This is a genomic window from Streptomyces sp. NPDC007863 (assembly GCF_040633895.1).
Lineage (GTDB): Bacteria > Actinomycetota > Actinomycetes > Streptomycetales > Streptomycetaceae > Streptomyces.
In genome coordinates, this window is record NZ_JBEYEI010000009.1 from 1 (window position 1) to 55,901 (window position 55,901).

Here is a 55,901-nt window from a genome sequence, read left to right on the forward strand (position 1 = left end):
AAGCCGATCGCCGACTTCCAGGGCGTGCAGTTCATGCTCGCCGACATGGCCATGAAGCTCGAAGCGGCCCGCCAGCTCACCTACGCCGCCGCGGCCAAGTCCGAGCGCGTCGACGGCGACCTGACCTTCTTCGGCGCCGCCGCCAAGTGCTTCGCCTCCGACGTCGCCATGGAGGTCACGATCGACGCCGTCCAGCTCCTCGGCGGCTACGGCTACACCCGTGACTACCCCGTGGAGCGCATGATGCGCGACGCCAAGATCACCCAGATCTACGAAGGCACCAACCAGGTCCAGCGCATCGTCATGGCCCGCAACCTCCCGTAACCATCCGCTCGTTGAAAGGAGCCAGGCCGTGACCCTGAGGATCGCTGTCTGTGTGAAGTACGTTCCCGACGCCACCGGCGACCGCGGTTTCGCGGACGACCTGACCGTCGACCGCGACGAGGTCGACGGCCTCCTCTCGGAGCTCGACGAGTACGCGGTCGAGCAGGCGCTGCGGATCTCCGAGGAGGCCGACGACGCCGAGGTCACCGTCGTCACGGTCGGCCCGGACGACGCCAAGGACGCCCTGCGCAAGGCGCTGTCGATGGGCGCCGACAAGGCCGTCCACGTCAACGACGAGGCCATCCACGGTTCCGACGTCATCGCCACCTCCGCGATCCTCGCCAAGGCGCTGGAGAAGACCGGCTTCGACCTGGTCGTCTGCGGCATGGCCTCGACCGACGGCACCATGGGCGTGCTCCCCGCGCTGCTCGCCGAGCGGCTGAGCCTGCCCGCGGCGACGCTGCTCTCCGAGGTGTCCGTGGAGGACGGCGTGGTCAGGGGCCGCCGCGACGGCGACGCCGCCACCGAGCTCCTGGAGGCCCCGCTGCCGGCCGTCGTCTCGGTCACCGACCAGTCCGGCGAGGCCCGTTACCCCTCCTTCAAGGGGATCATGGCGGCGAAGAAGAAGCCGGTCGAGGAGCTGGAGCTCGACGACCTGGACATCGACGAGGACGCGGTCGGCCTGGCCGGTTCCTGGACCCTGGTCGAGTCGGCGGACGCCCGCCCGGCCCGCACCCAGGGCACGATCGTCACGAACGAGGACGGAGACGGCGGCAAGCAGCTGGCCGCCTTCCTCGCCTCCCAGAAGTTCATCTGACCGCCCGTCATCCCACCTCAGGAGCAAGGAATCATGGCTGAGATCCTGGTTCTCGTGGACCACGCCGACGGTGCGGTCCGCAAGCCGGCCCTCGAACTGCTCACCCTGGCCCGCCGCCTGGGCGAGCCGTCCGCGGTCGTCCTCGGCGCCGGCGAGGCCGCCGCCTCCGTCGCCGCCACCGCCGCCGAGTACGGCGCGGCCACCGTCTACGTGGCGGACGGCGCCGAGTTCGCCGAGCAGCTCGTCGTCCCCAAGGTCGACGCGCTCACCCAGATCGCCCAGGGCAAGGAGGTGGCCGCCGTCCTGGTGACCTCCTCCGGCGAGGGCAAGGAGATCGCGGCCCGCGTCGCGCTCCGCCTCGGCTCCGGCCTCATCACCGACGCCGTCGACCTGGAGGCCGGCGCCGAGGGCCCGGTCGCCACGCAGTCGGTCTTCGCCGCCTCGTACACGACCAAGTCCCGCGTCTCGCACGGCGTCCCGGTCATCACCGTCAAGCCGAACTCCACCGCCCCGGAGGCCGCCCCGGCCGCCGGCACGGTCGAGGACGTCACCGTCGCCTTCACCGGCAACGCGGCGAAGGTCGTCTCCCGCACCGCCCGCGTCTCCACCGGCCGCCCGGAGCTGACCGAGTCCGCCATCGTGGTCTCCGGCGGCCGCGGCGTCGGCGCCGCCGAGGGCTTCGAGGTCGTCGAGAAGCTGGCCGACTCGCTCGGCGCGGCCGTCGGCGCCTCCCGCGCCGCCGTCGACGCCGGCTGGTACCCGCACTCCAACCAGGTCGGCCAGACCGGCAAGCAGGTCTCGCCGCAGCTGTACGTCGCCGCGGGCATCTCCGGCGCCATCCAGCACCGGGCCGGCATGCAGACGTCGAAGACGATCGTCGCGGTCAACAAGGACCCCGAGGCCCCGATCTTCGACCTGGTCGACTACGGCGTGGTCGGCGACCTCTTCGAGGTGCTGCCGCAGCTCACCGAGGAGATCGGCGCGCGCTGACGCCGTCGGACACGGAAAGGGGGGGTGGCACTCTGTGCCACCCCCCCTTTCGCGCGCCCTCCGGGCTCAGATCCAGCCGTCCAGCGGGACCTCCTCGCAGAGCCGGACGACCGGCCGGCGGCCGGTGTCGGCGGCGCTCGCGAGCTTGACCCGGACACCGGGGCGCACGGCGTGCGGCGGCCCGTCGACCCGGCAGCGGACCACGAAGCCCTCGGCCATGTGCACCGGCCAGAGGTCGGCCTCGGCGGCGGTGTAGGCCCGACGGACGGTGATCACGCCCTCCCCCTCGCTGAGTTGGGGGGACAGGTCGGTCGACCCGCAGGTCGGGCAGAGCAGGCGCTGGAAGGTGGTGGTCTGGCACCAGGCGCAGCGCTGGAAGTAGAGATCGGCGTCTTCGGCCGATTCCTCGGTCCGGACGGCGCCGGAGTTCCTCAGTCCTGTGTGGAACACGATGCCTTCTCCTCGCACTCGGCGGCTCGACGGTGCATGGAGCCCAAGATATGGCACTCAGTGCCAGCAAAGAAAGACCTCAGTTCCCTGAATCTGAGATACTGCGGCCCCTCATCCCTCGCCGAGGCTCGACTCGACCTCGCGCACCACGCGCCACATCGGGGTGGACCGCTTGGTGATGACGACCACCACGTCCTCGTCCCCCTCGCCCACGGCGTCGCCCGCGGCGGCGCCGGGCGCGTCCGGGCTCCAGGTGGCGCGGACGAACTCCAGGGCCCGGTCGACCTCTTCGAGCGGGTCGCCCTCGCCGCCCGAGCGCAGCCAGTGCCGCAGGGCGTGGTTGTGGGCGGCGACGACGGCCGCGGCGGCCACGTTGGCGCGCAGGGTGCCGTCCTTGCGGTCGGCCCAGCGGGTGCGCAGGTAGTCGCCGAGGGTCTTCTCGTACCGCCAGACGACGGAGAGCTCGTACGCGCGCAGCCCGGCGACCTCGCGGGTGAGCCGGTAGCGCTGGACGGAGAAGGTGGGGTTCTCGGCGTACATCCGCATGACCAGGCGGGCGGCGCCGCAGACCCGGACCATCGGGTCGTCGCTGTCGGCGCTGGCGGCGAGGAAGCGGGTCATGTCGTCGAGGCACTGGTCGTGGTCGGGGAAGACCACGTCCTCCTTCGACGGGAAGTAGCGGAAGAAGGAGCGGCGGCCGACGCCGGCGAGCGTGACGATGTCGTCGACGGTGGTCTGCTCGTAGCCCCGCTCCAGGAAGAGCTGGAAGGCCGCGGCGATGAGGGAGTCCCGCATCGCGGGCTTCGGGGAGGTCGGGGGGTTCGTCGCCGCTGCTGCCATGGCACGAACCTAACATCCGGACGACCTTCGCGCGGCACTCGGTGCCGGTTTGTTCCGGCACCGAGTGCTCTCGTGGGGAGCGGCGCTGCTCAGCGCGCGGACATCCGCAGGGCGCCGTCCATCCGGATCGTCTCGCCGTTGAGGTAGTCGTGCTCGGCGATCATGGTGATCAGCCGGGCGTACTCCGCCGGCTGCGCGAGGCGCTGCGGGAAGGTGACGCTGGCGGCGAGCCCGGCGCGGATCTCGTCGCTGAAGCCGGCCATCATCGGGGTGTCGACGATGCCGGGGGCGACGGTGACGACCCGGATGCCGTACTGGGCGAGGTCGCGGGCGGCGGTGATGGTCATCCCGGCGACCCCGGCCTTGGAGGCGGCGTACGCGATCTGCCCCACCTGGCCCTCGAAGGCGGCGATGGAGGCGGTGTTGACGACGAGCCCGCGCTGGCCGTGCTCGTCGGCCTCGTGGCGGGCGATGGACTCGGCGGCGAGCCGCATCACGTTGAACGTGCCGACCAGGTTGACGTTCACGACCGTGCGGAAGAGGTCGAGGTCGTGCGGGCCCTTGCGGCCCAGGACGCGGGCCGAGGGCGCGATCCCCGCACAGTTCACCGCGAGCCGCAGTTCGGCCCCGTCGGCGTCGATCGCGGCGAGCGCGGCGCGGACCTGGTCCTCGTCGGTCACGTCGGCGGCGATCAGCCGGACGCCGTCGGGCTGCTCCCCGGCGGCGGCGACGGCCTTGCCGAGGTCGAGGCCGTAGACCGTGGCGCCGCGGTCGGCGAGCGCGGCGGCGGTGGCGGCGCCGAGACCGGAGGCGGCACCGGTGACGAGAGCGGCGGAGCCGGCGATGTCCATGGAACTCCTCGTACGTGTCGTGCGGGTGGCCCGGCCGGCGGGTTGGCCGCCGGCCCGGGGACGCTCCCCGCGGGGGACCGCGCGGTCCGCGCGGTCTGCGCCGCTCACCATAGAACCCGCACGCCGCCCCGCGACGCCGGGGTCACGGACCGGGGGTCATCCGATCGGTGGACCCGGAGGTCCCCCGATCCGCCCGTCGACGGCAGCCGGTGCGCCGACCGTCACGCCCCGGAACCGGCCGGAGGATGAAGCGCCGGTCGATCTTCGACCGAGCCCCCCTCCTCCTCCCCCTCCCCTGGAGCACCCCTATGAAGCACGTGAAGAAGGCCCACCGGACCCGTCTGATCACCGGTGGCGCGATCGTCGCCCTCGGCCTGGCCGGGGCCGGCGCCTACTCCGCGAGCGCCGGCGGCGAGGACACGGCCGCGGCGCCCGCGGCCGTGTCCGAGGCGAAGAGCGGGAACACGACCACCGGCACCCACCTGACGGTCGCCGCGGCGACGAAGTCGGCGAAGGCCGTCCTGGACGCCGCGGAGGCGGAGAACCAGCGGGTGACCGTCGCGGTCGTGGACCGCGACGGCCACACGATCGTCACCCTGCGCGGCGACGGCGCGGGCCCGCAGTCCTACGCGTCCGCGGAGCGGAAGGCGTACACGGCCGTCTCCTGGAACGCCCCGACCTCCGAGCTCGCCAAGCGCCTGGAGCAGGCCCCGAACCTGAAGGACATCCCCGGCACCCTCTTCCTCGGCGGCGGCGCCCCGGTCACCGCCGGCGGCGGCCCGGTCGCGGGCATCGGCGTGGCGGGAGCCCCCTCGGGCGACCTGGACGAGAAGTTCGCCCGGGCGGGCGTCGCGGCGCTGGCCGCCCAGTAGCACACCGGGCCGGAACATGCCGAACCCCGGTGCGCCTGAAACGGGGGAACACAGGCGAACCGGGGTGGCAGATCAGAGCATACGCCTTAACTGGTTCAACACGAAATCACCACGAGTCTGTCACGTCGCCGGGTCGACGAGCAGCGTCGCCCGGCCGATCACCACGCGGTGGTCGGAGCAGGGTTCGGTGCTCCCGGGCTTGAGCGCGCCGGTCTCGTCGATCCCGGTGCAGACGGGGATCGCCTTGGAGTCGGCGGAGTGGTCGGGCGAGGCGAGGCGGTCCGCGCGGGCGAAGATCATGTCGATCTTGGGGCTCGGAACGCCGCAGGGCAGCCCGGCCACGGGGTTGGCCGAGGTCTCCTCGCCGTATCCCGGGCAGGAGGCGTCCTGGTCGTCGAGCTCGCGGTGGTCTCCGTAGTTCGGTCCCTCCGCCCGGGAACCGGAGGGCTCCGGGACCTCCTCCGCGTAGAAGCGGTTCAGACGGTCGTAGTCCGGCTCGGCGTTGAAGTCACCGGCGATCATGTAGGTCTGTCCGGCGGCCGCGAACCCGTCCAGGATGCCGTCGAGCTCGACGAGCTGGCGGTAGCCGTACGGCTTCTCCGTGGTCGAGATCGGGCCGACGTGGACGGAGCAGAACTTCATGGCCGGCCGGTCGGCCAGGGGCGCGCAGAGCAGCCCGCTCATGACCGGGTGCCGGACGCCGTCGGCGGACCAGTAGGACAGACCGCTCTCCTGCGCGAACGTCCGGTACTCGGCGACGCCGAGCCGGTGGCGGCTGAACAGGGCCTTGCCGAAGGACTCTCCGCCACAGATCGACCGGCCGTCCGCGCCCGTGCTGCCCGCCGGGATGGCCTCCTGGAAGCGGGCGTAGCTCGGGTTGTCCGGGTTCCAGCTCGCCAGCTGCGTCCTGATGGCGCGGTACTGGCTGTAGCAGATCTCGTTGAACGAGACGAAGTCCACGGCGTTCTCGGCCCGTCCGATCGAGCCCACCGCCTCCTCGACCAGACCGCTGTCGGTGCGGCCGTGGTTCATCTTGTGGCCCGATACGTTCCAGGTCCACGCCGTGTACGGGACGGCCTCCGCCTCCGCCGAAGCGGCCGTCGCCCCCGTCGCGTTCGTCAGCAGCGCCGCCAGCGCGAGCGCGCCGGCGACCAGTGCCTTCCTCATGGATCCCCCCACATGGAAAAGACGGGCGCCCTCTGCGCCCGCCAAAGACGATCAGTCTAGGAGCGGCGCGGACGACCCGACTGGCCCGGGGACGCGCCCCTCTGGGAGGATCGCCCCTCCAGTCGGGCGAACTCGGGGGAACCGTGCAGGACTTGCAGCCGGACGATCCGGACGTCATCGGCCCGTACCGCCTCTCGGCGCGGCTCGGCGAGGGCGGGATGGGACAGGTGTTCCTCGCCGTGTCCCGGAGCGGGCGGCGGCTCGCGGTGAAGGTGATCCGGCCGCAGATCGCCGCCGACCCCGGGTTCCGGGAGCGGTTCCGGCGCGAGGTGGCGGCCGCCAGGACCGTCGGGGGCTTCTGGACCGCGCCGCTCGTGGACGCCGACCCGGACGGACCGGTGCCCTGGGTGGCCAGCGACTACATCGACGCGCCCGACCTGGCGGCGCTCCTACGGGACCGGGGCCGGCTGCCCGAGCCGGAGCTGCGCTCGCTCGCCGCAGGTCTCGCCGAGGCCCTGGAGGCGGTCCACCGGGCCGGTCTCGTGCACCGGGACCTGAAGCCGTCGAACATCCTCGTCACCGAGGACGGGCCGCGCGTCATCGACTTCGGCATCTCGAAGGCGGTGGAGGGCGCCACGGCGCTCACGGACACCGGCCTGGTCGTCGGCACCCCGGGCTTCATGAGCCCGGAGCAGGCGACGGCCGGGCCGGTGGCCCCGTCGAGCGACGTCTTCTCGCTGGGCGCGGTCCTCGCGTACGCCGCGACCGGCCGGCCCCCCTTCGGCGAGGGTCCGGCCCCCGCCCTGCTCTACCGCGTCGTCCACGACGAACCGGACCTGGACGGCGTGCCCCCGAGCCTGTACGCGCTGGTCGCCGAGTGCCTGGAGAAGTCGCCGGAGCGCCGTCCGTCGGCCTCGCGGGTCCTGGACCTGCTGGGCGCCGCGCCCTCGGCGGCACCCCGGCCGCCCGTGACGCGGATGCCGGTGCAGACGGCCCCTCCGACGGAGGCGGCCCCTCCGGCGCAGGCGGCCCCTCCGACGGAGGCGGCCCCTCCGGCGCAGGCGGCCCCGCCGGCGCAGGCGGCCCCTCCGGCCGAGGCGGTGGAGGTCACGGCGGGCCTTCTGGAGCAGCCGACCCGGCGCACGGAGAACGGGGGCTGCCTCGCGATCCTCGGGATCCTGTCCCCGAGCATCGGCGTCCCGCTCGGCATGATCCTGTCGCTCCCCGTCGTCACGCTCGCCACCGCGCTGCTCGGCCTGGCCGCCCTGGTGACCGGCGTCATCGTCTCCGGCGGCCAGCCGCTCGTCCGGCACACCGTCCACCTGACCGCCGACCACCTCCACTGCCGGGTACGCGACCGGCGCTGGTCCTCGCCGTGGGCGGACGTCTCCCGCGTCACCGTCCGGTCCACGAAGCCGGGCGCGCGGGGAGAGCGCCGGTGGCAGCTGGCGGCCGTCCTGCGCGAGGGCGTGTCCGTCCCGAAGGACTTCTCCGGCAAGGGCCGGCGGGAGGCCGTCATGGCACTCCACTTCGACGCTTCGGAGGACCCGGGCCCGGCGCTCCGGCGGCTCGACGCCGGGCTGCGCCGGCACGCCGGGGACCGCTACTCCCCCGACGCCGGCCTCACCGCGTTCCTCGACCGGCCGCCGTCGGCCGACCCCGAGGCTAGGCGGTGACGGCGTCCGACGGGGCGGCGCCGGTGGCTTCGTCGCGCTGTCGTTCGCGGACCGCGATGCGGGCGAGTTTGGTCAGCATCATGCCGTTCCGGATGGAGACGAGGTAGTCGACGGGGAGTCCGTGCATCCGGGTTCCCGGGCCCCGGAGGGGGTGCCATTCGAGAAGGAAGAGGGTGTTGCCGCCCCAGGGGACCAGGTTCATGGCGATCCGGGCCGCGCCGAAGGGGTCGGCCTTCGCCTCCAGTTCGAGGCGGCGCTCGGGCTCGCAGATGCGGACGACGCAGGTGTCCTCGAGAGTGAGGGGGCCGACGCCCACCCGGACCCGGAGCCGGGAACCGACCTCGGGCCACCCCGGGTCGGCGGTGATGACCCGCTGCGTCCCCGACACCCACTCCCCGTACCGGAGGCCGTTGGCCAGCAGGCCCCACACACGGGAGGGCGGGCTCAGGATCAACCGGCGATTACGGGACACGACGACCGCCTTCGCTCATGCGCGTACGAAAGTGCAGGAAAGCCTTCGGCGAGGCTATCCGCGGCCCGCTCGCCCCGCACGCACAGACCCCGTGTGTCGGAGAGGCCGGCCATCGCCCCCGAGGACCGAGGACGGCCTCCCCGCATCTGCTGCGCCCCGCTACTTCTCGGGGCGCGCCAGGCCGCGGCTGATGACGAGCCGCTGGATCTGGTTCGTCCCCTCGAAGATCTGCATGATCTTCGCCTCGCGCATGTAGCGCTCGACGGGGAAGTCGCGGGTGTAGCCGTAGCCGCCGAGGACCTGGACGGCGTCCGTGGTGACCTTCATCGCCGTGTCCGTGGCGATGAGCTTCGCGGCGCTGGCCTGGCGGCTGAAGGGGCGGCCGAGGTCGCGGCGGCGGGCGGCGTCGAGATAGGTGGCGCGGGCCGCGTCGACGGCGGCGGCCATGTCGGCGAGGAGGAAGCCGAGGCCCTGGTGGTCGACGATCCGGCGGCCGAAGGCGGTGCGCTCGTTGGCGTAGTCGACGGCGGCGTCCAGGGCGGCCTGGGCGAGGCCGGTGGCGCAGGCGGCGATGCCGAGGCGGCCGTTGTCGAGGGCGCTGAAGGCGATCTGGAGGCCCTGGCCCTCGGTGCCGACGAGCCGGTCCTCCTCGATGAGGGCGCCGTCCCAGTAGGCGGAGGTGGTGGGGACCGCCTGGAGGCCCATCTTGCGCTCGGGGGCGCCGAAGGTGAGGCCCTCGGTCTCGCCGGGGGCGAGGAAGCAGGAGACGCCGTGGCTGCCGGGGGCGGTGCGGGCGAAGAGGGAGTAGAAGCCGGCCTTGCCGCCGTGGGTGATCCACGCCTTGGTGCCGGTGATCCGGTAGCCGCTGCCGTCCTCCTGGCGCTCCGCCTTGCAGGAGAGGGCGGCGGCGTCCGACCCGGCCTGCGGTTCGGAGAGGCTGTAGCCGCCGACGAGCCGGCCCTCCAGCATCGCGGGGAGCCAGCGCTCCTTCTGCGCCTCGGTGCCGAAGGCGTACAGCGGGTGGCAGGCGAGCGTGTGCACGCTGGTGGCGACGGCGACGGCCGCCCAGCGGGCGGCGAGCTCCTCCAGGACCTGGAGGTAGACCTCGTACGGCTGGCCGCCGCCGCCGTACTCCTCGGGGTAGGCGAGGCCGAGCAGCCCGGCCCGGCCCAGCGTGGCGAAGAGACCCTCGGGATAGGTCTCGGCGGCCTCGTGCTCGTCCACCCGCGGCGAGAGCTCGTTGTCGGCGATCTCGCGGGTGAGGGCGATGAGGTCCGCCGCTTCGGGGGTGGGAAGCAGGCGGTCGACATCCATGGCGACTCCATCGGCGCGCGGTGGTACTAGGCAGGGGTACGGGGGCACTCGGCGAAGCGGTACTAGGACGGGTACTCCAGTACCGTTAAAAATAGCGCATGAGCCTCCGGACGTAACCCCTCACGGCGGGCGGCCCGGCATACTGTTCGGGTGATCGAGACCTCCGCCGCCGACGCCCCCAAGCTCACGGGCCGCGGAGCGGCACGCCGCTCCGCGCTCTTCGAGGAGCTGGTCGCCCTCCTCGTCGGCGAGGGCTTCGCCCGGCTGACCCTCGACGACCTGGCCGCCCGGCTGCACTGCTCCAAGCGGACCCTGTACGGCCTGGCCGGCAGCAAGGAACAGCTGGTCAGGGCGGCCGTCGTGCACTTCTTCCGGCGCGCCACGGCCCGCGTCGAGGCCGTCCTGGCCGCCGCGAGCGGCCCCGCGGAGCGGCTCTCCGCCTATCTGCGGGCCGTCTCCGCCGAGCTGGCGCCGGTCTCCCCGCAGTTCTTCGACGACGTGGCCGCCTTCGAGCCGGCCGCCGAGGTGTACGAGCGGAACACCCGCGCCGCCGCCGGCCGGGTGCAGCAGCTCATCGAGGAGGGCGTCAGGGCGGGCGTCTTCCGGGAGGTCCACGTGGCCTTCGCCGCCGACGTCATCGCCTCCGTGATGGTGCGCATCCAGCGCCGGCAGGTGGCCGCGTCCACCGGTCTCGCGGACGCCGAGGCCTACGACCAGCTGGCCGAGCTGCTGCTCAGCGGGTTGCGCAAGGCCTGAGCGACGGCCGCCGCGCCACCACCGATCGCCCGCCCGATGGACCACGACCGCGAGGGACCCCAGTGACCAGATCGAACGGCAGGACCGTGCGGGACCTGCGGCGCGAGAACCGCACGGCGGTCCTCCGGCGGCTCTACTTCGACGGCCCGATGAGCCGGTTCGCGCTCGGCCCCGCCACCGGGCTCAGCTCCGGCTCGATCAGCAACGTGGTCGCGGAGCTGGTCGCCGAGGGGCTCGTCGAGGAGGCCGGCAGCGTCGACTCGGCCGGCGGCCGGCCCCGGATCCTGCTGCGCGTCGCCCCCGACAGCGGGCGGATGATCGGCGTGGACGTGGGCGAGACCCGGGTCAGGGTCGAGCTGTTCGACCTCACCCTCACCGAACTCGCCCGCGCCGAACGCCCCTTGTCCCCCTCGGCGGAGGGCGGCGCGCGGTACGACGTCGGGGTCGTCGTCGACCACATCCGCGAGGGCGTCGCCGAGGTGCTCCGGGCGGCGGAGGTCCCCGCGGAGCGGCTGCTCGGGGTCGGGATCGGCGTCCCCGGCATCGTCGAGCACACCGAGGCGGACGGGGCGGTCGTGCACGGCCAGACCATCGGGTGGGACGCGGTCCCGCTGGAACGGCTGCTGCGCGAGGCGGTCGACCTGCCGCCGGAGGTCCCGTACCGCATCGACAACGGCGCCAAGACCCTCGGCCAGGCCGAGATGTGGTTCGGCGCCGGCCGGGGCGCCCGCAGCGCCGTCGTCGTCCTCTTCGGCTCCGGCGTCGGCGCCTGTGTGACGACCGACCCGCTCGGGCCCGGACGCGCCCTGGAGTGGGGCCACTTGAAGGTACGCGTCCGCGGCCGGCGCTGCCGCTGCGGCGCGCAGGGCTGCCTGGAGGCGTACGCGGGCGCCGAAGCACTCCTCGAACGCTGGCGCGAGGCCGGCGGCCGGCCGCCGGCGGGCGCGGACGAGGAGACCGCGCTCGCGGCGCTCGTCGCGGCGGCGCGCCCCGGGGACGGCGCCGCGGCCGACCCGGCGGCGGTCGCCGTCCTGGCGGAGACGGCCGAGTACCTGGGCGCGGGGTTCGCCGACCTGATCAACCTCTTCCAGCCGGAGCGGATCCTCGTCGGCGGCTGGGCCGGGCTGCTGCTCGGCACGCGGTTCCTGGCGGAGGTCGAGGCGCACGCGCGCGCGTACGCCCTCGCGTATCCGGCGGCGCGGGTCGGCATCGGGATGGGCACGCTGGGGCCGGACGCGGTGACCGTCGGCGCGGCGATCCTGCCGCTCGCGGACTTCTTCGCCCGCGGCGGCCGCCACGAGGACCCGCCGGCCGCGGAACCACCCCCCGCCTGGACCCACACCCTCCAGCACCGCACCGCCCACTGAGCCCGACACCCGGCTACGGCACCCTTCGCGGGTGCCGCCGCACACGCGCCTGAACCCGCACCCGTACGAAGCCGTACATCGGGGTGCGGGTTCAGGCGCGAAAGCCCAGGCCCGGCAAGGGGCGCCGTCCCGTGTGCCCACACGGGGGCGTGTCGTCAGGCGACCGAGGCTATGTGGCCGGTGATGGGGGTGTCGTCGTGGTGGATGGGCGTGTGCGCGCCGGTGAGCGAGACACCGGTGCCGCCACGCCGGTTCGCCACGATCTCCGCGCCGATCGAGAGCGCCGTCTCCTCCGGCGTGCGCGCGCCGAGGTCGAGCCCGATCGGCGACCGGAGCCGGGCCAGTTCGAGTTCCGTGACGCCGACCGCGCGCAGGCGCGCGTTGCGGTCCTCGTGGGTGCGCCGCGAGCCCATCGCGCCGACGTAGGCGACGGGAAGCTTGAGGGCCGCCTGGAGGAGGGGGACGTCGAACTTCGCGTCGTGCGTCAGGACGCAGAGCACGGTCCGGCCGTCGACCTCGGTCGACTCCAGGTAGCGGTGGGGCCATTCGACGACGATCTCGTCCGCCTCGGGGAAGCGGAGCCTCGTCGCGAAGACGGGACGCGCGTCGCACACGGTGACGTGGTAGCCGAGGAACTTGCCGACCCGGACGAGCGCCGACGCGAAGTCGATGGCGCCGAAGACGATCATGCGGGGGGCGGGGACGGAGGACTCCACCAGCAGCGTCAGCGGCTGCCCGCAGCGGCTGCCGTCCTCGCCGATCTCGACCGTGCCGGTGCGCCCGGCGTCGAGCAGCGCCCGCGCCTCGGCCGCGGCGGTGCGGTCCAGTTCGGGGTGGCCGCCGAGCTTCCCCTCGTACGAGCCGTCCGGGTGGACGAGGAGCGCCTGGCCGAGCAGGTCCTCGGGGCCGGAGACGATCCGGGCGAGGGCCGCCGCCTCCCCCGAGACGGCGGCGGCCAGCGCGGCGGGGAAGACCCCGCCGCGGACCGGGGTGACGAGGATGTCGATGATGCCGCCGCAGGTCAGGCCGACCGCGAAGGCGTCCTCGTCGCTGTAGCCGAAGCGCTCGACGACGACCTTGCCGTCGTCGAGGGCCGTCTGGCACAGCTCGTACACCGCTCCCTCCACGCATCCGCCGGAGACCGAGCCGATCGCCGTGCCCTCGCTGTCGACGGCGAGTGCGGCGCCGGGCTGCCGGGGCGCGCTGCCGCCGACGGCCACCACGGTGGCCACGGCGAAGTCGCGTCCCTGCTCGACCCACCGGTGCAGCTCTTCGGCGATGTCCAGCATGTCGGTCTCCTTGGCGGTGTGAGAGGAGGGAGCTCGGGCGTCAGCTGACGCCGAGCCATCCCTCGATCGGGTGGAGGGCGAAGAACACGATGAATATCGCGGTCAGGCACCACATGAACGCACCGACCTCGCGCGCCTTGCCCTGCGCCACCTTGATGACGGTGTAGGCGATGACGCCGGCCGCGACGCCCGGGGTGATGCTGTAGGTGAACGGCATCAGCACGACGGTCAGGAAGACCGGGATGGCGACGGAGCTGTCGCCCCAGTTCACGTGCTTGGCGTTCATCATCATCATCGCGCCGATGACGACCAGGGCGGCGGAGCCGACCTCGCGGGGCACGATCTGGGTGATCGGGGTGAAGAAGAGGCAGGCCGCGAAGAAGAGGCCGGTGATCACCGAGGAGAAGCCGGTGCGGGCGCCTTCGCCGACGCCGGTGGCGGACTCCACGAAGACGGTCTGGCCGGAGGCGCCGGAGACGCCGCCGATCGCGCCGCCCGCGCCGTCGATGAAGAGGGCCTTGGACAGGCCGGGCATGCGGCCCTTGTCGTCGGCGAGGTTGGCCTCGGTGCCGACGCCGATGATGGTGGCCATGGCGTCGAAGAAGCCGGCGAGGACCAGGGTGAAGACGATCACGCCGACGGTGATGTAGCCGACGTCGCCCCAGCCGCCGAAGGAGACGTCGCCGAAGAGCGAGAAGTCCGGGGCGGAGACCGCGCTGCCCTTGAGCTCCGGGGAGCCGTTGGCCCAGGAGCCGGGGCCCTTGGCCGGGACGTCGGCGACGGCGTTGACGATCAGCGAGATGACCGTGCCGCCGACGATGCCGATGAGGATGGCGCCGGGGACCTTGCGGGCCTGGAGGGCGAAGATCGCGAGGAGGGTGATCGCGAAGATCAGGACGGGCCAGCCGACGAGTTCGCCGCCGGAGCCCATGGTGACGGGCGGGCCGAACTGCGGGCCGGCGCCGACGAAACCGGCCTTGTTGAAGCCGATCAGCGCGATGAAGAGGCCGATGCCGATGGTGATGCCGTGCTTGAGCGGCAGCGGGATGGCGTTCATGATCATCTCGCGGAGACCGGTGACCACCAGGAGGCAGATCACCAGACCGTAGACGATGCACATGCCCATGGCCTGCGGCCAGGTCATCTGCGGCACCACCTGGGTGGCGAGCACCCCGGAGACGCTCAGGCCGGCCGCGAGGACGAGCGGGACCTTGCCGACGAAGCCCATGAGCAGGGTCGTCACCGCCGCCGCGAGGGCGGTCGCCGTGATGACGGCGGAGGAGGCGAGGACGTTCTTCTCGACGTCCGGGCCTCCGAGGAGGATCGGGTTGAGCAGGAGGATGTACGCCATCGCCATGAAGGTGGTGACGCCACCGCGGATCTCCGTGCCGACGGAGGATCCTCTCTCCGAGATGTGAAAGTACCGGTCGAGCCAAGACCGTCCGGCGGGGTTGCGCGAGCCGGAGCCCGCGTCTTCCGCGGCGGTCTTGGGCTCCACAGACGACTGGGTCATGGGGCCTACTCCCAAGGTTCAAAGGGGCACCCGCACGAGGGGGACTCGTTAGCGGCGGGATTTGGGAACTGCTGTTGGCTGCACGACCCGGGGGACGGCCCGAGACGAACGGGGTACTGCGGGTACTTCTGGTGGTGCGGGTACTTCTGGTGGTGCGGGTACTTCTGGTGGTGCTGGTGGTGCGGGTACCGCTGGGTGGTGCGGGTACTGCGCTCCGGGCGGTGCGGGCGGAAGGGACGTGTGGCGTTCCCCGGGAGGCACGCACCGCCCGGAGGGGCCTACAGGGTGCCGGTGAGCGCCTCGGGGCGGACCGGCGTCTTGTTCAGCTCCAGGCCGGTCGCCGCCCGGATCGCCGCGAGGACGGCCGGGGTGGACGACAGGGTCGGGGCCTCGCCGATGCCCCGGACGCCGTACGGCGCGTTGGGGTCGGCCAGTTCGAGGTAGTCGACCGGGATGGTCGGCGTGTCGAGGATCGTCGGGATCAGGTAGTCCGTGAAGGAGGGGTTGCGCACCTTCGCGGTCTTCGGGTCGACGATGATCTCCTCCATCACCGCGACGCCCAGGCCCTGGGTGGTGCCACCCTGGATCTGGCCGATCACGGAGAGCGGGTTGACCGCCTTGCCGACGTCCTGGGCGCAGGCCAGCTCGATCACCTTGACGAGGCCGAGCTCGGTGTCCACCTCGACCACCGCGCGGTGCGCGGCGAAGGCGTACTGGACGTGGCCGTCGCCCTGGCCGGTGACGAGGTCGAAGGCCTGGGTCGGACGGTGCCGCCACTCCTCCTCGATCTCGACGACCTGGTCCTCCAGGACGTCCGCGATGGTGGCGAGGGCCTCGCCGCCGTCGGTGACGACCTTGCCGCCCTCCAGGAGGAGTTCGGCGTTGGCCCACGCCGGGTGGTACGAGCCGAACTTGCGCCGGCCGATCTCCAGGACCTTCTCGCGGACGAGCTCGCAGGAGTTCTTGATGGCGCCGCCGGTCATGTACGTCTGGCGGCCCGCGGAGGTCGAACCGGCCGAGCCCACCTGGGTGTCGGCGGGGTGGATGGTGACCTGCTGGACGCCGAGCTCGGTGCGGGCGATCTGCGCGTGGATCGTGACGCCGCCCTGGCCGACCTCGGCCGCCGCGGTGTGGACCGTGGCGACGGCCTCGCCGTTGATGACCTCGATGCGGATCTTCGCGGTCGAGTAGTCGTCGAAGCCCTCGGAGAAGCCGACGTTCTTGATGCCGACGGCGTAGCCGACGCCGCGGACGACGCCCTCGCCGTGCGAGGTGTTGGAGAGGCCGCCCGGCAGGGCGCGGACGTCCGCGCTCTCGCCGGCGGTCTCCCACTGGCGCTCCGGCGGCATCGGGCGGGCCTTGACCCGGCGCAGGAGCTCGGCGACCGGGGCCGGCGAGTCCACGACCTGGCCGGTCGGCATGAGCGTGCCCTGCTCCATGGCGTTGAGCTGGCGCAGCTCCACCGGGTCCATGCCCAGCTTGGCCGCGAGCTTGTCCATCTGCGCCTCGTAGGCGAAGCAGGCCTGGACCGCGCCGAAGCCGCGCATGGCGCCGCAGGGCGGGTTGTTGGTGTAGAGGCCGATCGCCTCGATCTCGACGTCGTCGATGACGTAGGGGCCGACCGAGAGGGAGGAGGCGTTGCCGACGACCGAGACCGTGGACGAGGCGTAGGCGCCGCCGTCCAGGACGATCTTGCACTTCATGTGCGTGATCTTGCCGTCCTTGGTGGCGCCGTGCTCGTAGTAGAGCTTCGCCGGGTGCCGGTGGACGTGCCCGAAGAAGGACTCGTACCGGTTGTAGACCATCTTGACGGGCTTGCCGGTGCGCAGCGCGAGCAGCGAGGCGAGGATCTGCATGGAGATGTCCTCGCGGCCGCCGAAGGCGCCGCCGATGCCGGCCATGGTCATCCGGACCTTGTCCTGGGGCAGGCCGAGGCAGGGCGCGATCTGCTCGCGGTCCGCGTGCAGCCACTGGGTGGCGACGTACAGGTCGACGCCGCCGTCCTCGGCCGGTACGGCGAGGCCGGACTCGGGGCCGAGGAAGGCCTGGTCCTGCATGCCGAAGGTGTACTCGCCCTTGACGATGACGTCGGCGCGCTTGGCGGCCTCGTCGGCGTTGCCGCGGATGATCGGCTGGCGGTGCACGATGTTGGGGTGCGGGACGTGACCGATGTGGTGGTCGTCGCGGTTCTCGTGGACCAGGATCGCGTCGGGGGCGGTGGCCGAGGCCTCGTCCGTGATGACCGGGAGCTCCCGGTACTCGACCTTGATCTTGGCGGCGGCGCGGCGCGCGGTCTCCGGGTGGTCGGCGGCCACGAGGGCCACCGGCTCGCCGTGGTGCCGGACCTTGCCGTAGGCGAGCACCGGGGTGTCGCGGAACTCCAGGCCGTAGTTCTTGGCGGCCGGCAGGTCCTCGTGCGTCAGGACGGCGTAGACGCCGTCCATGGTGAGGGCCTCGGAGGTGTCGATGGACAGGATCTCGGCGTGCGCGACGGTGGAGCGCAGGACCTGGCCCCACAGCATGTCCTCGTGCCACATGTCCGAGGAGTAGGCGAACTCGCCGGTCACCTTGAGGGTGCCGTCGGGGCGGAGCGTGGACGCGCCGACGCCGCCCTGGGTGTGGTTCTGGGTGACGTCGGTGGGGGTGCCCACCGGTGCCGTACGGGTGTTCTGAGCCATCGTCAGACCGCCTCTCCCTGGCGCTCCTGGCGCGCGGCCGCGAGGCGGACGGCGTCGAGGATCTTCTCGTAACCGGTGCAGCGGCAGAGGTTGCCGGAGAGCGCCTCGCGGATGTCCGCGTCCGTCGGGGACGGGTTGCGCTCCAGCATCTCGTCGGCCGCGACGAGCAGACCGGGGGTGCAGAAACCGCACTGGACCGCGCCGGCGTCGATGAACGCCTGCTGGATCGGCGAGAGTTCGACGCCCTCACCGGTCTGCGAGTCCTGCGGCTTGGCCTCCCACCTCTTGGCCGCGTCCAGGCTGGTGCCGCAGCCGCCCGTGCCGCAGGCGCCGCCCGGGTGGGCGTCCTCGCGGTGCTGGGCGTAGTCCGCCAGGCCCTCGACGGTGACGACCTCGCGGCCCTCGACCTGGCCGGCGGCGACCAGACACGAGCAGACCGGCACGCCGTCGAGACGGACCGTGCAGGAGCCGCACTCGCCCTGCTCACAGGCGTTCTTGGAGCCGGGCAGGCCCAGGCGCTCGCGCAGAACGTAGAGGAGGGACTCGCCCTCCCAGACGTCGTCGGCTTCCTGCGGACGACCGTTGACCGTGAAATTCACGCGCATGGTTATGCAGCTCCCTCAAGCGTGCGGCCGGCGCCGCGGTACTGCTCCCACGTCCAGCCGAGCTGGCGGCGAGCCATGATGCCGACGGCGTGGCGGCGGTACTTGGCGGTGCCACGGACGTCGTCGATCGGGTTGGCGGCGGCCGAGCAGAGGTCGGCGAACTGCTTCGCGATCGCGGGGGTGATGATCTTCCCGTTGTCCCAGAAGCCGCCCTCCTCCAGAGCCGCGTTCAGGAAGGCCTCGGCCTCCTTGGCGCGGATCGGGGTCGGCGCGGCCGAGCCGATGCCGGTGCGCACGGTCCGGGTCTCCGGGTGCAGTGCCAGGCCGAAGGCGCAGACGGCGATGACCATCGCGTTGCGGGTGCCGACCTTGGAGTACTGCTGGGGGCCGTCCGCCTTCTTGATGTGGACGGTCTTGATGAGCTCGTCGGGCTGGAGCGCGTTGCGCTTCACGCCGGTGTAGAACTCGTCGATCGGGATGAAGCGGCTGCCGCGGACCGACTCGACCTCGACCTCGGCGCCGGCGGCGAGGAGGGCGGGGTGGGCGTCACCGGCCGGGGAGGCGGTGCCGAGGTTGCCGCCGACGCCGCCGCGGTTGCGGATCTGCGGGGAGGCGACCGTGTGGGAGGCGAGCGCCAGACCCGGCAGCTCGGCCCGGAGGTTCTCCATGATCTGCGTGTACGGGACGGAAGCGCCGAGCCGGACGTTCTCCTCGCCGACCTCCCACTCGCGCAGCAGCTCGATGCGGTTCAGGTCCAGCAGGTACTCGGGGCGCCGGTGGTCGAAGTTGATCTCGACCATGACGTCGGTGCCGCCCGAGAGGGGCACGGCTGTGGGGTGCTCGGCCTTGGCGGCGAGCGCCTCCTCCCAGCTGGCGGGGCGAAGGAAGTCCATGGTGGCTCTCTTCTAGCGATTCTGGTGGGGGTCGGACGTCTGGGCCCTGGGTGACGTTCGGCCCTCGACTTCGGTGTTCATGTCCTGTTCACGCGGTGTGTGGCCTAGTACACAAGGCCGCCGGGCCCGTGTGCAGTAACCGAAAACATGAAGGAGTTGGCCGGTGCCCTGGTACGTCTTGTAGATTCGAACGAAAGAGGGTGAACGGAAACCTCGCCGTTTCCCCCTGGAAACTGCGGCATCACCCTCACCCTCCCCACCGTCGAATACCCGACAACCCGATCACCCACTCGACATCACCACTCGAAGGAACGGCGGCGACACGAATGCGGCTGCGCGCACTGCTGGAGAACGACGCGCTCGGGCTGCGCCTGCTGGGCGGCGAGGAGGAGCTGGACCGCTCCGTCCGTGGCGTCATGACCACGGACCTCAAGGACCCCAGCCGGTACCTCTCCGGCGGCGAGCTGGTCCTCACCGGCCTGGCGTGGCTGCGGGAGCCGGCCGACGCCGAGCCCTTCGTCCGGATCCTCAGCCAGGCCGGGGTCTCCGCGCTCGCGGCCGGCGAGGCCGAGCTGGGCGACATCCCCGACGATCTCGTGGAGGCGTGTTCCCGCCACCGGCTTCCGCTCTTCGCGGTCAACGAAACCGTTGCGTTCGCGACGATCACCGAGCATGTCGTTCGACAGGTCTCCGGCGAGCGGGCCGGCGACCTGGCGGCCGTCGTGGACCGGCACCGGCGGCTGATGACCTCCGGCCCGGCGGGCGGCGGCCCCGAGGCCGTCCTCGACCTCCTCGGCTCCGACCTGGACCTGCGCGCCTGGGTCCTCTCCCCCACCGGGCGGCAGATCGCCGGCGCCGGGGAGCCCCTGGACCCGGCGCTCGCCGCCGCCCTCGCGGGCGAGCACCTGGCCGCCACCCGCACCGGCCGGCGCGGCCCGCACCGGCTGACCCTCCAGGGCGCCCCGTACTCGCTCTTCCCGGTCAGGAACACCGGCCGGGCCGCCGGTCCCGGTGCCCGGGACGTCCGCGAGACGGTGCTGTCCGACTGGCTGCTCGCCGTGGAGGCCGACGCCGGGGACTGGCCGGCCGCCCGGCTCGACCTGCTCCAGGGCGTGACCCAGCTGATCTCCGTCGAGCGCGACCGGCGCGACGCGGCCCGCACGGTGCGCCGCCGACTCGCCCAGGAGGTCCTGGAGCTCGTGCAGTCGGGCGCCGCGCCCGCCGAGATCGCCGCCCGGCTGCGGGTCGCCGCCCCGGTGCTGCTGCCCGGCCTCGGCGCGGCCCCGCACTGGCAGGTCGTCGTGGCCCGCGTCGAGTGGGAGCAGGAGGGCGGCCAGGCCCCGGTGGAGCCGGGACCGGTCACCCAGGCGCTCCTGGAGGAGATCCTGGTCGACCCGGCGACCGTGGGCGCCGAGTCCGCCGACCGGATCGCCGTGGCCCACACCGGCGACGAGGCCATCGCGCTCGTGCCGCTGGCCGCGGGCCCGCTGCCGGAGAGCGAGGACGACGGCCCGTCGGCCGCTCTGGGCCTGCACGCGGACGCCCTCCTCGCGGCGGTACGGGCTCCGCTCTCGTCCGGCCTCGCCGACGACGGGCGGCTCACCCTGGGCGTCAGCGCCGCCGTGCACTCGGCGGAGGGGCTGCGGGGCGCCCTGGAGGAGGCCCGGCACGCCCGCCGGGTGGCCGCCGCCCGCCCCGGCCGGGTCTGCGCGGCCGGCCACCACGAGCTGGCCTCGCACGTGCTGCTGCTGCCCTTCGTCCCGGACGACGTGCGGCGCGCCTTCACGGCCCGGCTCCTGGACCCGCTGCGGGACTACGACCGGCGCCACCGGGCGGAGCTGATCCCGACCCTGGAGGCCTTCCTGGACTGCGACGGCTCCTGGACGCGCTGCGCGACCCGGCTGCACCTCCACGTGAACACGCTGCGTTACCGGGTCGGCCGGATCGAGCAGCTGACCGGCCGCGACCTGTCCCGGCTCGAAGACAAGCTCGATTTCTTCCTGGCCCTGCGGATGAGTTGACGGAGTCTGCCCCGCGCGGATCCGGATTTCACTCCTTCGGTTGAGTCCGGAGGAGTGAGGGAGGACCCTCCGGCGCGCCCCCTCGGCCGGACCCCTCGCACCCCCGCCCTCCCTGATCACCGCCGTGATCAGGGGTCACGCGCCCCTCACGCCCCGCCGGGCCCTGCCCCGGCGGGGCGTCCGTACACCCCGCCGCCTTTGTGAATTTTTTCACCCGACCCCTTGGCCGGGTACGTCCGTTCGTGCTGAGATGCCGTCCTACTCAACAGCTCGATGGCGCGCTCGGGGAGGGCAATGTGGCGGACACCGCCATGTCTGGTTCCGAATCAGGGGGCGGCGGAAACCCGTCCCTCGCCTACGGCAAGGAGACTCCTGTGGAGACCGCCATATGGCGGCTCCGCTCCCGCGGTTGCTGGACCGACGCGGCGGCGCTGCTCGTCCCCCGCGCCCACGAGCCGGCCGCCGCGCTCGAACGGGCGGCGCTGCTGATCGAGCGCTGCCTCTACACCGAACAGGGCTGGGCCGAGGCGGAGGAGGCCCTGCGCGCCGCCGAGGCGGTCGCGAGCAGCGACGAGGAGCGCGGCGCCGCGGCCTGCGAGCGCGGCTATCTCGCCTACGCCTCCACCCTGTTGGGCGTCCGGGACCGCGCCGACGAGGCCCGGATGGCGCTGGGCCGGGCGGCGGCCCTGATCGCCCCCTCCGAGCCGGGCCGCCCGCTCCTGGACTACCGGCGCGGGCTGATCGCCCAGAACCTCGGCGACTCCCCGCAGGCGGCCAGGGCCGCGTACCGCCGCGCGCACGCCGGCGCCACCGCGCAGGGCGACTCGCTGCTGCTCTCCTCCACCTGGCGCCATCTCGCCGGACTGGCGTTAAGGGAGGGCGAGTTGGCGGAGGCCCGGCACGGCTTCGCCGAATCGCTGCGGATCCGCGAGGAGTTGGGCTATCTGGTGGGTACGGCTCCGGCCCTGACCGCCCTGGCCGACACCGAGACCGAAGCGGAGGCCGGCCGGCTGCGCGCCGAGGCCCGGCGGCTCTTCCGCCTCCTCGGGGGCGTACCGACCTGGCTGGCGTCGCAGCTGACGCCCCGCACGGCCATGTGACGCTCCGTCACCCCTCCTGGGGCTCCAGGCAGACGAGGCTCTCCTCGGTGCCGACGACGAGCGCCCCGGTCGCCGTCACGGCGACGGCGCGGACCGCGGGTCCCGGCCGGAAGGCCCTGCGCCGGCCGCCCTCCGGCGCGATCAGCTCGACCCGGCCGTCGGCCCAGGCGGCCGCGACGAGCGGCCCGCCGGGGGCGGGGGCGGCGTGCAGGGCGACCACCGGCGACCGGTGCTCCGCCAGCGGCTCGGGGACCGGCGCCCGGCCCGGCGTCCAGAGCCGTACGGTGCCGTCGGCGCCGCCCGAGCAGACGAACGGGGTCGCGGACTCGACGGCGGTGACGGCGGTGACGCGGCCGCTGTGCGAGGCGGCCTGGTGGAGGCCGTTGACGCCGAAGGCGTGCACCGAGCCGAGCCGGTCCCCCACCACCACCGAGCCCGCGATGGCGGCCAGCGCGGTGCCCGGGTGCCGGGACAGGGTGGTGGAGACGGCCTCGGTGAGCCGCTCCAGATAGGGCGGGCGGGGCGCGGTGCCCCGCACGGCGTGCAGCCGGCCGCGCTCGTCGAGCAGCAGCACCGTCCCGTCGGCGGTGGGCGCGAGGGCGGTGATCCGGCCCTGGACCCGGTGGGCGAGCCGCCCCGCGCCGGAGGCGTCGGCCTCCCGCAGCAGCCGGACCGTCCCGGTGTGGTCGCCCACCAGGAGCAGCTCGGCCGAGGGGCCGCCGGCGGTCGCGCCGAGCACCGCGACGGGTCCCGGCCACGGCGGGGAGACGTCCCCCCGGTGCCGGGCCCAGCGCAGCCGCCAGGGCGACGGGGCCGCCTGTTCGGCGAGCGCGGGCCGCAGCCGGGGGTCGGCGCCGTCGCCGAGCGCGGTGAGCAGCACCAGGGCGCGGCCGGCCGGTCCGTCCGCCGCGCAGAGCGCCTGTCCGGCCCGCAGCCAGGCGTCGCGCAGCCCGCCGTGGTCGTCGGGGGAGGCGGTCGCGTAGCCGGTGGTGACGAGGAGGGGGTCGGCGGCGCAGACGGCGACCGGGTCCGAGAGGTCGGGGAGCTCGGGGAAGGGCGCCGGGGCCGGCGGCGGCCCGGGGTCCGTGTCCCCGTCGAGGTCGACGACGGTGGTGCGGGCGGCCCGGGGGACGCGGGTGCCGGTGCGGGCCTCCACGACGAGCCGGATCCGCCCGACCTCGGCGAGGCCGCCGAGCAGCTCGGCGACGGCGTCCGGTTCGGCGGCGGCGTGCAGGTCGGTGAGGAGCAGCACGGCCCTGCCGGTGCGGCGGGCCTCGCTGGTGGCGAGGGCGTGCACGAGGTCGGCGGGGGTGCGGGCCACCACGCCGAGCCGGTCGGCGAGCGTCCAGGCCACGCCGAGGGCGCTCTGCCCGGCGAGCGGCACGAGCACCCGCTCGGCCCTGGCCTTGCCCCGGCCCCGCCGGGCCCGGGTCCCGTGGACGGCCAGCCGGCCGAGGAGGGCGCTCTTCCCGCTGCCCGGGGCGCCGGTGACCAGGCAGAGCCGGGGCGCGTCGGGATCGGTGAGCCAGCCGAGGAGGGCGGCGGCCTCGGGCCCCGTACCGGTGAGCGACGCCGAGGTCTTCGGGGAGGGCCGGCGTCCGTCCGCGGGGGACGGGGTCGCGGACGGCATGGGACACCTCACGAGCGCGCGGTACGAACGGCTGTCGCCTTCGACCTTAGTGGGCCCGGGCCCCTGGGAGGCCGCCCCGTCGGGGACCGGCCTCCCGGGGGTGGACCGGGCGTCCCGGCGGCCCGGGCCTCCCGGCGGTGATCAGCCGTTCGCGCCCGCGAAGTGTTCGCGGACCAGGGACTCCACGACGGGGAGGTCCTGGGCGGCGAGGGCGTCGAGGAGGGCGGCGTGCTCGGCGGCGTCGGCGACCAGGTCCGCGTGGCGCGGGACGGGGGCGCTGAGGAGGGGCCACTGGGAGCGGCGGTGGAGGTCGTCGGCGATGACGAGGAGCTGTTCGTTGCCGGCGAGGGAGAGGACCGCGCGGTGGAAGGCGCGGTCGGTCTCGGCGTAGTGCGCGCGGTCGCCGCGGGCGGCTGCGGCGCCGGTCGCCTCCGCGAAGGGCCGGAGCTCGGCCCAGCGGGCGGCCGGGACGGTGCGGGCGAGCCGCAGCATGACCGGCACCTCGATCAGGGCGCGTACCTCCGCCAGCTCGGCCAGCTCGCGGGCGGTGCGGACGACGACGAGGAAGCCGCGGTTGGGCACGACCTCGACGGCGCCCTCGACGGCGAGGCGCTGCATCGCCTCGCGGACGGGGGTCGCGGAGACGCCGAAGCGCTCGCCGAGGGCGGGGGCGGAGTACACATCGCCGGGCCGCAGCTCGCCGGAGACGAGGGCGGTGCGCAGGGCGTCGAGGATCTGGCCCCGGACGGAGTGCCGCCGCACGGCGCGCGGACCGTCCCCGGAGAGGGGGGACTCGCCGTGGGTGTGCTCGCCGCGGGCCTGCTCGGGGACGCGCGCGGAACCGTCGGCCGCGGCGTCCGGCCGGGAGGGGTGCGGGCCGGTCGCGGGGTCGCCGAATCGCACGGACGCTCCCTCGGTCGCCCGCTCGCGTGCTGCGCCCTGCTCCACCCGGGTCCTCCTGCGGCCTCGTGCCGGGCCCGGCTCGCGCGGCCCGGGTCCCCTGTGCACCATAGGCGAACGGACCGTTCCGTGGGACCGCGCCCACGAGGCGCAGGGGGGAGGGGGCCGGGCGGTGGTGAGACGGGATGCCGATTCGGGTAAGGTAAGGCTAACCTGCCAACGATCGCGATTCGGTGGTCCGCATGACCGTCCCCGCTCTGCTGCCCTCCCCCCTCGCCTCGTCCGTCGCGGCCTCGTACGCCCGGCTCGCCGAGGTCTTCTCCGGCCTGCGGATAGAGGAGACGACCGAGAACGAACGGCTGCCGCGCGGCGCCGGCTGGGTCCTCGCGGAGGAGCTCGCGGCCGGCGGGCCCGCCCTGGACGCCTTCCTCGCCTGGGACAACGCGCAGGTCCTGCGTGACTACGGGCAGCAGGCCCGCCCCGACGTCGTCGCGAGCTTCGGCCTCCACCGGTACGGCTGGCCCGCCTGCCTCCTGGTCACGGTCCCCTGGTTCCTGCACCGCCGGGTCCCCCGCCTCCCGGTGACGGCGGTCTCCTTCCAGCGGACCCGCGGCCGGATGGCGGTCCGCGTCGAGGAGTTCGCCTGCCTCCCCGGCGACCCGGCCGCCGCCCTCCCCGGCGCCCGCGTGGTCGCGGACGAGGACGCCCTGCGCGCGGAGGTCCGCGCCTCGCTCGCCGAGCACTTCGAAGCCCTCCTCGGCGGCTTCGGCCCCCGGATGCGGCGCGGCCGCCGCGCCCTGTGGGGGATGGTGACGGACGAGATCGTCGAGAGCCTCTGGTACGTCGGCGCCCTCCTCGGCGAGGAGGAGCGGGCGATGGCCGAACTGGAGCTGCTGCTGCCGGGGAGCACCGGCCGGCCGGAGAAGCCGTACGCGGGCGGGGCCGGCTTCCGGACGCTGCCCGGGAGCGAGGGGCCGGACGGCGCCCCGCGCGCCACCCGGGACCGGGCCACCTGCTGCTTCTTCTACACCCTGCGCCCCGAGGACACCTGTCTCACCTGCCCGCGTACCTGCGACGCGGACCGGGTGCGGCGGCTCGCCGCGACCGCCTGAAGGAATACGCCACCCGAACGGGTGGCGTGAATCGAACTCAATTCCGCATACACGGCGGTGTGTTCGACCAGAAGGTACCTATTCGTATGCCCTCGGCCCTCGTTGGCGTGCTCTTGCCCCGAAACCCCGTACGTCCCTTGATCGGTCGGACAGTATGGGCGGCCAAACGCCCTACTGCGATGCGAGGGACACCGCATGAGACTGACCGACATATCGCTGGACTGGCTGCTTCCGGGCGGCGTGATGGTCGCCGGAGTCCTGACGGCGGTGGCGGTGCTCGCGCGCGGGAAGCGCGCCGGTGACCAGGCCGCGGCCGAGGACTCCTGGGAACGCAGCGAGGAGCGGCGCAGACGCAAGGAAGCCGTGTACGGCTTCGCCTCGTACGGGCTGCTGTTCTGCTGCGCCGCCGTCGCGGCGGCGCTCTCCTTCCACGGGCTCGTCGGCTTCGGCCGGCAGAACCTCAACCTGACGGGCGGCTGGGAGTACCTGGTCCCCTTCGGCCTCGACGGCGCCGCCATGTTCTGCTCGGTGCTCGCCGTCCGCGAGGCCAGCCACGGCGACGCGGCCCTCGGCTCGCGCCTCCTGGTCTGGCTCTTCGCGGGCGCGGCCGCCTGGTTCAACTGGGTGCACGCGCCGCGCGGCCTGGGCCACGACGGGGCCCCGCAGTTCTTCGCGGGGATGTCCCTGTCGGCGGCGGTCCTCTTCGACCGGGCGCTGAAGCAGACCCGCCGGGCGGCGCTGCGCGAGCAGGGCCTGGTGCCCCGCCCGCTGCCGCAGATTCGGATCGTGCGGTGGATAAGGGCTCCCCGGGAGACCTTCGCCGCCTGGTCGCTGATGCTCCTGGAAGGCGTACGGACCCTGGACGAGGCCGTGGACGAGGTCCGGGAGGACCGGCGCGAGAAGGAGCAGAACAGGATCCGCCGGCGCGAGCAGGCCAAGCTCGACCGGGCGCAGATCAAGGCGCTCAACCGTCAGCACCGCGCCTTCGGCCGGGGCGGCGGGCGCCAGGTGGAGGTGGCGGCGCTGACCGCCGCCTCCGGGACCGGCGGGGGCCAGGCCCCCGGGTCCGGGCCGGGTTCCGCGACGGCGTCGGTGACGGCGGCCGTCGCGGAACCCGCCATAGCGGACCCGGGACAACTGCCCCTTCGGCCCCGGCCCTCCCTGCAAGCCGTCAGGGAAAGTGAGAAGCGGGAGTCGCGGACGGTGGACCTCACCGCCGAGGACGACACCCAGGCCCTGCCCCGACTCGACTCCCTGGAGGCGAAGATCTCCGAGATGGAGCGCCTGCTCGGCTGACGGGCCCGCTCCACCCCACGGCAGGACCGTGACACACCCCCACGGCGGGGCCGCCCCTCAGGCGGCCCCGCCGTTCAGTTCGAACCAGACGACCTTCCCCGTGGCGCGCTCCTCGATCCCCCAGGAGTCGGCGAGCTCCCGCACCAGGAAGAGCCCCCGGCCGCTCGTACCGTCGTCGGCGGGCGGTACGGGCGGGGCGGTGAGACCGGGCTCGAAGTCGCGGACCTCGACCCGGAGCTGGCCGGGATCGACGGTCGCGGTGACGACCGCGCCATAGGCGGTGTGGACCAGCGCGTTGGTGACCAGTTCGCTGGTGAGCAGCTCGGCGACGGCCCCGGTGTCCGGTCCGCCCCAGCTGCCGAGGAGTTCCCGTAACGCGTGGCGCACCTCCGGCACCGCCGTCAGGTCCGCCCCTCCCACCTTTCTCAGCAGTTGAGTCGGCTGTCGTGCCTTCCCGGCCATAGCCCCCACCCACGATCGCGTCGAACAGGCTCACGGGAGAGCCTGCCCCGCGAGCCGGTCCGCATGCGCCGCGTTCCGTGCCCTCAGGGGCGGGGCACGTTGCGCAGATTGGATCGCGCCATCTGGAGCATCCGGCCCACTCCCCCGTCGAGGACGATCTTGCTGGCGGAGAGGGCGAAGCCCGTCACCATCTCGGCGCTGATCTTCGGGGGGATGGAGAGGGCGTTGGGGTCGGTGACGACGTCGACGAGGGCGGGGCCCTTGTGCTTGAAGGCGTCCTTGAGGGCCCCGGCCAGGTGCTTGGGCTTCTCGACGCGTACGCCGTAGGCGCCGGCGGCCCGGGCGACGGCGGCGAAGTCGGGGTTCTTGTTGCCCGTGCCGTACGAGGGGAGCCCGGCGACCAGCATCTCCAGTTCGACCATGCCGAGCGAGGAGTTGTCGAACAGCACGATCTTCACCGGGAGTTCGTACTGCACGAGGGTGAGGAAGTCACCCATGAGCATGGAGAAGCCGCCGTCGCCCGAGAGCGAGACGACCTGCCGTCCCCGGTCGGTGAACTGGGCGCCGATCGCCTGCGGGAGGGCGTTGGCCATGGAGCCGTGGCTGAAGGAACCGATGATCCGGCGGCGCCCGTTGGGGGTGAGGTACCGGGCCGCCCACACGTTGCACATGCCGGTGTCGACCGTGAAGACCGCGTCGTCGTCGGCGAGTTCGTCGAGGACGGAGGCCACGTACTCGGGGTGGATCGGGGTGTGCTTCTCGACCTTGCGCGTGTACGCCTTGACCACGCCCTCCAGGGCGTCGGCGTGCTTCTTCAGCATCCTGTCGAGGAAGCGGCGGTCGGTCCGCTGCCGGATCCGGGGCGTGACGCAGCGCAGCGTCTCGCGGACGTCTCCCCAGACGGCGAGGTCGAGCCGGGAGCGGCGGCCGAGGTGTTCGGGGCGGACGTCGACCTGCACGATCCGGACGTCGTCGGGGAGGAAGGCGTTGTACGGGAAGTCGGTGCCGAGCAGGATCAGCAGGTCGCACTCGTGGGTGGCCTCGTAGGCGGCGCCGTAGCCCAGCAGGCCGCTCATGCCGACGTCGAAGGGGTTGTCGTACTGGATCCACTCCTTGCCCCGCAGGGCGTGGCCGACGGGGGCCTTGAGCCGCTCGGCGAACTGCATGACCTCGGGGTGGGCGCCGGCGGTGCCGCTGCCGCAGAACAGCGTCACCCGTTCGGCCGCGTCGATCATCCGGACCAGGGCGTCGATCTCGGAGTCCCCGGGGCGGACGGTGGGGCGGGAGGTGACGAGGGCGGAGCCGGCGGCCTTCTCGGGGGCGGGCTCGTCGGCGATGTCCCCGGGGAGCGCGACCACCGAGACGCCGCCGCGGCCGACGGCGTGCTGCACGGCGGTGTGCAGCAGCCGGGGCATCTGCCGCGGGCTGGAGATGAGTTCGCTGTAGTGGCTGCACTCGCGGAACAGCTGGTCGGGATGGGTCTCCTGGAAGTAGCCGAGCCCGATCTCGCTGGAGGGGATGTGGGAGGCGAGGGCGAGGACGGGGGCCATCGAGCGGTGGGCGTCGTACAGGCCGTTGATGAGGTGGAGGTTGCCCGGGCCGCAGGAGCCGGCGCAGGCGGCGAGGCGGCCGGTGATCTGGGCCTCGGCGCCCGCGGCGAAGGCGGCGGTCTCCTCGTGGCGCACCTGGATCCAGTCGATGGCGGGGTTGCGCCGGATGGCGTCGACGACCGGGTTGAGACTGTCGCCGACCACTCCGTAGAGGCGCTGCACGCCGGCGCTGACGAGGATGTCGACGAATTGCTCCGCTACGTTCTGTTTGGCCATGGGTCCATCAACACACGGCCCGGCGCCTCACGCCTCCCAGACGGCGGCCCCCGTACGGTCATCGGCGTACCCCGTCACCCTCAGCTGGGTGTCGGCGAGGAAGGCGGCGAGGCCGGGCGGTTCGGCACCGGCCCAGCGGGCCGCCAGCTCGTGGGCGAGGGCGGGCTCGCCGCGCATCGGCTCGGCGAGGCCGGGCGAGGCGAGGAGGAGGGTGTCGCCGGGCCGGGCCACCGAGGCGCGGAAGCGGAACGGTTCGGCGGGCGGCGGGACGGGCTCCTCGACGAGCGGCCCGGGGGCGGTGGTGATGCCGAGGTCCATGGTGAGCCGGTCGCCCTCCTCGGTCGCCTCGGGCGTCCCGTGCGGCGGCGTCGAACCGAAGCTCACGACCGGCGCGCCGACCACGGCGGCCGGGTCGGGGAGGAGCGGCTCGATGTCCTGCCAGGCACCGTCGCGGAGCCGGAAGAGTCCGCCGCCGCCGATGCCGAAGAAGACCCGGGTGCGGCAGTCGGGGTCGGCGGGGATGAGCAGACAGCGCAGGGTGGCGGTGTACGCCTCGGGGGCCAGGCCCCGCTCGGCGGCGCGGGTCCGCAGCCGGCCGTAGGTGCGGTCGGTGAGCCGCTGGAGCCCCGACTTGAGGTCGCCGCGGCGGCCGGAGCGGATGTCCTCGGAGAGCCGGGCGTGGCTGCGGCCGACGGCCTCGCCGATCCAGCGGCAGGCGTCGGCGGCGGCGAGGTGCGCCTCGTCGGCGGCGCGGGAGCCGGCGGCGACGGCGACGAGGACGAGGGCGGTCTCGTCGTGGCCGAAGCGGGCGGTGAGGAGGGCGTCCCGGCGGGGTTCGCCGCGGTAGCGGGCGGAGTCGCCGCGGACGGAGGCGGCGCGGAGGGTCGCGGTGCCGTAGCGGGCGCCGTCGAGGACGGTGTCGGCGACCAGGTCGGCGAGTTCGCCGGGGCGCGCGGCGGGCAGGGCGGTGGGTTCGGCCTCGTACGTGGGCGGCCGGCTGCCCAGGAAGCCGGTGCGGGGCCGGGGCACGGGCGGGGGCAGGGGCACCTGGACGGTCGGCTCGTGCCCGGCGGCGGGCAGCTCGACCAGGACGGTGGCGTCCGCGTCGGTACCGGGCCCGGGGTCGGGATCGGGGCCGGGATCGGGCTCACGTACGGGTACGGGTACGGGCTCGGGTTCCACGGCGACCGGTGCCGCCGCCGGGAAGGTCCGGGGTCCCGTGACCGGCGCCTCCCAGGGCGCGGGCCCGAGCACGGACGGCGCCGGCGGCGCGGGTGCCGGAGGCGGCACGGGCGGCGCCGGCGGGGTGGCGGTCCGGGGGCCCCGGGTGTCCTGCGTGGCCTGGGTGGCGGACGTGAAGTGGGCGTCCAGTGAGTCGGGCGAGGGCGTCGGCGTGAGCTCCTCCGCCGCGTCCTCGTAGAGCGCGTCCCACCAGTTGTCCCCCTGCTGAGTCATGCCCTTATTGTCCACCGCGGGCGGCCCGGGAAAACGGGACACGAGGAAAACCGTTGCTGCGAATGGGTGGTCCGCCGGACGACCCCACCCCCCACGGGAAGGACGTCCGGCGGACCGGCGTGGTCAGCGCACGTCGTAAGCGCGGACCACGGTCTGGGTGACGGAGTTGCCGTGGGCGTCCGTCAGTTCGGTCCTCAGGGTGACCTGCTTGCCCGTCGCGCCCGCGTGGTCCACGGTCGCGGTCCAGGTGCCGTCCTGCTGGGAGACCGGTGCTTCGGTCCAGGTCGTACCGCCGTCATAGGAGTACGAGAGCCTGGCCGAGGTGAGAGCGGCCGGCTGGTAGCCGGCGTGCCCGGTCGCGGTGAGGCCGATCTGCTGGCCGTCGGTCGCCGCGAGGGTCTTGAGTCCGTCCTCCGGCAGGTCGTACCGGGGGAAGAGAATCGGGATGCCCTGAGAATAGACCGTCTCGTCGAGCTGGGAGGTGAATTTCCAGATCGACCGCACGGACGTGGAGCGGGCCCAGTTCCGGTTGCCGATCTTCATGGTGTTCTGTTCCAGCTCGTACGCGCCCCGCTCGGCGGGCACCTCGAAGACGCCGAACGGCCAGGCGTTCTCACCGATGAGCTCGCCGTCGCGGCGCAGCCGCAGGTTGCCGATGTCGCCGAAGGAGCCGGGCTCGGCGTGGTGGGTGCCGTCGCCCCACATCGCGGCGGCGAAGTCGATGAGGTTGCCCTGGCGCTCGGAGACGAGGACCGGGGCGCCGTCGGCGTCGCGCGGGGCGGTGGGGGCGAGGACGCCGCCGTACCACTGCTCGGTGCGCCGCTCGCCGGCGGTGTACGCGTGCCGGTCGCCGGACATCAGCTCGCCGAAGGGGAAGCTGCTGCCGACGTACTGGTGCCAGGTGGTGTCGCCGGGCGTGTAGTACTCGGTGCGGCTGCCGGGCGCGGGGACGGTCTCCAGGCCGGCGAAGGAGACGGCGAGGCCGCTGGGGCGGTACGCGGCGGGGAAGTTCATGAAGTCCGCGGCGACACCGGCCGAGCCGTACGTGGCGTCCGAGCGGCCGAGGCGGGCGTCACGGGGACGGTAGACCCGGTCGTCGTCGACCTCGCCGGTCTCCGGGTAGGCGAGGCTGTAGACGTACCCGGGCCTGGCCGCGGCCTTCCACTCCAGGGTGACCTCGCCGGCGGCGAGCCTGCCGAGGAGCGCGGCGGCCTCGGCGGCCGGGACCGCGAGGACCGGCAGGCCGTTGCCGGTGAAGCCGCCGGTCGGGTACCAGCGGGCGCTCGACGCGTGGTGGGCGACGACGCCGATCGCGCCGGCGGCCTTGGCGTCGCGGGCCAGGGCGGCGACGTTGGTGGTGGCGTCGGGGAGCCTCACCAGGGCGAGCCGGCCCTGGACGCCGGCGGCCTTCAGCTCGTCCGGGGTGCCGCTGCCGGCGTCGACGAGCCGGGCGGAGCCGGTGCCGTCGAGGTTGTCGGAGCCGGTGGAGCCGGTGACCGGGTGGAGCTCCAGGCCGTCGCCGGTGCGCAGGGAGGTGATCTGCGGGGCGGCGGCCCGCCAGTAGCTGCCGGACTCGAAGGAGCCGTCGCGGGCCTCGCCCTCGACGGAGGCGTAGTAGGCGCGGATGGTGCGCGGTCCCGCGGCGGTGCCGGCGTGGGTCCAGGTGTCGTCCCAGGAGCGGGCGAAGGCCAGGGTGGCGCCGCGGACCTCGGACGGCCGCTCGGTGCGGACCGAGAGCCGCCCGGCCTCGCGGGCGTCGAGGACGACGGTGGTGTCCTTCCTCAGCTCCAGCTGCGGGCGGCCGAGGTAGGTGAGCGAGTCGGTCAGGGTGGCGCCCTCGCCCGCGTCGGGGGTGGTGACGTAGGAGGAGAGGAAGTAGCCGCCGGGGCGCAGGCGGTAGACCTGGTCGGCGGAGCCCTCGTTGAAGCGGCGCTCGCCGGTGGCGGTGTCGGTGCCGATGACGTCGAGCGAGGACGCGCCGTCGGCGGGCTTGCCGAGGCGGTCGATCAGCTTGACGCGGAGGGTGACCGTCTCGGGTTCGACGTACAGGGCGAACGGGGTGGAGACGTGGACGCCGCCGCGGCCGGTGGCGACGACCCTGCCGGTGACGTCGCCGTACTGCGCGCGCTCCAGGCGGGCGGTGGGGTCGACGGCCAGGGGGACCCGGACGGTCGCTCCGGCGGGGACGGTGACGGTGCGCCTGCCGAGGCGGGCGACGGTGGACCGGACGGCGGAGCCGTCGTTGCCGGTGACCTTCTCGACGGCGAGGTCGAGGGTGACCGGGGCGTCGGAGGTGTTGGTGTAGGGGACGGTGACCGTGGTGCGGTCGCTGCCGTCCTGCGGCCAGTGGTAGGTGCCGGCCTGGACGGCGGGGGCGGACAGGACGGTCTGGTCGATCGCGGCCTTCACGTCGAGGCGGCCGCCGCCGGTCTCGCGGACGTCGCCGGGGATGTCCGTCTCGGCGGCGGCCACCAGGGCGGCCTTCACCTGCTGGGCGGTCCAGTCGGGGTGACGCTGCTTCAGGATGGCGGCGGCGCCCGCGACGTGCGGGGTGGCCATCGACGTACCGGACATCGCCTGGTACGCGTAGACGCCGCGGCCGCCGGCCGCGGCGGCGGAGATGCCGACGCCGGGGGCGGCGATCTCCGGCTTGAGGGTGTGGGCCTCGTTGGCCACGGGGCTGCGGCTGGAGAAGTACGCGGTGGAGTCGTCGCGGTCGGTGGCGCCGACGGTGAGGACGCCGGGCGCGCAGCCGGGCGAGGAGACGGAGTTGAGGGAGGGCCCGGAGTTGCCCGCCGCGACGACGAACAAGGTGCCCTCGTTCTGGGCGAGTTGTTCGGCGGCGGCGCTCATCGGGTCGTCGCAGTCGGTCTCGGAGGGGTTGCCGAGGCTCATGGAGACGACGTCGGCGCCCTGGGCGACGGCCCACTCCATGCCGGCGATGATCCACGAAGTGGCGCCGGATCCAGCGTCGTTGAGGACCTTGCCGTTGAGGAGCGCGGCGCCGGGGGCGACGCCCTTCTTCTTGCCGCCACTGGCGGCGCCGGAGCCTCCGACGGTGGAGAGGGTGTGGGTGCCGTGGCCCTGCCGGTCGTCGGCGCTGTCGGAGTCGGTGAAGTTCTCCGAGGCCGTGATCCGGCCCTTGAGGTCGGGGTGGTCGGCGTCGGCGCCGGTGTCGAGGACGGCGACCTTGGTGCCGGTGCCGTCGTAGCCGGCGGCCCACGCCTCGGGGGCGTGCACCTGCCGGGTGGAGCGCTCCAGGGTGGCCTCGACCTTGCGGTCGAGCCAGAGCTTCTCGATGGCCGCGGCGGAGGAGCGGGCGGCGGGCGCGGAGACCTCGGACCAGAAGGCGGCGGCCTGCTTCTTGTCGGCCTGGAGGGCGACGCCGCCGATGGTCCTGAGGACCTGGCCGTTGCGGGCGCCGCGCGGGGCGGCCGGGGCGGTGCGGGCGGTGGCGCCGGAGCCGTAGACGGCGATCAGCGGCAGGGTGGTGGTGGAGGCGTCGTCGTAGCCCTGGCGGACCAGGCCGGTGACGTTGAAGAGCTCCTCGTCGACCCGGTCGGCGGCGAGCGCGTCGGTGGCGTCCTCGGGGTAGACGTAGAGGTCCTGGCCGGAGCGGCGGGTCTGGACCAGCGGCACGGTGCCGTCCTCGCGGGGCAGCACGGTGGCGGCGGGGTTGCCCCGCTCGTCCCCGCCGACCAGGACGCGGTCGCCGGTGACCAGGGTCACCGTCGCGGGCTTCCCCCAGCCTTCGGCCGGGGGGACCCCCATCTCGCTTCGCTCGCCGGTGCGGGCCTGGGCCTCGCTGCCGACCGGCGCGCGGTCGGCGGGGCCCGCGGCCGGCGGCTGGGCCGCGACGGACGGCAGGGCCGCGGTGACCGCCAGGACGGCGGCGGTCGCCGCCCCCAGGGCCGTACGCGAAATCGGGCGCATCGCTCTCCCCATCAGAATCCGGACAACAGGCGCAAGTCACCCGAATCCGGAGGCGGTTGGTGCTGCGGTGGCGCCACATTGGCAGAGGTGAGGGCGGTACAGGGATGATGGGCGCGGCGGGAATACGCCGTGGCCGATTCCCGCCAGGTCACCAACGGAACGAATGCCTCCGGAGAACACGCGCGGAACGTCGCGCGCGCTCCCCCGGAGACACGGCGAGGGGCGGGAACCGATGCTGGGTGCGATAGGACTGGACGAGCGGCAGGAGTCCGCGTACCGCGCGCTGATCGCGCTCGGCGCGGCGGAGGTCACCGACCTGGCGCACCGGCTCTCGCTGCCCGAACCGGACACCGAGCGGGCGCTGCGCCGCCTGGAGGCACAGGGCCTCGCCGCCCAGTCCTCCGCCCGCACCGGCCGCTGGGTGGCGGCCCCGCCCGCGGTCGCCCTCGGCGCGCTCCTCACCCAGCAGCGGCACGAACTGGAGCAGGCGGAGCTGGCGGCGGCGCTGCTGTCGGAGGAGTACCGGTCGGAGGCGGCCGAGCCCGCCGTGCACGACCTGGTGGAGGTGGTGACCGGCGCGAGCGCGGTGGCCCACCGCTTCTTCCAGCTCCAGCTCGGCGCCACCGAGGAGGTCTGCGCGCTCGTCACCGGCAAGCCGATCGCCGTCTCCGGCCTGGAGAACGACGCGGAGGAGCTGGCCGCGGGCAGGGGCGTCGGCTACCGGGTGGTCATCGAGCGCGAGGTGCTCACCCTCCCCTCCGGGCTGCTCGAACTGTCGGCGGCGCTCGGCCGCGAGGAGCGGATCCGGGTGGTCGACCGGGTCCCGACCAAGCTGGTGGTCGCCGACCGCACCCTCGCGATGGTCCCGCTCACCGGCCGCGGCGCCGAGCCGGCCGCGCTCGTGGTGCACGCCAGCGGACTCCTGGAGTCCCTGATGGGCCTCTTCGAGTCGGTGTGGCGGGACGCGCTGCCGCTGCGGCTCGGCGTCGGCGCCCAGATCACCGAGGACCAGGCCCCCGGCCCGGACACCACCGACCTGGAGATCCTCTCCCTCCTCCTCGCCGGCATGACCGACGCGAGCGTCGCCAAACAGCTCGACCTCGGCCTGCGCACCGTCCAGCGCCGGGTCAAGGGCCTGATGGAACTGGCCGCGGTGACGACCCGCCTGCAGCTGGGCTGGCACGCGTACGAGAAGGGGTGGGTGGCGAGGGTCTGAGGGGGGCCGGACGGGCCCCAGGGCCAGGCCGCACGGACGGCGGACAGGGCACGGGCGAGGGAGCCCGGTGCGGACCCGGCGCCTTCGTGGCGGACCCCCGCGGGCGGGGGAGCCCGGTGCGGACCCCACCCCTTCGGCCTCCGCGACCTGCGGGAATCCGGCGGGTGGGGGAGGCTGGCCCCGTGGGTGTGTGGCAGCTCCTGATGGTCGCGGCGGTCATGCTCCTCGGCCTGTTCGGGGTGCTGGCCCCCGGCGTGCCGGGCAGTTGGCTGGTGTGGGCCGCCGTGCTCTGGTGGTCGCTGCACGAGCAGACCGGCCTCGCCTGGATCCTGCTGGTCTCCTCGACCGCCCTGCTGCTCCTCACCCAGGTGGTGGTCTGGCAGCTGCCGCCGCGCCGCCTCCGGGGCGCGGGCCTGACCCGCAGGACGATCGGTTACGCGGGCGTCGGCGCGCTCCTCGGCTTCGTCCTGGTCCCGGTGCTCGGCGCGGTCCCCGGTTTCGTCGGCGGGATCTACCTCTGCGAGCGGCGCCGACTCGGCGGCCACGGCCAGGCCCGCGCCGCCACCCGCGCCGTGATGCGCGCCGGCGGCACCAGCATCCTCGTCGAGCTCTTCTCGTGCCTGCTGATCACGGGCGCGTGGGCGGGCGCGGTCATCCTCGGCTGACCGGCGAGAACTCCAGGTAGCGCCGCGCGTAGGACCGCCAGGGCGCCCACTCCCCCGCCTCGGCCGCCTCCGGCCCGTCCGCCACGTCCGGGTCGCCGAGGGAGCGGATCCGGATCAGGGCGGCGGCGCGGGCGTCGACGCCGGGTACGGCTCCGAGGGCGCGGGCGGACTCGTCGCGGTCGGCGCCGGGGTCGAGCCGGAGGCCTCCGTCGACGAGGGCGCGGGCGAGCGGCCCGGCGACGGGGTGGCCGGTGAGGTCCGCGGGCGCGGGGAAGAGCGCCCGGAGGGTCCCGTCCGGGCTGTCCAGGGGCGTGCCGAGCTCCGTCAGGACGCGCGCGGACTCCTCCGGGCCGAGGACGGTCCTGAGGGCGTACTCCTCCGGGTCTGCGGCGCCGGGCGAGCGGAGCCCCGGCCGGGCGGCGACCGCGGCGGCGAGCCGCGGGTCCGCGCCGAGGCGCTCGGCGACCGCGTACGGGTCGGCGTCGAGGTCGAGGAGGCGGCGCAGCCGGTGCACGGCGGTGGTGAGGTCGCGCAGCTCGGCGAGGTGCAGCCGGGCCTCCAGCCAGCGGCCGGGCGCCGCTTCCGCCACGGCGACGACTCCGGGTCCGTACGGCAGCCGCAGGGCGCGCCGGTAGGTGCGGGCGCCGCGCTCCCCGGTGACCTCCTCGACGCCCGGCAGCGCCTCGGCGGCCAGCAGGTCGAAGACCTCGGCGGCGGCGTACGGCCCCCGGTAGGCGAGCCGCAGCGGGACGCCGGTGGCGGAGGCGGTGTGCGGCCCGCCGGCGCCGGCGGTCTCGGCGCGGAGCGCGGTCGGGGTGCGGGCGTACACGGCCCGGATGGTGTCGTTGAACTGGCGGACCGAGGCGAAACCGGCGGCGAAGGCGATCTCGGTGACCGGCAGCGAGGTGGTCTGGAGCAGGACGCGCGCGGTGTGGGCCCGCTGGGCACGGGCGAGCGCCACCGGTCCGGCGCCCAGCTCGGCGGTGAGCTGGCGCTGGACCTGGCGGGTGCTGTACCCGAGCCGGACGGCGAGACCGGGGACGCCCTCGCGGTCCACGACCCCGTCGCCGATCATCCGCACGGCCCGTCCGACGACGTCGGCGCGGACGTCCCACTCGGCGGAGCCGGGCACGGCGTCGGGACGGCAGCGGCGGCAGGCGCGGAAGCCGTGGCCCTGTGCGGCGGCGGCCGTCGGGAAGAAGGCCACGTTGCGCCGCTTGGGGGTGACGGCGGGGCAGCTGGGCCGGCAGTAGATGCCGGTGGTGCGGACGGCGAAGAAGAACTCCCCGTCGAACCGCGCGTCCCTGCTGCTCACCGCCTGGTAGAGGGTGTCGCCCTCGTCGTCCGTCATGCCTCCAGTGTGCGGCGGCGGACCGCCGCACACGCGCGGCTTTCGGACATGACGTCCGGCCGGTCTACCGGAGCCGTCCCTCCCTCTTGAAGGCCATGGCGGCCCGCCCCTCGGCGCCCTTGCGCTTCCAGTCCTTGCGGATCTCGTTGCGCAGCCGGGCGTCGGTCTTGGCGACGAGCCGCTGGTTCTCCCGGAGCAGCTTGCGGTAGCTCTCCAGACGGCGCACGGAGAGCGTGCCCTCGTCGAGGGCGGCGGCCACCGCGCACCCGGGCTCGGACTCGTGGGAGCAGTCCGGGAAGCGGCAGTCGGCGGCCAGCTCCTCGATCTCCGCGAAGGTCTGCCCGACGCCGGCCTCGGCGTCCCACAGCCCGACCCCGCGCAGCCCCGGGGTGTCGATGAGCACGCCGCCTCCCGGCAGCACGAACAGGTTCCGGGTGGTCGTGGTGTGCCGTCCCTTGCCGTCCACGTCACGGGCCGCCTGGACGGTCATGACGTCCTCGCCGACGAGGGCGTTGGCGAGGGTGGACTTCCCGGCGCCGGAGACGCCGAGCAGGACGGTGGTGCCGCCGCCGACGACGGCCGAGAGCACGTCGACCCCCTCGCCGCTGGCGGAGCTGAGCGGCACCACCTCCACGCCGGGGGCGACGCCCTGGACGTCCTCGACGAGATGCGAGAGCACGACCGGGTCGGGCACCAGGTCGGCCTTGGACAGCACGATGGTGGGCAGGGCGCCGGACTCCCACGCGAGGGCGAGGAAGCGCTCGATCCTGCCGAGGTCCAGCTCGACGGCGAGCGAGACGGTGATGACGGCGTGGTCGACGTTGGCCGCGAGGATCTGCCCCTCGGACCGCTTGGACGACGTCGACCGCGCGAACGCGGTCCGCCGCGGCAGACAGGCCCGTACGTACCGGGGGTCGGCGGCACCCTCGGGATCGACGGCGGCCCAGTCCCCGGTGCAGACGACCCGCAGCGGATCGTGCGGCGTCACGAACGCCGTGTCGGCGCGCACGACCCCGTCGGCCGTGGCCACGTCGCACTGCCCCCGGTCGACCCGGACGACCCGCCCCGGGACGAGCCCCTGAGCGGCATACGGAGCGAAGGCCTCGGCCCAGCCGGAGTCCCAGCCGTGGGCGTCGAGGACGGAGGAGGAGAAAGAGGAAGAGGAGAGAGAAACGGAGGAAAGCGGGAAAGACAAGGGGAACCCTTCACAGGGTGGCCCCGGCGATGCGGTGAGTTCCGGTAGGGATCAGCCGGTGGCCACGGAGGTGTCGTGAACGAACTTCTGCGTGCGGGCAAGGCCCTTCGTGGCGACAGCCATCGGTCACACCTCCTGTGTCTTTCCTGGCGCACGTCGGACGTGCGGGGTCCGTCGGTCGCGGACGTCCGTCACCCTAGCCCGGGCCGCGCGGAGTGCGCCACGGGTTTTTCCGGTGTCCGATCCGTACAAGACGCGGACGCCCGGGCGGGCCCAGGATCGTGGCCATGAAGACACCTCGACTCGACCTCATCGGTCTGGTGGTCGCCGACATGGCCGCCTCGCTCGCCTTCTACCGGCGGCTCGGATTCGGCTTTCCCGAGGGGGCGGAGAAGGCGCCTCATGTGGAGGCGGTGCTGCCGGGCGGGCTCCGGGTGGCGTGGGACACGGAGGAGTCCGTGCGGTCCTTCGACCCGTCGTTCCGGCGGGGCGAGGGCAGCCGGGGGGAGCTGGCGTTCCGGTGTGACACGGCGGAGGAGGTGGACGCGGCCTACGCGGAGCTGACGGCGGCCGGGTACGCGGGGCACCTGGCGCCGTGGGACGCCGTCTGGGGGCAGCGGTACGCGGTGGTGACCGATCCGGACGGCTACGGGATCTCGCTGTTCGCCGACGTCCCGGTCGGCTCCGGGGCTCCCGGCGGCGCCTGACCGGCCGCCAGGCGCGCGTAGGCCCCGGGGGTGGTGTCCGCCAGGGCGCGGGTCTCGCGGGTGAGGTGGGCCTGGTCGGTGTAGCCGGCGCGGGCGGCGGTCTCGGCGGGCGGCAGGCCGGCCCTCAGGAGGGCCAGGGCGTGCTGGAGGCGGAGGACGCGGGCCAGGGTCCGGGGGCCGTAGCCGTAGGCGTCCAGGGCGAGTCGGTGGAGGCGGCGGGGTCCGAGGCCGAGGGCGTCGGCGGTCTCGCCGACCGGGCGGCCCGCGCGGAGGCGGGCGGTGACCGCGCGCAGCAGCGGGTCGGGCGGTCCGGTGCGGGCGGCGCGGCGGAGCGCGTACGCCTCCAGGGCCGCGGCGGGGTCGGGGGCCTCGTCGATCCGCTCGGCGAGCCGGCGGGCGGTGGCGCCGCCCCACAGGTCGGCGAGGTCCACGCGGCGGTCGCGGAGTTCGCGGGCGGGGACGCCCAGGAGGCGGGGGGCGTCGCCGGGGGCGAAGCGGAGGCCCTCGTACCGGGCGACGGGCTCCGTCGGGCGGTACGCGCGGGTGTCGGGGCCCGCGACGAGGAGACGGCCGTCGGCCCGGATGAGGTCCATGCAGCCGTCGGGGACGACGACCGCGCCGGAGACGACCGGGGCGGGCGCCGTCCGGGTCCACAGGACGGCGCCGGCGAGCCGGGCGGGACGTTCCTGGTACACCACTCCTCCCGTGTCCCCGGTCGGTCAGTCCTTCTCCCAGCCCGTGTGGAGGCGGGACTTCACGTCGTCCGGGGGGAGGAACTTGGACCAGCGTTCGGGGAACTCGGAGGGCATGTCGGGGTCGTCCTCGTCGACGTCCTCCGCCTCGGCGCGGATGCGGGCGACGAGTTCGGCGGCCTGGACGGCGCGGGCGCGTTCGTTGGCCTCGCGGGCGGCGGCGGTGGCGACGGAGGGCCAGACGCGGTCGATGGCCGCGTTGACCGCCGCGCCGACGAGGACGGCGAAGGCGGAGACGCCGATCCAGAGGAGGATCGCGATGGGGGCGGCCAGGGAGCCGTAGATGGTGGGGCCCTCGACCTGGCTCGTCAGGTAGATCCGGAGCAGGAAGCTGCCGAAGGCCCACATCGCGAGGGCGACGAGCGCGCCCGGGATGTCCTCGATCCAGGGTGACCGGACGGGGACGGAGACGTGGTACAGCGTCGTCAGGAAGGCGATGGAGAGCAGGATGACGGCCGGCCAGTACAGGACGGCGACGACGTCCGTGCCCCAGGGGACGAGTTCGACGACCCGGTCGGGGCCGACGACCGCGAGGGGCAGGACGACGGCTCCGATGAGCAGCGCCACGATGTAGAGGAGCAGGGCGAGGAGCCGGGTCTTGACGATGCCGCGGTGTCCGTCGAGGCCGTACATGACGGTGATGGTGTCGATGAAGACGTTCACCGCGCGGGAGCCGGACCACAGGGCGATGGCGAAGCCGAGCGAGATGAGTTCGGGCCGTTTCGCGCGGGTGATGTCGTCGAGGATCGGCTGGGCGATCTCGCCGACGCCCCGCTCGGAGAGGATCGTTCCGGCCGCGCGGAGGATGTTCTCCTCGATGCTGGCGACGGTGTCGGTGTTGGTCCAGTCGTCGGCGTAGCCGAGGACGGCGATCAGGCCGAGCAGGAGGGGTGGCAGGGACAGCAGGGTGAAGAAGGCGGCCTCCGCGGCGAGGCCGAGGATCCGGTACTCGATGCCCGAGTTGACGGTGTCCTTGAGGAGCAGCCAGACCATCTTCCGCTTCGAGACGTTGCGGTAGAGGACACGTGCCCGGTGGAGCCTGCTCCACGGGCGCCGCTCCGGCCGTTCGGGTGTTTCGCTTGCTGCCTGCACCTGCTTACCGTATCGGCATGGAAGCACCCTCCCGCACCGTCTCGGATCAGGCTCCGCCCCTGGTGGGGTACGACGTCTTCGGGGCCGATCGCGCGCTCGCCGAGGCGGTCGACCGCCACCTGCCCGCGGAGCTCCTCGACGGGGCCCGCGAGGAGCTGCGGGCGCTCGGCCGGGCGACCGGTTCGGAGCAGGTCCGGGAGTGGGGCGAGCAGGCGAACGCCTTCCCGCCGCGGCTGCGGACCCACGACCGCTACGGGCGGCGGATCGACGAGGTGGACTTCCATCCGGCCTGGCACCGGCTGCTCGGCAAGGCGGTGGCGGCGGGGCTGACGGACGCGTGGGACCGGCCGGGCGGGCACGTGCGGCGGGCCGCCGGGTTCCTGGTGGCGACGCAGGCGGAGGCCGGCGTCGGCTGCCCGGTGTCGATGACCCACGCGGCGGTGCCGGCGCTGCGGGCCGAACCGGAGGTCGCGGCGGTGTGGGAGCCGCTCGCGGTCTCCCGGGTGTACGAGCGGGAGTTGCGTCCGGTCGCCACGAAGGCGGGGGCGCTGCTGGGCATGGGGCTGACGGAGAAGCAGGGCGGCAGCGACCTGCGGGCGGTCACGACGTCGGCGCGGCCGCTGGCCGCCGACGGCGAGTACCTGCTGACGGGCCACAAGTGGTTCTGCTCGGCGCCGATGTCGGACGCCTTCCTGGTGCTCGCGCGGGCGCCCGGCGGGCTCACCTGTTTCCTGGTGCCGCGGGTCCTCGACGAAGGCTCGCGCAACGCGTTCGCGCTCCAGCGGCTCAAGGACAAGCTGGGCAACCGCTCGAACGCCTCGGCGGAGGTGGAGTTCGACGGGACGACGTGGGCGCGCCGGGTCGGCGAGGAGGGGCGCGGGCTGCGGACGGTCATGGGGATGGTGGCGGCGACCCGGCTGGACTGCGTGCTCGGCTCCGCGGCGCTGATGCGGCAGGCGGTGGCGCAGGCCGTGCACCACGCCTCGTACCGCTCGGCCTTCGGCGGGCCGCTGGCCGGCAAGCCGCTGATGCGGAACGTGCTGGCGGACCTGGCGGTGGAGTCGGAGGCGGCGACGGTGCTCGGGATGCGGCTCGCGGCGGCGTACGACGCCGGTACGGAGCGGGAGCGGGCGCTGCTGCGGATCGCGGTGCCGGCGGCGAAGTACTGGGTGACGAAGCGGTGCGTGCCGGTGGTGGCCGAGGCGCTGGAGTGCCTGGGCGGGAACGGGTACGTGGAGGAGTCCGGGATGCCCCGGCTGCTGCGGGAGTCGCCGCTGAACTCGGTGTGGGAGGGCGCGGGGAACATCCAGGCGCTCGACGTGCTGCGGGCGTTGCGGACGGAGCCGGCGTCGCTCGACGCGTACCTCCGGGAGGTCGGGGAGGCGCGCGGCGCGGACCCCCGCCTCGACCGGGCGATCCGCGGGGTCCTGACCGAGCTGGCCGATCTGGAGGGCGTGGAGGGGCGGGCCCGGCGCCTCGCGGAGCGGATGGCCCTGGTCCTCCAGGGCGCGCTGCTGGTCCGCTGGGCGCCGCCGGAGGTGGCGGACGCGTTCTGCGCGGGCCGGCTGGGCGGCGACTCGGGCGCGGCCTTCGGCACCCTGCCGCCCACGCTCGACCTGCGCGCGGTGGTGGAACGGGCCCGGCCGGTGGAGTGAAAAGGGAGGCCTGGCCGCGCGTACCAGGGGTGACCCGGCGGCGTGCGGGGCGGTACGCGCGGAAGGCGGGGGTGGTGCTGCGCCGACACGGCACCACCACCCGCCGTCATCACCCTCACGCACGGGGGCGGGCCGGGGCCAGAGTTGCAAAGGGTTGCAGGATTACCCGAACCGGGCTCCATGGAGGGCTTCCGGGCGGCACGATGGACCCTCGGCACTGCGAGCTGCGGCCCTGGAGGACAATTCGGACGGGCCGTACGGCGCTCATGACGCACCGGTCATCCGCCCGAGCACGGCAGAACCGATACGGCACACCGGGTGGCGGGAGGGACCGATGAACAACACGCGGCTCGACATGAAGCGGCTGTCCACCATGGACGCCGTCCAGGCGGCCCGGCTGCTGCACCGCGTGCGCGACGAGACCCTGGCGGGTCGTAGGCCTCCGATCGCGCCCCGCGCGGAGATCGACGCCTCCTGGCGGCGGATGGCCCGGCTCGGGCTCGACCCGGACCAGGGCACCAGCAGCGTGCTGCTCCGCCGCGACGAGCTGGAGCAGCGGCGGCGGAGCACCCTGCTCGCCGAGGTGATGCAGACGCTCAGCTCCGGGCTCGCCGGGATCGCCGACGCCTCGCTCCAGATCATGGTGGTCACCGACGAGCACGGCCGGATCCTCTGGCGCGAGGGCCACCCCTCGGTGATGCGGCAGGCGAACGGCATCTGCCTGGAGGAGGGCGCCGCCTGGGCCGAGGACGCCACCGGCACCAACGCGGTCGGCACCGCGCTCGCCACCCACCGGGCGGTGCAGGTCCACTCCGCCGAGCACTACGTGCAGTCGCTGCACAACTGGACCTGCGCGGCGGCGCCCGTCCACGACCCGCGCGACCAGCGGCTGCTCGGCGTCCTCGACGTCAGCGGGCCGGCCTCCACCTTCCACCCCTCGATGCTGGCCCTCGTCGGCTCGGTCGCCCGGCTCGCCGAGGCGGAGCTGCGCGAGCGGCACCGGTCGACGATCGAGCGGCTGCGGGCGGTGGCCGCGCCGATCCTCTGCCGGGTGGGCGGCCGGGCCGTCGCCGTGGACGTCCACGGCTGGACCGCCGCCGTGACCGGCCTCGCCCCGATGGACCGGATCACCCTGCCGAAGGCGCCGGCCGCCGGCCGGGTCTGGCTGCCGTCGCTGGGGATGTGCACGGTGGAGCCGCTGCCGGGCGGCTGGCTGCTGCGGGTGGAGGAGGACACGGCGACGGCCGGTACGGAGTCGGGGGCGGCGAGCCGGGTGGTGCTGGACCTGAGCCGGCCGCGCCGCTGGACGGTGGCGGTCTCGGGGGCGGCGGGGAGCTGGCAGCAGGAGCTGAGCCCGCGCCACGCGGAGCTGCTCTACCTGCTCGCCCTGCACCCGGACGGCCGGACGGCGGCCGATCTGGCGGAGGACGTGTTCGGGGACCGGACGAGGACGGTGACCGTCCGGGCCGAGATGTCCCGGGTGCGGCGGACCCTCGCCGGGGTCCTGGCGCACCGCCCGTACCGCTTCCGCGAGGAGATCGCGGTGGAGGTGCGGCGCCCGGAGCACCCGGACGACCTCCTTCCCCATTCGACGGCTCCGGCGGTCCGGGCGGGGATCGGGGTCTGAGAGCGGATCCGCCGCCCCTTGCGGCCGCCGCGCCCTCCGGCCGCCGCCCCTTCCGGCCGCCGATCGACCCCCGCCCGTCCACATGCTGGACAGCATGTCCGGTGCAACCCCGGCGGCCCTGGGGCGACCCCCGGGCGACCCGGGGGGGGTGACGGTCCCGACCCCCGATCCCCCTGGGAATCCCGCGCTCCGCATGATGCGATAAGGGGCATGAGCATCACTCTCACCACCTGGTCCCTGGAACAGACCTCGCCGGACGACCTGCGTCCGGCCCGGGTCCCCGAGGGCGACGACATCGTCGTCCGCCGGGCCGAGGTCCCCTCCCCCGAGTTCAGCCGCTTCCTCTATACCGCGGTCGGCGGCGACATCCACTGGGCCGACCGGCTGTCGCTCTCGTACGCGCAGTGGAAGGAGATAGCGGAGAGGCCGGGCGCCGAGATCTGGGTGGCCTACGACCGGGGGACGCCGGCCGGGTACGTGGAGTTCGACCCGCAGGACGACGGGGTCGTCGAGATCGTCTACTTCGGCCTGATCGCCGCCTTCCGGGGCCGCGGCATCGGCGGCCACCTGCTCTCCGAGGGCATCCGGCGCGCCTGGGACCTGGCCGAGCGCTGGCCGGACCGGGAGCCCACGAAGCGGGTCTGGCTGCACACCTGCTCGCTGGACGGGCCGCACGCCATGGCCAACTACGAGCGCCGCGGCTTCCGCCTCTTCGACACGAAGACGGAGACGGCCGAGGAGACCGAGACGCCCGGGCCGTGGCCGGGGGCGCGGGCCTGACCGTCCGTCGGTTCGCCGTAATCCGCCGCGATCCGCCGCGAGAGGGGCCCTGAACAGGGCCCCTTTTGCGTGACCCAGACCACACCGTCTCGCCAGGCGAGACATTCATGTCCACATAGCGGACGAAGCTGGACTGGGTCCAAAGTCCCGTGACACGCTTCCGCCATGCCTGGAACTGGAACTGCCTTGGTGAGTCGGCGGCACGTCGACCTCGGCCGCATGTCCAGCGCCATCTGTCCGGCGCGCTGAGCAAGCCAGCACTGCCGCCCCTCCCTCTCTGCCCGACCCTGCTGCGCACCGTCGCGCCACTCTCTGTCCCGCGCGCGAGTGTGCAGGTCAGAGCCGCCCTCTCGCAGTCCCGAAGGACAAGACGCCATGGCCGCCACCCCGGAAAACCCCACTCCCGCCGCCGCCCGACGCAAGACCGGGCGCCACCGTGGCGAGGGTCAGTGGGCCGTGGGGCACTTCACCCCCCTGAACGGCAATGAGCAGTTCAAGAAGGACGACGACGGTCTCAACGTGCGGACACGCATTGAGACGATCTACTCCAAGCGTGGATTCGACTCGATCGACCCCAACGACCTGCGTGGCCGCATGCGCTGGTGGGGCCTCTACACCCAGCGGAAGCAGGGACTCGACGGCACCAAGACCGGCGTCCTGGAGCCGGAGGAGCTGGACGACGAGTACTTCATGCTCCGCGTCCGCATCGACGGCGGCCGGCTGACCACGCGGCAGCTCCGGGTGATCGGCGAGATCTCCGAGGAGTTCGCCCGCGGCACCGCCGACATCACGGACCGGCAGAACGTCCAGTACCACTGGATCCGGATCGAGGACGTCCCCGAGATCTGGAACCGCCTGGAGGCGGTCGGGCTCTCCACCACCGAGGCGTGCGGCGACACCCCGCGCGTCATCCTCGGCTCGCCGGTGGCCGGCATCGCCGAGGACGAGATCATCGACGGCACCCCCGCCATCGACGAGATCCAGCGCCGGATCGTCGGCAACAAGGACTTCTCCAACCTGCCCCGCAAGTTCAAGTCCGCCGTCTCCGGCTCGCCGCTCCTCGACGTGGCGCACGAGATCAACGACATCTCCTTCGTCGGCGTCGTCCACCCGGAGCACGGCCCCGGCTTCGACGTCTGGGTCGGCGGCGGCCTCTCCACCAACCCCAAGCTCGGCGTCCGCCTGGGCGTCTGGGCCTCCCTGGACGAGGTCCCCGACGTCTACGAGGGCGTCATCTCGATCTTCCGCGACTACGGCTACCGCCGGCTGCGCAACCGCGCCCGCCTGAAGTTCCTCGTCGCCGACTGGGGCCCGGAGAAGTTCCGCCAGGTCCTGGAGGACGAGTACCTCAAGCGGAAGCTGACCGACGGCCCCGCCCCGGCGGAGCCGGCCGGCCGCTGGCGCGACCACGTCGGTGTGCACCGGCAGAAGGACGGCAACTTCTACGTCGGCTTCGCCCCGCGCGTCGGCCGCGTGGACGGCCCCACCCTCACCAAGATCGCCGAGCTGGCGGAGGCGCACGGCTCCGGCCGGGTGCGCACCACCGCCGAGCAGAAGATGATCGTCCTCGACGTCGTCGAGTCGCAGGTCGACTCGCTCGTCGCCGCCCTGGAGGCGCTCGACCTGCGGGTCACGCCGTCGCCGTTCCGGCGCGGCACGATGGCCTGCACCGGCATCGAGTTCTGCAAGCTGGCGATCGTCGAGACCAAGGGCCGCGGCTCCGCGCTCATCGACGAACTGGAGCGCCGCCTCCCGGACTTCGACGAGCCGCTGACCATCAACATCAACGGCTGCCCGAACGCCTGCGCCCGCATCCAGGTCGCGGACATCGGCCTCAAGGGCCAGCTGGTCCTGGACGACGACGGCAACCGCGTCGAGGGCTACCAGGTCCACCTGGGCGGCGCCCTCGGCCTGGAGGCCGGCTTCGGCCGCAAGGTCCGCGGCCTCAAGGTCACCTCGGCCGAGCTGCCCGACTACGTGGAGCGCGTCCTCACCCGCTACCGGGCGGAGCGCGAGGACGGCGAGCGCTTCGCCACCTGGGCGGCCCGCGCCTCCGAGGAGGCCCTTTCGTGAGCGCGGCGAGCGAAACGAGGAGCACCGCATGAGCGAGCGCGCCGCCCCGTTCTTCTGCCCGTACTGCGGCGACGAGGACCTGCGTCCGAACGAGCAGGGTCACGGCGCCTGGGAATGCGCCGCGTGCAGTCGAGCCTTCCAGCTGAAGTTCCTGGGGCTCCTCGCCCCGGCGACTTCGAGCAACACCACTGGAGGGGAAGACATATGACGATCACTCAGGTCACCGCGGAGACCACCGACGCCGAGCTGAAGGCGCTCGCCGAGCAGGCCGGCCGCGACCTGGAGGACGCCTCCGCGCTGGAGATCCTCCAGTGGGCCACGGCCACCTTCGGCCCGACGTTCTGCGTCACCTCCTCCATGGAGGACGCGGTCGTCGCCCACCTCGCCTCCCGCGCCCTGCCCGGCGTGGACGTCGTCTTCCTCGACACCGGCTACCACTTCGAGGAGACGATCGGCACCCGTGACGCCGTCGAGGCCGTCATGGACGTCCACGTCATCACCCTGACCCCGCGTCAGACCGTGGCCGAGCAGGACGCCGAGTACGGCCCGAAGCTGCACGACCGCGACCCCGACCTGTGCTGCGCGCTGCGCAAGGTCCAGCCGCTCCAGGAGGGGCTGACCGCGTACACCGCGTGGGCGACCGGCCTGCGCCGCGACGAGTCCCCGACCCGGGCGAACACCCCGGTGGTCGGCTGGGACGAGAAGCGCCGCAAGGTGAAGGTCTCCCCGATCGCCCGCTGGACGCAGGACGACGTCGACGCGTACGTGGCGGAGTTCGGCGTCCTCACCAACCCGCTCCTCATGGACGGTTACGCCTCCGTCGGCTGCGCGCCCTGCACTCGCCGCGTCGAGGCGGGCGAGGACGCCCGCGCCGGCCGCTGGGCCGGACGCGCCAAGACCGAATGCGGGCTGCACGGCTGATGACCACCCCCGACACCCCCCTGGAGACCCCCGTGACCGGTGCCACCGTCTGGCTCACCGGCCTGCCGAGCGCCGGCAAGACCACGATCGCCTACGAGCTGGCCGGCCGGCTGCGCGAGGCGGGCCGCCGCGTCGAGATCCTCGACGGCGACGAGATCCGCGAGTTCCTCTCCGCGGGCCTCGGCTTCTCCCGCGAGGACCGGTTCACCAACGTGCAGCGGATCGGCTTCGTCGCCGAGCTGCTCGCCTCGCACGGCGTGACCGTCCTCGTCCCGGTGATCGCCCCGTACGCCGACAGCCGCGAGGCGGTCCGCAAGCGCCACGAGGCCGAGGGCACCGCCTTCGTCGAGGTCCACGTGGCCACCCCGGTCGAGGTCTGCTCGGTCCGTGACGTCAAGGGCCTGTACGCCAAGCAGGCGGCGGGCGAGATCGCCGGCCTGACCGGCGTCGACGACCCGTACGAGGCCCCCGAGGCCCCCGATCTCCGGATCGAGTCCCAGAACCAGACCGTGCAGGAGTCCGCGGCGCAGCTCCACGCGCTGCTCACCGAGAGGGGTCTCGCATGACGACCGTCGCTCATGCCCACGAGGAGACGGACAGCCCGTTCGCGCTGTCGCACCTCGACTCGCTGGAGTCCGAGGCCGTCCACATCTTCCGTGAGGTGGCGGGGGAGTTCGAGCGGCCGGTGATCCTCTTCTCCGGCGGCAAGGACTCCATCGTCATGCTGCACCTGGCGCTGAAGGCCTTCGCCCCGGCGCCGGTCCCCTTCACGCTGCTGCACGTCGACACCGGGCACAACTTCCCCGAGGTCATCGAGTACCGCGACCGCGTGGTCGCCGAGCACGGGCTGCGGCTGCACGTCGCGTCCGTGCAGGAGTACATCGACCGCGGCGCCCTGAAGGAGCGCCCGGACGGCACCCGCAACCCGCTCCAGACGGTGCCGCTGACCGAGGCGATCCAGCAGCACCGCTTCGACGCCGTCTTCGGCGGCGGCCGGCGCGACGAGGAGAAGGCCCGCGCCAAGGAGCGGGTGTTCTCGCTGCGCGACGAGTTCTCGCAGTGGGACCCGCGCCGCCAGCGCCCCGAGCTGTGGCAGCTGTACAACGGCCGGCACGCCCCCGGCGAGCACGTCCGGGTCTTCCCGCTGTCCAACTGGACCGAGCTGGACGTCTGGCAGTACATCCAGCGGGAGGGGATCGAGCTCCCCGAGATCTACTTCGCCCACGAGCGCGAGGTCTTCGCCCGCAGCGGCATGTGGCTGACGGCCGGCGAGTGGGGCGGCCCGAAGGAGACCGAGACGGTCGAGAAGCGGCTCATCCGCTACCGCACGGTCGGCGACATGTCCTGCACCGGCGCCGTCGACTCCGACGCCACCACGCTCGACGCCGTCATCGCCGAGATCGCCGCCTCCCGCCTCACCGAGCGGGGCGCCACCCGCGCCGACGACAAGATGTCCGAGGCCGCGATGGAAGACCGCAAGCGCGAAGGGTACTTCTAACCATGAGCACGTCCACCGAGCAGCCGGCCGCCGAGCTGGCCGCCACCACCCTGCTGCGCTTCGCCACCGCCGGCTCCGTCGACGACGGCAAGTCCACCCTGGTCGGCCGCCTCCTGCACGACTCCAAGTCGGTCCTCGCCGACCAGCTGGAGGCCGTGGAGCACGCCTCGCGTTCGCGCGGCCAGGAGGCGCCGGACCTGGCGCTGCTCACCGACGGCCTGCGGGCCGAGCGGGAGCAGGGCATCACGATCGACGTGGCGTACCGCTACTTCGCGACCCCGCGCCGGCGGTTCATCCTCGCCGACACCCCGGGGCACGTGCAGTACACCCGGAACATGGTCACGGGCGCCTCGACGGCCGAGCTGGCCGTGGTCCTCGTCGACGCCCGCAACGGCGTCGTCGAGCAGACCCGCCGGCACGCCGCCGTCGCCGCCCTGCTCCGCGTCCCGCACGTGGTCCTGGCCGTGAACAAGATGGACCTCGTCGAGTACGCGGAGCCCGTCTTCGCCGCGATCGCCGAGGAGTTCACCACGTACGCCTCCGAGCTCGGCGTCCCGGAGATCACCGCGATCCCGATCTCGGCGCTCGCCGGGGACAACGTGGTGGAGCCGTCCGCGAACATGGACTGGTACGGCGGCCCCACCGTCCTGGAGCACCTGGAGACCGTCCCGGTCAGCCACGACCTGACGGCCTGCCACGCCCGCTTCCCCGTGCAGTACGTGATCCGTCCGCAGACGGCCGAGCACCCCGACTACCGGGGCTACGCGGGCCAGATCGCGGCCGGCGCCTTCCGGGTCGGCGAGGAGATCACGGTCCTGCCCTCGGGCAAGACCTCCACGATCACCGCGATCGACGCGCTGGGCGAGCCGGTGGACATCGCCTGGGCCCCGCAGTCGGTGACGATCCGGCTCGCCGACGACATCGACATCTCGCGCGGCGACCTGCTCGCCCCGCGCGCCGACGCCCCGGCGACCAGCCAGGACGTCGAGGCGACGGTCTGCCACGTGGCGGACCAGCCGCTCACCGTCGGCCAGCGGGTGCTGCTCAAGCACACCACCCGCACGGTCAAGGCGATCGTCAAGGAGATCCCGTCCCGGCTCACCCTGGACGACCTCTCCCAGCACCCGGAGCCCGGACGCCTCGTCGCCAACGACATCGGCCGGGTGAAGGTCCGCACGGCGGAGCCGCTGGCCCTTGACGCGTACGCCGACTCCCGCCGGACCGGTTCGTTCCTGCTGATCGACCCGGCCGACGGCACCACGCTCGCGGCGGGCATGGCGGGCGAGTCCTTCGCCACCGCCAAGGCCGTCGTGGCCACCGAGGACGAGGAAGGCTGGGACTTCTGACCATGGATCAGGACTTCTACGGCTCTTTCGCGAAGGAAGGGGGCCGGGTGGGTTCCGGCGCCCTCGGCGCAGGCAGGGGAGGTGTCGCGCGATGTGCGTGCTGACCGCCTCCGCGCACGGCTGTCGCCGTGCGACGACGCTCCACCCGCACCGCCGCAAACGCAGACCAGAAACCCACTGAACCGAGGGGAATACCTCCCGTGCCTGCCACCTTCCGCACCACCCCGCTCCGCGGCCTCGCAACCGCCGCCACGCTGACGCTGCTGATCGGCGCGCTCGCCTCGTGCGGCTACGGCTCCCAGGCCAAGAACGACAAGGAACAGGTGGCGGCGACGGGCGAGAAGCTCTCCGCCGACTCCGTACGGCTCGGGTACTTCCCCAACCTGACCCACGCCACCGCCCTGGTGGGTCATCAGGAGGGCATCTTCCAGAAGGAGCTGGGCGGCACGAAGCTGGACGTCTCCACGTTCAACGCCGGCCCCTCCGAGATCGAGGCGCTCAACGCCGGCTCGATCGACATCGGCTTCATCGGCCCCTCCCCGGCGATCAACGGCTACACCAAGTCCAAGGGGAGCAACCTCCGCATCATCGGCGGCTCCGCCTCCGGCGGCGTCAAGCTGGTGGTGAACCCGGAGAAGATCAAGACCCTGGCCGACGTCAAGGGCAAGCGGATCGCGACCCCGCAGCTCGGCAACACCCAGGACGTCGCCTTCCTCAACTGGATCTCCGAGCAGGGCTGGAAGGTCGACGCCCAGAGCGGCAAGGGCGACGTCTCCGTCTTCCGCACCGACAACAAGGTGACCCCGGACGCCTACAAGTCCGGCTCCATCGACGGCGCGTGGGTCCCGGAGCCGACCGCCTCCAAGCTCGTCAGCGAGGGCGCCAAGGTCCTCCTCGACGAGGCGTCGCTGTGGCCGGACGACAAGTTCGTCATCACCAACATCATCGTCTCGCAGACGTTCCTCAAGGAGCACCCGGACGTGGTGGAGGCCGTGCTGCGCGGCTCGGTGAAGACCAACGCCTGGATCAACGCCAACCCGGAGAAGGCGAAGGAGTCGGCCAACTCCAAGCTGAAGGAGCTGTCCGGCAAGCCGCTCGGCGCCAAGGTCATCGACGGCGCCTGGCCGTCGATCCGGTTCACGAACGACCCGCTGGCCGCCACCCTCCAGGCCCAGGCCGACCACGCGGTGAAGGCCGGTCTCCTGGAGCAGCCCGACCTCAAGGGCATCTACGACCTGACGGCGCTCAACAAGGTCCTCAAGGCCGAGGGACAGCCCGAGGTCGCCGACGCCGGGCTCGGCGTCAAGTAACCAGCCAACCGCTGCTACCCAGGAGGTGACGACCATGGCCACGCCCACGACGCTCGCCAAGGCCGAGGACCGCGCGACCACCACCGGTCACGCCGCGCGCCTCGCGCACGTCTCCAAGTCCTTCGGCGGCCCCGCCGGCGGCCAGCTCGTCCTGGACGACATCTCCCTCGATGTCGCCCCCGGCGAGTTCGTCACCCTTCTGGGAGCCTCGGGCTGCGGAAAGTCCACCCTGCTCAACCTGGTCGCCGGGCTCGACCGGCCGTCCGCGGGGTCCATCGAGACCCCCGGCGGCCGGCCGGCCCTGATGTTCCAGGAGCACGCCCTCTTCCCGTGGCTGACCGCCGGGAAGAACGTCGAGCTGGCCCTGAAGCTGCGCGGGCTGCCGAAGGCGGAGCGCCGCCCGGAGGCCGAGCGGCTGCTCGAACTGGTCCGGCTCGGCGGCGCGTACGGCAAGCGGGTCCACGAACTGTCCGGCGGCATGCGGCAGCGCGTGGCGCTGGCCCGCGCCCTCGCGCAGGCCAGCGACCTGCTCCTGATGGACGAGCCGTTCGCCGCGCTCGACGCCATCACCCGGGACGTGCTCCACGACGAGCTCACCCGGATCTGGCGGGAGACGAACCTCTCCGTCCTCTTCGTCACCCACAACGTGCGCGAGGCCGTGCGGCTGGCCGAGCGCGTCGTCCTCCTCTCCTCCCGGCCCGGCCGGATCGCCCGGGAGTGGACCATCGACATCCCGCAGCCGCGCCGCATCGAGGACGCCGCCGTGGCGGAACTGTCCGTCGAGATCACCGAAGAACTGCGTGGGGAGATCCGCCGCCATGGCCAGCACTGAGACACCCGTCCGCAAGGGCGACGACCTCGCGGGCCTGGAGGCCGGACTCGACGCGCTGGACAGCGTGCAGATCCGCCGCACCCCGGTGCGCGAGGTGCTCCTGAAGAAGGTACTGCCGCCGGTCCTGGCGGTCGTGCTCGTCCTCGCGCTGTGGCAGCTGCTCGTCACCCTGGAGGTCACCGACGCGGGCAAGCTGCCCTCGCCCGGCGCCGTCTGGGCCAGCCTGGAGACGATGTGGCTGGAGGGCACCCTCCTGGAGGTGCTGTGGACCAGCGTCTCCCGCGCCCTCCTCGGCTTCCTGCTCGCCCTGGCGATCGGCACCCCGCTGGGGCTGCTCGTCGCCCGGGTGGGCGTGATCCGCACCGCGATCGGCCCGATCCTGGCCGGCCTCCAGTCGCTGCCGTCGGTGGCCTGGGTGGCGCCGGCCGTCCTCTGGCTCGGCCTCAACGACTCGATGATGTACGCGGTGATCCTGCTGGGCGCCGTCCCGTCCATCGCCAACGGCCTGGTGGCCGGCGTCGACCAGGTGCCGCCGCTCTTCCTGCGGGCCGGGCGGACGCTCGGCGCGACCGGGCTCAAGGGCGCCTGGCACATCGTGATGCCGGCCGCGCTGCCCGGCTACCTCGCGGGCCTCAAGCAGGGCTGGGCGTTCTCCTGGCGTTCGCTGATGGCCGCCGAGATCATCGCCTCCTCCCCCGACCTGGGCCTCGGCCTCGGCCAGCTCCTGGAGAACGGCCGCAACAACTTCGACATGCCGGGGATCTTCCTCGCGATCTTCCTCATCCTGCTCGTCGGCATCGCGATCGACCTGCTCTTCTTCAGCCCGCTGGAGCGCGCGGTGCTGCGCCGCCGCGGCCTGCTCGTGAAGGCCTGATCCCATGCGTACGTCCCCGTCCCTCCTCGTCATCGCCCACGGCAGCCGCGACCCGCGGCACGCGGCGACCGTCCAGGCGCTGGTGCGCCGGGCCGGCGCGCTGCGGCCGGGGGCGCGGGTGGAGACCGCGTTCCTGGACTTCAACCTGCCGTCGGTGGCGGGCGTCCTGGACCGGCTCGCCGCCGAGGGGGTGAGGGACGTGGTGGCGCTGCCGCTGCTGCTGACCCGGGCCTTCCACGCGAAGGCCGACATCCCCGCCGTCCTGCGCCAGGCCCCCGCTTCCCTGCGGATCCGCCAGGCGGAGGTCCTGGGCCCGTCCCCGCTGCTCCTCGCGACGGTGGAACGGCGCCTGTACGAGGCCGGGCTCACGCCCGCCGACAAGAGCACCACCGGGGTCGTCCTGGCCTCGGCGGGCTCCACAGACCCGGAGGCGATCGCGGCGATCGCAGAAACGGCGCGGGAGCTGCGGCGCACCGGTTGGTGCTCCGTGCGACCCGCGTTCGCCTCCGCATCCCTTCCCCGGACCGGGGACGCGGTCCGCGCCCTGCGCGCCGAACGGGGCGTCCGCCGCGTGGCGGTGGCCCCGTACGTGATCGCCCCCGGCCGGCTCCCCGACCGCATCGCCGCCGGCGCGGCGGAGGCCGACGTCCTGGCCGACGTCCTCGGCCCCTCCCCCGAACTCGCCGCCCTCCTCGTCGACCGCTACGAGGAGGCCCTGCGCGCCCCGGAGCGCCTGGCGGTCGCGGCCGGCTAGCCGGCCGCGGTCATCTCCACCAGTTTCCGGACGGTGTTCCAGTTGCGGGCGGTGGCGACCAGGCCCTTGGTGAGCGACGGGCGCATCACGGCCTCGGCGAGCTTGGAGCGGCCGAGGCCGTCCGGCGTGTAGAGGTACATCACGCGGTCGCCGAGGGCGAAGGACTCCGGGGCGAAGGCTTCGGCGTCGACGGCGGCGAAGCGGTCGGGGGTGACCGGGGCGGAGTAGTAGACGGCGTGCAGCTGCTTGCCCTCCAGGCCGGCCGCCGGGAAGGGGCAGGCCTCGGCGACGGCGGTCAGATAGGCGCCGTCGCGGACCAGGCAGTCGCAGGTGAAGCCGAAGCGCCGCTCGATGGCCTGTTCGACTGCGGTGGCGAGGGTCTCCTCGGAGGCGGGCCCGTCGGTGGTGAAGACGGCGTTGCCGCTCTGGAGGTAGGTGCGGACGTCGCGGTGGCCGAGGCCTTCGAGGAGTTCGCGCAGCTCGGCCATGGGCAGCTTGCGGTGACCGCTCACGTTGATGCCGCGGAGGAGGAGCGCGTACGTCGTGGTCATGTGCCCCACCTTAGGGGCCACCGCGCCTCGTGGGGGGCGGCGCGGTGGCCGGTTCGAACCCTTCCCGATGGGCGGGCGGGAGGGGAAGGGTCG

At 73.7% G+C, this 55,901-nt stretch carries 50 protein-coding genes; 28 read left to right on the forward strand and 22 right to left on the reverse strand.

Annotation, left to right across the window (positions count from 1 at the left end; genetic code table 11):
- From ABZ621_RS15850 to ABZ621_RS15860, 3 genes are all read left to right on the forward strand, one after another.
- Positions 1–324: acyl-CoA dehydrogenase family protein (locus ABZ621_RS15850; RefSeq protein ID WP_360604696.1), on the forward strand; the 324-nt coding region annotated here is incomplete at its 5' end.
- A 28-nt stretch (positions 325–352) separates the two neighbouring features.
- Positions 353–1,141, forward strand: coding sequence for an electron transfer flavoprotein subunit beta/FixA family protein (locus tag ABZ621_RS15855; protein WP_360604698.1), 789 nt, complete (start codon positions 353–355; stop codon positions 1,139–1,141).
- A gap of 33 nt (positions 1,142–1,174) precedes the next feature.
- Positions 1,175–2,131: an electron transfer flavoprotein subunit alpha/FixB family protein gene (locus ABZ621_RS15860; RefSeq protein ID WP_360604700.1), complete on the forward strand. Its 957-nt coding sequence runs from the start codon at positions 1,175–1,177 to the stop codon at positions 2,129–2,131.
- 66 nt (positions 2,132–2,197) lie between these two features.
- Here the strand turns inward: ABZ621_RS15860 and ABZ621_RS15865 are convergent, their stop codons facing one another.
- The 3 genes from ABZ621_RS15865 to ABZ621_RS15875 all read right to left on the reverse strand — a co-directional run bounded on the left by ABZ621_RS15865 (position 2,198) and on the right by ABZ621_RS15875 (position 4,272).
- Positions 2,198–2,581, reverse strand: a complete 384-nt coding sequence (locus tag ABZ621_RS15865) for a zinc ribbon domain-containing protein (RefSeq protein ID WP_360604702.1) — start codon at positions 2,579–2,581, stop codon at positions 2,198–2,200.
- 111 nt (positions 2,582–2,692) lie between these two features.
- Positions 2,693–3,421 carry a TetR family transcriptional regulator gene (locus tag ABZ621_RS15870; RefSeq protein ID WP_360604704.1) on the reverse strand — a complete coding sequence of 243 codons (729 nt, stop codon included), beginning with the start codon at positions 3,419–3,421 and terminating at the stop codon, positions 2,693–2,695.
- An 89-nt stretch (positions 3,422–3,510) separates the two neighbouring features.
- Positions 3,511–4,272, reverse strand: a complete 762-nt coding sequence (locus ABZ621_RS15875) for an SDR family NAD(P)-dependent oxidoreductase (protein ID WP_360604706.1) — start codon at positions 4,270–4,272, stop codon at positions 3,511–3,513.
- Positions 4,273–4,580: 308 nt separating this feature from the next.
- Between ABZ621_RS15875 and ABZ621_RS15880 the strand changes: the two genes are divergently transcribed.
- Complete coding sequence (locus tag ABZ621_RS15880; protein ID WP_360604708.1) at positions 4,581–5,144, forward strand: heme-binding protein; 564 nt, start codon at positions 4,581–4,583, stop codon at positions 5,142–5,144.
- A gap of 120 nt (positions 5,145–5,264) precedes the next feature.
- On the opposite strand, the gene ABZ621_RS15885 is transcribed toward ABZ621_RS15880, so the two are convergent.
- Positions 5,265–6,311, reverse strand: coding sequence for an endonuclease/exonuclease/phosphatase family protein (locus tag ABZ621_RS15885; RefSeq protein WP_360604710.1), 1,047 nt, complete (start codon positions 6,309–6,311; stop codon positions 5,265–5,267).
- A gap of 143 nt (positions 6,312–6,454) precedes the next feature.
- Here ABZ621_RS15885 and ABZ621_RS15890 point away from each other — a divergent pair, with 143 nt between their 5' ends.
- Complete coding sequence (locus ABZ621_RS15890) at positions 6,455–7,987, forward strand: serine/threonine-protein kinase (RefSeq protein ID WP_360604712.1); 1,533 nt, start codon at positions 6,455–6,457, stop codon at positions 7,985–7,987.
- Here ABZ621_RS15890 and ABZ621_RS15895 read toward each other — a convergent pair.
- Together ABZ621_RS15895 and ABZ621_RS15900 are read right to left on the reverse strand one after the other, a co-directional pair.
- A complete protein-coding gene (locus ABZ621_RS15895) occupies positions 7,977–8,459 on the reverse strand; it encodes an SRPBCC family protein (RefSeq protein WP_360604713.1) in 483 nt (160 codons plus the stop codon). The genes ABZ621_RS15890 and ABZ621_RS15895 overlap by 11 nt on opposite strands.
- A gap of 159 nt (positions 8,460–8,618) precedes the next feature.
- Positions 8,619–9,773, reverse strand: coding sequence for an acyl-CoA dehydrogenase family protein (locus ABZ621_RS15900; protein WP_360604715.1), 1,155 nt, complete (start codon positions 9,771–9,773; stop codon positions 8,619–8,621).
- Positions 9,774–9,923: 150 nt separating this feature from the next.
- Between ABZ621_RS15900 and ABZ621_RS15905 the strand changes: the two genes are divergently transcribed.
- Positions 9,924–10,529 (forward strand): TetR/AcrR family transcriptional regulator, encoded by a 606-nt coding sequence (locus tag ABZ621_RS15905; protein ID WP_360604717.1) that lies wholly within the window; start codon positions 9,924–9,926, stop codon positions 10,527–10,529.
- Positions 10,530–10,591: 62 nt separating this feature from the next.
- Positions 10,592–11,896, forward strand: a complete 1,305-nt coding sequence (locus tag ABZ621_RS15910; protein ID WP_360604719.1) for an ROK family transcriptional regulator — start codon at positions 10,592–10,594, stop codon at positions 11,894–11,896.
- A 155-nt stretch (positions 11,897–12,051) separates the two neighbouring features.
- On the opposite strand, the gene ABZ621_RS15915 is transcribed toward ABZ621_RS15910, so the two are convergent.
- The 5 genes from ABZ621_RS15915 to ABZ621_RS15935 form a co-directional block, all read right to left on the reverse strand.
- On the reverse strand, positions 12,052–13,185 hold the full coding sequence (locus ABZ621_RS15915; RefSeq protein WP_360604721.1) for an XdhC/CoxI family protein: 1,134 nt from the start codon (positions 13,183–13,185) through the stop codon (positions 12,052–12,054).
- A 40-nt stretch (positions 13,186–13,225) separates the two neighbouring features.
- Positions 13,226–14,698, reverse strand: coding sequence for an NCS2 family permease (locus ABZ621_RS15920; RefSeq protein WP_360604723.1), 1,473 nt, complete (start codon positions 14,696–14,698; stop codon positions 13,226–13,228).
- A 278-nt stretch (positions 14,699–14,976) separates the two neighbouring features.
- Positions 14,977–17,376, reverse strand: a complete 2,400-nt coding sequence (locus tag ABZ621_RS15925; RefSeq protein WP_360604725.1) for a molybdopterin cofactor-binding domain-containing protein — start codon at positions 17,374–17,376, stop codon at positions 14,977–14,979.
- A 2-nt stretch (positions 17,377–17,378) separates the two neighbouring features.
- Positions 17,379–17,981 (reverse strand): (2Fe-2S)-binding protein, encoded by a 603-nt coding sequence (locus tag ABZ621_RS15930; protein WP_360604727.1) that lies wholly within the window; start codon positions 17,979–17,981, stop codon positions 17,379–17,381.
- A gap of 2 nt (positions 17,982–17,983) precedes the next feature.
- Positions 17,984–18,874, reverse strand: a complete 891-nt coding sequence (locus tag ABZ621_RS15935; RefSeq protein WP_169089395.1) for a xanthine dehydrogenase family protein subunit M — start codon at positions 18,872–18,874, stop codon at positions 17,984–17,986.
- Positions 18,875–19,200: 326 nt separating this feature from the next.
- On the opposite strand from ABZ621_RS15935, the gene ABZ621_RS15940 reads away from it, so the two are divergent.
- Positions 19,201–20,895, forward strand: a complete 1,695-nt coding sequence (locus tag ABZ621_RS15940) for a PucR family transcriptional regulator ligand-binding domain-containing protein (RefSeq protein WP_360604730.1) — start codon at positions 19,201–19,203, stop codon at positions 20,893–20,895.
- Positions 20,896–21,206: 311 nt separating this feature from the next.
- Positions 21,207–21,995 (forward strand): hypothetical protein, encoded by a 789-nt coding sequence (locus ABZ621_RS15945; RefSeq protein WP_360604732.1) that lies wholly within the window; start codon positions 21,207–21,209, stop codon positions 21,993–21,995.
- 7 nt (positions 21,996–22,002) lie between these two features.
- Here ABZ621_RS15945 and ABZ621_RS15950 read toward each other — a convergent pair whose 3' ends face one another.
- Together ABZ621_RS15950 and ABZ621_RS15955 are read right to left on the reverse strand one after the other, a co-directional pair.
- A complete protein-coding gene (locus tag ABZ621_RS15950; RefSeq protein ID WP_360604734.1) occupies positions 22,003–23,625 on the reverse strand; it encodes a hypothetical protein in 1,623 nt (540 codons plus the stop codon).
- Between the two features lie 141 nt (positions 23,626–23,766).
- Positions 23,767–24,528 carry a GntR family transcriptional regulator gene (locus ABZ621_RS15955; protein ID WP_360604736.1) on the reverse strand — a complete coding sequence of 254 codons (762 nt, stop codon included), beginning with the start codon at positions 24,526–24,528 and terminating at the stop codon, positions 23,767–23,769.
- A gap of 239 nt (positions 24,529–24,767) precedes the next feature.
- Here ABZ621_RS15955 and ABZ621_RS15960 point away from each other — a divergent pair, with 239 nt between their 5' ends.
- Both ABZ621_RS15960 and ABZ621_RS15965 read left to right on the forward strand, forming a co-directional pair.
- Complete coding sequence (locus tag ABZ621_RS15960; protein ID WP_360604738.1) at positions 24,768–25,637, forward strand: (2Fe-2S)-binding protein; 870 nt, start codon at positions 24,768–24,770, stop codon at positions 25,635–25,637.
- Positions 25,638–25,832: 195 nt separating this feature from the next.
- A complete protein-coding gene (locus tag ABZ621_RS15965; protein WP_360604740.1) occupies positions 25,833–26,933 on the forward strand; it encodes a DUF2637 domain-containing protein in 1,101 nt (366 codons plus the stop codon).
- A gap of 57 nt (positions 26,934–26,990) precedes the next feature.
- Here the strand turns inward: ABZ621_RS15965 and ABZ621_RS15970 are convergent, their stop codons facing one another.
- The 4 genes from ABZ621_RS15970 to ABZ621_RS15985 form a co-directional block, all read right to left on the reverse strand.
- The gene (locus ABZ621_RS15970) at positions 26,991–27,395 is read right to left on the reverse strand and encodes an ATP-binding protein (RefSeq protein ID WP_360604742.1); all 405 of its coding nucleotides are present in this window, start codon (positions 27,393–27,395) and stop codon (positions 26,991–26,993) included.
- Between the two features lie 83 nt (positions 27,396–27,478).
- Positions 27,479–29,221 carry a pyruvate dehydrogenase gene (locus ABZ621_RS15975; RefSeq protein ID WP_360604744.1) on the reverse strand — a complete coding sequence of 581 codons (1,743 nt, stop codon included), beginning with the start codon at positions 29,219–29,221 and terminating at the stop codon, positions 27,479–27,481.
- A gap of 27 nt (positions 29,222–29,248) precedes the next feature.
- Positions 29,249–30,676, reverse strand: a complete 1,428-nt coding sequence (locus ABZ621_RS15980; RefSeq protein ID WP_360604746.1) for a protein phosphatase 2C domain-containing protein — start codon at positions 30,674–30,676, stop codon at positions 29,249–29,251.
- 123 nt (positions 30,677–30,799) lie between these two features.
- Positions 30,800–34,609 (reverse strand): S8 family serine peptidase, encoded by a 3,810-nt coding sequence (locus tag ABZ621_RS15985; protein WP_360604748.1) that lies wholly within the window; start codon positions 34,607–34,609, stop codon positions 30,800–30,802.
- 232 nt (positions 34,610–34,841) lie between these two features.
- Here ABZ621_RS15985 and ABZ621_RS15990 point away from each other — a divergent pair, with 232 nt between their 5' ends.
- Together ABZ621_RS15990 and ABZ621_RS15995 are read left to right on the forward strand one after the other, a co-directional pair.
- A complete protein-coding gene (locus ABZ621_RS15990; protein ID WP_360604750.1) occupies positions 34,842–35,825 on the forward strand; it encodes a helix-turn-helix domain-containing protein in 984 nt (327 codons plus the stop codon).
- Between the two features lie 182 nt (positions 35,826–36,007).
- Complete coding sequence (locus ABZ621_RS15995; RefSeq protein WP_360604752.1) at positions 36,008–36,490, forward strand: DUF456 domain-containing protein; 483 nt, start codon at positions 36,008–36,010, stop codon at positions 36,488–36,490.
- Here ABZ621_RS15995 and ABZ621_RS16000 read toward each other — a convergent pair.
- Both ABZ621_RS16000 and rsgA read right to left on the reverse strand, forming a co-directional pair.
- Positions 36,477–37,841 (reverse strand): AlkA N-terminal domain-containing protein, encoded by a 1,365-nt coding sequence (locus ABZ621_RS16000; RefSeq protein WP_360604754.1) that lies wholly within the window; start codon positions 37,839–37,841, stop codon positions 36,477–36,479. The two genes, ABZ621_RS15995 and ABZ621_RS16000, sit on opposite strands and share 14 nt — an antisense overlap.
- Before the next feature lie 64 nt (positions 37,842–37,905).
- A complete protein-coding gene (gene rsgA, locus ABZ621_RS16005) occupies positions 37,906–39,036 on the reverse strand; it encodes a ribosome small subunit-dependent GTPase A (protein WP_360604756.1) in 1,131 nt (376 codons plus the stop codon).
- A 287-nt stretch (positions 39,037–39,323) separates the two neighbouring features.
- On the opposite strand from rsgA, the gene ABZ621_RS16010 reads away from it, so the two are divergent.
- Positions 39,324–39,743: a VOC family protein gene (locus ABZ621_RS16010; RefSeq protein WP_360604758.1), complete on the forward strand. Its 420-nt coding sequence runs from the start codon at positions 39,324–39,326 to the stop codon at positions 39,741–39,743.
- On the opposite strand, the gene ABZ621_RS16015 is transcribed toward ABZ621_RS16010, so the two are convergent.
- Both ABZ621_RS16015 and ABZ621_RS16020 read right to left on the reverse strand, forming a co-directional pair.
- A complete protein-coding gene (locus ABZ621_RS16015; RefSeq protein WP_360604760.1) occupies positions 39,683–40,438 on the reverse strand; it encodes a helix-turn-helix transcriptional regulator in 756 nt (251 codons plus the stop codon). The genes ABZ621_RS16010 and ABZ621_RS16015 overlap by 61 nt on opposite strands.
- Before the next feature lie 24 nt (positions 40,439–40,462).
- On the reverse strand, positions 40,463–41,587 hold the full coding sequence (locus ABZ621_RS16020; RefSeq protein ID WP_360604762.1) for a YihY/virulence factor BrkB family protein: 1,125 nt from the start codon (positions 41,585–41,587) through the stop codon (positions 40,463–40,465).
- 17 nt (positions 41,588–41,604) lie between these two features.
- On the opposite strand from ABZ621_RS16020, the gene ABZ621_RS16025 reads away from it, so the two are divergent.
- From ABZ621_RS16025 to ABZ621_RS16090, 14 genes are all read left to right on the forward strand, one after another.
- The gene (locus ABZ621_RS16025; RefSeq protein WP_360604764.1) at positions 41,605–43,242 is read left to right on the forward strand and encodes an acyl-CoA dehydrogenase family protein; all 1,638 of its coding nucleotides are present in this window, start codon (positions 41,605–41,607) and stop codon (positions 43,240–43,242) included.
- A 334-nt stretch (positions 43,243–43,576) separates the two neighbouring features.
- Positions 43,577–44,869 carry a GAF domain-containing protein gene (locus tag ABZ621_RS16030; RefSeq protein WP_360604766.1) on the forward strand — a complete coding sequence of 431 codons (1,293 nt, stop codon included), beginning with the start codon at positions 43,577–43,579 and terminating at the stop codon, positions 44,867–44,869.
- A 210-nt stretch (positions 44,870–45,079) separates the two neighbouring features.
- Positions 45,080–45,649: a GNAT family N-acetyltransferase gene (locus tag ABZ621_RS16035; protein ID WP_360604768.1), complete on the forward strand. Its 570-nt coding sequence runs from the start codon at positions 45,080–45,082 to the stop codon at positions 45,647–45,649.
- Between the two features lie 165 nt (positions 45,650–45,814).
- On the forward strand, positions 45,815–45,898 hold the full coding sequence (locus ABZ621_RS16040; protein ID WP_311136957.1) for a putative leader peptide: 84 nt from the start codon (positions 45,815–45,817) through the stop codon (positions 45,896–45,898).
- A gap of 126 nt (positions 45,899–46,024) precedes the next feature.
- Complete coding sequence (locus ABZ621_RS16045; protein WP_360604770.1) at positions 46,025–47,722, forward strand: nitrite/sulfite reductase; 1,698 nt, start codon at positions 46,025–46,027, stop codon at positions 47,720–47,722.
- Positions 47,723–47,750: 28 nt separating this feature from the next.
- Positions 47,751–47,930, forward strand: coding sequence for a hypothetical protein (locus ABZ621_RS16050; protein ID WP_360604772.1), 180 nt, complete (start codon positions 47,751–47,753; stop codon positions 47,928–47,930).
- A complete protein-coding gene (locus ABZ621_RS16055; RefSeq protein WP_360604774.1) occupies positions 47,927–48,643 on the forward strand; it encodes a phosphoadenylyl-sulfate reductase in 717 nt (238 codons plus the stop codon). Before ABZ621_RS16050 ends, ABZ621_RS16055 begins: the two co-directional genes overlap by 4 nt.
- The gene (gene cysC, locus ABZ621_RS16060; protein ID WP_360604776.1) at positions 48,625–49,209 is read left to right on the forward strand and encodes an adenylyl-sulfate kinase; all 585 of its coding nucleotides are present in this window, start codon (positions 48,625–48,627) and stop codon (positions 49,207–49,209) included. The genes ABZ621_RS16055 and cysC overlap by 19 nt, the downstream gene beginning before the upstream one ends.
- Positions 49,206–50,141, forward strand: coding sequence for a sulfate adenylyltransferase subunit CysD (cysD, locus tag ABZ621_RS16065; RefSeq protein WP_360604778.1), 936 nt, complete (start codon positions 49,206–49,208; stop codon positions 50,139–50,141). Before cysC ends, cysD begins: the two co-directional genes overlap by 4 nt.
- 2 nt (positions 50,142–50,143) lie before the next feature.
- Complete coding sequence (locus ABZ621_RS16070) at positions 50,144–51,487, forward strand: GTP-binding protein (RefSeq protein WP_360604780.1); 1,344 nt, start codon at positions 50,144–50,146, stop codon at positions 51,485–51,487.
- A 200-nt stretch (positions 51,488–51,687) separates the two neighbouring features.
- Entirely contained in the window at positions 51,688–52,797 is a 1,110-nt protein-coding gene (locus tag ABZ621_RS16075) for an aliphatic sulfonate ABC transporter substrate-binding protein (protein ID WP_360604782.1), read from the forward strand.
- Positions 52,798–52,831: 34 nt separating this feature from the next.
- The gene (locus ABZ621_RS16080) at positions 52,832–53,629 is read left to right on the forward strand and encodes an ABC transporter ATP-binding protein (protein WP_360604784.1); all 798 of its coding nucleotides are present in this window, start codon (positions 52,832–52,834) and stop codon (positions 53,627–53,629) included.
- Positions 53,616–54,503, forward strand: a complete 888-nt coding sequence (locus tag ABZ621_RS16085) for an ABC transporter permease subunit (protein WP_360604786.1) — start codon at positions 53,616–53,618, stop codon at positions 54,501–54,503. Before ABZ621_RS16080 ends, ABZ621_RS16085 begins: the two co-directional genes overlap by 14 nt.
- 4 nt (positions 54,504–54,507) lie before the next feature.
- Complete coding sequence (locus ABZ621_RS16090; RefSeq protein WP_360604788.1) at positions 54,508–55,257, forward strand: sirohydrochlorin chelatase; 750 nt, start codon at positions 54,508–54,510, stop codon at positions 55,255–55,257.
- Here ABZ621_RS16090 and ABZ621_RS16095 read toward each other — a convergent pair.
- Positions 55,254–55,808, reverse strand: coding sequence for a DUF1697 domain-containing protein (locus ABZ621_RS16095; RefSeq protein WP_360604790.1), 555 nt, complete (start codon positions 55,806–55,808; stop codon positions 55,254–55,256). The genes ABZ621_RS16090 and ABZ621_RS16095 overlap by 4 nt on opposite strands.
- Positions 55,809–55,901: the final 93 nt, after the last annotated feature.

Excerpts from the sequence above, each read along its gene's own strand:
- ABZ621_RS16070 (WP_360604780.1), top strand. The coding sequence starts at position 50,144 with ATGAGCACGTCCACCGAGCAGCCGGCCGCCGAGCTGGCCGCCACCACC.
- ABZ621_RS16000 (WP_360604754.1), bottom strand. The coding sequence starts at position 37,841 with ATGACGGACGACGAGGGCGACACCCTCTACCAGGCGGTGAGCAGCAGG.
- ABZ621_RS15935 (WP_169089395.1), bottom strand. The coding sequence starts at position 18,874 with ATGGACTTCCTTCGCCCCGCCAGCTGGGAGGAGGCGCTCGCCGCCAAG.
- ABZ621_RS15860 (WP_360604700.1), top strand. The coding sequence starts at position 1,175 with ATGGCTGAGATCCTGGTTCTCGTGGACCACGCCGACGGTGCGGTCCGC.
- ABZ621_RS16090 (WP_360604788.1), top strand. The coding sequence starts at position 54,508 with ATGCGTACGTCCCCGTCCCTCCTCGTCATCGCCCACGGCAGCCGCGAC.
- ABZ621_RS15915 (WP_360604721.1), bottom strand. The coding sequence starts at position 13,185 with ATGCTGGACATCGCCGAAGAGCTGCACCGGTGGGTCGAGCAGGGACGC.
- ABZ621_RS16040 (WP_311136957.1), top strand. The coding sequence starts at position 45,815 with ATGCCTGGAACTGGAACTGCCTTGGTGAGTCGGCGGCACGTCGACCTC.
- cysC (WP_360604776.1), top strand. The coding sequence starts at position 48,625 with ATGCGGGCTGCACGGCTGATGACCACCCCCGACACCCCCCTGGAGACC.
- ABZ621_RS15920 (WP_360604723.1), bottom strand. The coding sequence starts at position 14,698 with ATGACCCAGTCGTCTGTGGAGCCCAAGACCGCCGCGGAAGACGCGGGC.
- ABZ621_RS16055 (WP_360604774.1), top strand. The coding sequence starts at position 47,927 with ATGACGATCACTCAGGTCACCGCGGAGACCACCGACGCCGAGCTGAAG.
- ABZ621_RS16085 (WP_360604786.1), top strand. The coding sequence starts at position 53,616 with ATGGCCAGCACTGAGACACCCGTCCGCAAGGGCGACGACCTCGCGGGC.
- ABZ621_RS15990 (WP_360604750.1), top strand. The coding sequence starts at position 34,842 with ATGCTGGGTGCGATAGGACTGGACGAGCGGCAGGAGTCCGCGTACCGC.
- ABZ621_RS16080 (WP_360604784.1), top strand. The coding sequence starts at position 52,832 with ATGGCCACGCCCACGACGCTCGCCAAGGCCGAGGACCGCGCGACCACC.
- ABZ621_RS15950 (WP_360604734.1), bottom strand. The coding sequence starts at position 23,625 with ATGCCGTCCGCGACCCCGTCCCCCGCGGACGGACGCCGGCCCTCCCCG.
- ABZ621_RS16050 (WP_360604772.1), top strand. The coding sequence starts at position 47,751 with ATGAGCGAGCGCGCCGCCCCGTTCTTCTGCCCGTACTGCGGCGACGAG.
- ABZ621_RS15980 (WP_360604746.1), bottom strand. The coding sequence starts at position 30,676 with ATGACTCAGCAGGGGGACAACTGGTGGGACGCGCTCTACGAGGACGCG.
- ABZ621_RS15985 (WP_360604748.1), bottom strand. The coding sequence starts at position 34,609 with ATGCGCCCGATTTCGCGTACGGCCCTGGGGGCGGCGACCGCCGCCGTC.
- ABZ621_RS15960 (WP_360604738.1), top strand. The coding sequence starts at position 24,768 with ATGACCGTCCCCGCTCTGCTGCCCTCCCCCCTCGCCTCGTCCGTCGCG.
- ABZ621_RS15925 (WP_360604725.1), bottom strand. The coding sequence starts at position 17,376 with ATGGCTCAGAACACCCGTACGGCACCGGTGGGCACCCCCACCGACGTC.
- ABZ621_RS16025 (WP_360604764.1), top strand. The coding sequence starts at position 41,605 with ATGGAAGCACCCTCCCGCACCGTCTCGGATCAGGCTCCGCCCCTGGTG.
- ABZ621_RS16035 (WP_360604768.1), top strand. The coding sequence starts at position 45,080 with ATGAGCATCACTCTCACCACCTGGTCCCTGGAACAGACCTCGCCGGAC.
- ABZ621_RS15875 (WP_360604706.1), bottom strand. The coding sequence starts at position 4,272 with ATGGACATCGCCGGCTCCGCCGCTCTCGTCACCGGTGCCGCCTCCGGT.
- ABZ621_RS15975 (WP_360604744.1), bottom strand. The coding sequence starts at position 29,221 with ATGGCCAAACAGAACGTAGCGGAGCAATTCGTCGACATCCTCGTCAGC.
- ABZ621_RS16095 (WP_360604790.1), bottom strand. The coding sequence starts at position 55,808 with ATGACCACGACGTACGCGCTCCTCCTCCGCGGCATCAACGTGAGCGGT.
- ABZ621_RS16045 (WP_360604770.1), top strand. The coding sequence starts at position 46,025 with ATGGCCGCCACCCCGGAAAACCCCACTCCCGCCGCCGCCCGACGCAAG.
- ABZ621_RS15940 (WP_360604730.1), top strand. The coding sequence starts at position 19,201 with ATGCGGCTGCGCGCACTGCTGGAGAACGACGCGCTCGGGCTGCGCCTG.
- ABZ621_RS15965 (WP_360604740.1), top strand. The coding sequence starts at position 25,833 with ATGAGACTGACCGACATATCGCTGGACTGGCTGCTTCCGGGCGGCGTG.
- ABZ621_RS15900 (WP_360604715.1), bottom strand. The coding sequence starts at position 9,773 with ATGGATGTCGACCGCCTGCTTCCCACCCCCGAAGCGGCGGACCTCATC.
- ABZ621_RS15970 (WP_360604742.1), bottom strand. The coding sequence starts at position 27,395 with ATGGCCGGGAAGGCACGACAGCCGACTCAACTGCTGAGAAAGGTGGGA.
- ABZ621_RS16010 (WP_360604758.1), top strand. The coding sequence starts at position 39,324 with ATGAAGACACCTCGACTCGACCTCATCGGTCTGGTGGTCGCCGACATG.
- ABZ621_RS15945 (WP_360604732.1), top strand. The coding sequence starts at position 21,207 with ATGTCTGGTTCCGAATCAGGGGGCGGCGGAAACCCGTCCCTCGCCTAC.
- ABZ621_RS15880 (WP_360604708.1), top strand. The coding sequence starts at position 4,581 with ATGAAGCACGTGAAGAAGGCCCACCGGACCCGTCTGATCACCGGTGGC.
- ABZ621_RS15870 (WP_360604704.1), bottom strand. The coding sequence starts at position 3,421 with ATGGCAGCAGCGGCGACGAACCCCCCGACCTCCCCGAAGCCCGCGATG.
- ABZ621_RS15885 (WP_360604710.1), bottom strand. The coding sequence starts at position 6,311 with ATGAGGAAGGCACTGGTCGCCGGCGCGCTCGCGCTGGCGGCGCTGCTG.
- ABZ621_RS16030 (WP_360604766.1), top strand. The coding sequence starts at position 43,577 with ATGAACAACACGCGGCTCGACATGAAGCGGCTGTCCACCATGGACGCC.
- cysD (WP_360604778.1), top strand. The coding sequence starts at position 49,206 with ATGACGACCGTCGCTCATGCCCACGAGGAGACGGACAGCCCGTTCGCG.
- ABZ621_RS15930 (WP_360604727.1), bottom strand. The coding sequence starts at position 17,981 with ATGCGCGTGAATTTCACGGTCAACGGTCGTCCGCAGGAAGCCGACGAC.